The 57,671-nt window shown below is 43.3% G+C and carries 53 protein-coding genes and 9 tRNA genes (2 of these 62 cut by a window edge); 10 read left to right on the forward strand and 52 right to left on the reverse strand.

The window, feature by feature from the left end; genetic code table 11:
* The 6 genes from pilB to yacG all read left to right on the forward strand — a co-directional run.
* Positions 1 to 300, forward strand: partial view of a type IV-A pilus assembly ATPase PilB gene (pilB, locus tag L4C39_RS07145; RefSeq protein ID WP_429745164.1) — the 3' end only. 1,380 nt of this gene lie to the left of the window's left edge; only the last 300 of its 1,680 coding nucleotides appear in the window; its start codon lies beyond the left edge, outside the window; the stop codon is at positions 298 to 300.
* Between the two features lie 136 nt (positions 301 to 436).
* Entirely contained in the window at positions 437 to 1,663 is a 1,227-nt protein-coding gene (locus tag L4C39_RS07150; protein ID WP_371711722.1) for a type II secretion system F family protein, read from the forward strand.
* 95 nt (positions 1,664 to 1,758) lie between these two features.
* Complete coding sequence (locus L4C39_RS07155) at positions 1,759 to 2,628, forward strand: prepilin peptidase (RefSeq protein ID WP_429745167.1); 870 nt, start codon at positions 1,759 to 1,761, stop codon at positions 2,626 to 2,628.
* Between the two features lies 1 nt (position 2,629).
* Positions 2,630 to 3,244, forward strand: a complete 615-nt coding sequence (gene coaE, locus L4C39_RS07160; RefSeq protein WP_017054171.1) for a dephospho-CoA kinase — start codon at positions 2,630 to 2,632, stop codon at positions 3,242 to 3,244.
* 27 nt (positions 3,245 to 3,271) lie between these two features.
* Positions 3,272 to 4,012 carry a cell division protein ZapD gene (zapD, locus tag L4C39_RS07165; protein ID WP_017054172.1) on the forward strand — a complete coding sequence of 247 codons (741 nt, stop codon included), beginning with the start codon at positions 3,272 to 3,274 and terminating at the stop codon, positions 4,010 to 4,012.
* Between the two features lie 34 nt (positions 4,013 to 4,046).
* A complete protein-coding gene (gene yacG / locus L4C39_RS07170) occupies positions 4,047 to 4,244 on the forward strand; it encodes a DNA gyrase inhibitor YacG (RefSeq protein WP_017054173.1) in 198 nt (65 codons plus the stop codon).
* Between the two features lie 114 nt (positions 4,245 to 4,358).
* Here the strand turns inward: yacG and rplS are convergent, their stop codons facing one another.
* The 5 genes from rplS to ffh all read right to left on the reverse strand — a co-directional run bounded on the left by rplS (position 4,359) and on the right by ffh (position 7,960).
* A complete protein-coding gene (rplS, locus tag L4C39_RS07175; RefSeq protein ID WP_113799265.1) occupies positions 4,359 to 4,712 on the reverse strand; it encodes a 50S ribosomal protein L19 in 354 nt (117 codons plus the stop codon).
* Positions 4,713 to 4,753: 41 nt separating this feature from the next.
* Entirely contained in the window at positions 4,754 to 5,512 is a 759-nt protein-coding gene (gene trmD, locus L4C39_RS07180) for a tRNA (guanosine(37)-N1)-methyltransferase TrmD (protein ID WP_113799267.1), read from the reverse strand.
* Positions 5,513 to 5,542: 30 nt separating this feature from the next.
* On the reverse strand, positions 5,543 to 6,097 hold the full coding sequence (rimM, locus tag L4C39_RS07185; protein WP_113799269.1) for a ribosome maturation factor RimM: 555 nt from the start codon (positions 6,095 to 6,097) through the stop codon (positions 5,543 to 5,545).
* A 25-nt stretch (positions 6,098 to 6,122) separates the two neighbouring features.
* Positions 6,123 to 6,371: a 30S ribosomal protein S16 gene (rpsP, locus tag L4C39_RS07190; RefSeq protein WP_113799271.1), complete on the reverse strand. Its 249-nt coding sequence runs from the start codon at positions 6,369 to 6,371 to the stop codon at positions 6,123 to 6,125.
* A 206-nt stretch (positions 6,372 to 6,577) separates the two neighbouring features.
* Entirely contained in the window at positions 6,578 to 7,960 is a 1,383-nt protein-coding gene (gene ffh / locus L4C39_RS07195) for a signal recognition particle protein (RefSeq protein ID WP_029203537.1), read from the reverse strand.
* A gap of 206 nt (positions 7,961 to 8,166) precedes the next feature.
* Between ffh and L4C39_RS07200 the strand changes: the two genes are divergently transcribed.
* Positions 8,167 to 8,961, forward strand: a complete 795-nt coding sequence (locus L4C39_RS07200) for a cytochrome C assembly family protein (RefSeq protein WP_171755913.1) — start codon at positions 8,167 to 8,169, stop codon at positions 8,959 to 8,961.
* A 144-nt stretch (positions 8,962 to 9,105) separates the two neighbouring features.
* A complete protein-coding gene (locus L4C39_RS07205; RefSeq protein WP_017054180.1) occupies positions 9,106 to 10,380 on the forward strand; it encodes an HlyC/CorC family transporter in 1,275 nt (424 codons plus the stop codon).
* Between the two features lie 88 nt (positions 10,381 to 10,468).
* Here the strand turns inward: L4C39_RS07205 and luxS are convergent, their stop codons facing one another.
* From luxS to L4C39_RS07320, 23 genes are all read right to left on the reverse strand, one after another.
* A complete protein-coding gene (luxS, locus tag L4C39_RS07210) occupies positions 10,469 to 10,987 on the reverse strand; it encodes an S-ribosylhomocysteine lyase (protein ID WP_113799274.1) in 519 nt (172 codons plus the stop codon).
* A gap of 35 nt (positions 10,988 to 11,022) precedes the next feature.
* Positions 11,023 to 11,622: a transglycosylase SLT domain-containing protein gene (locus tag L4C39_RS07215; protein ID WP_017054182.1), complete on the reverse strand. Its 600-nt coding sequence runs from the start codon at positions 11,620 to 11,622 to the stop codon at positions 11,023 to 11,025.
* A gap of 23 nt (positions 11,623 to 11,645) precedes the next feature.
* The gene (gene gshA, locus L4C39_RS07220) at positions 11,646 to 13,223 is read right to left on the reverse strand and encodes a glutamate--cysteine ligase (protein ID WP_113799278.1); all 1,578 of its coding nucleotides are present in this window, start codon (positions 13,221 to 13,223) and stop codon (positions 11,646 to 11,648) included.
* 111 nt (positions 13,224 to 13,334) lie between these two features.
* Positions 13,335 to 16,193, reverse strand: coding sequence for a M16 family metallopeptidase (locus L4C39_RS07225; protein ID WP_429745173.1), 2,859 nt, complete (start codon positions 16,191 to 16,193; stop codon positions 13,335 to 13,337).
* A 101-nt stretch (positions 16,194 to 16,294) separates the two neighbouring features.
* A complete protein-coding gene (locus tag L4C39_RS07230; protein ID WP_429745175.1) occupies positions 16,295 to 16,756 on the reverse strand; it encodes a YqaA family protein in 462 nt (153 codons plus the stop codon).
* Entirely contained in the window at positions 16,750 to 17,700 is a 951-nt protein-coding gene (locus L4C39_RS07235) for an NADP-dependent oxidoreductase (RefSeq protein WP_429745177.1), read from the reverse strand. Before L4C39_RS07235 ends, L4C39_RS07230 begins: the two co-directional genes overlap by 7 nt.
* A gap of 185 nt (positions 17,701 to 17,885) precedes the next feature.
* The gene (locus tag L4C39_RS07240) at positions 17,886 to 19,016 is read right to left on the reverse strand and encodes a sodium ion-translocating decarboxylase subunit beta (RefSeq protein ID WP_017054187.1); all 1,131 of its coding nucleotides are present in this window, start codon (positions 19,014 to 19,016) and stop codon (positions 17,886 to 17,888) included.
* A 9-nt stretch (positions 19,017 to 19,025) separates the two neighbouring features.
* Entirely contained in the window at positions 19,026 to 20,807 is a 1,782-nt protein-coding gene (gene oadA / locus L4C39_RS07245; protein WP_113799285.1) for a sodium-extruding oxaloacetate decarboxylase subunit alpha, read from the reverse strand.
* A 31-nt stretch (positions 20,808 to 20,838) separates the two neighbouring features.
* Positions 20,839 to 21,096, reverse strand: coding sequence for an oxaloacetate decarboxylase subunit gamma (locus L4C39_RS07250; RefSeq protein ID WP_017054189.1), 258 nt, complete (start codon positions 21,094 to 21,096; stop codon positions 20,839 to 20,841).
* 374 nt (positions 21,097 to 21,470) lie between these two features.
* Positions 21,471 to 21,547, reverse strand: a tRNA-Arg gene (locus L4C39_RS07255).
* Between the two features lie 63 nt (positions 21,548 to 21,610).
* Positions 21,611 to 21,687: transfer RNA gene (locus tag L4C39_RS07260), tRNA-Arg, on the reverse strand.
* A 63-nt stretch (positions 21,688 to 21,750) separates the two neighbouring features.
* Positions 21,751 to 21,827, reverse strand: a tRNA-Arg gene (locus L4C39_RS07265).
* 63 nt (positions 21,828 to 21,890) lie between these two features.
* A tRNA-Arg gene (locus tag L4C39_RS07270) sits at positions 21,891 to 21,967 on the reverse strand.
* A 63-nt stretch (positions 21,968 to 22,030) separates the two neighbouring features.
* Positions 22,031 to 22,107 (reverse strand) — tRNA-Arg (locus L4C39_RS07275).
* 63 nt (positions 22,108 to 22,170) lie between these two features.
* Positions 22,171 to 22,247: transfer RNA gene (locus L4C39_RS07280), tRNA-Arg, on the reverse strand.
* Between the two features lie 87 nt (positions 22,248 to 22,334).
* A tRNA-Ser gene (locus L4C39_RS07285) sits at positions 22,335 to 22,427 on the reverse strand.
* Between the two features lie 39 nt (positions 22,428 to 22,466).
* Positions 22,467 to 22,543 (reverse strand) — tRNA-Arg (locus tag L4C39_RS07290).
* Between the two features lie 41 nt (positions 22,544 to 22,584).
* Positions 22,585 to 22,677, reverse strand: a tRNA-Ser gene (locus L4C39_RS07295).
* Positions 22,678 to 22,952: 275 nt separating this feature from the next.
* Entirely contained in the window at positions 22,953 to 23,150 is a 198-nt protein-coding gene (gene csrA / locus L4C39_RS07300; RefSeq protein WP_017054190.1) for a carbon storage regulator CsrA, read from the reverse strand.
* 89 nt (positions 23,151 to 23,239) lie between these two features.
* Entirely contained in the window at positions 23,240 to 24,427 is a 1,188-nt protein-coding gene (locus L4C39_RS07305) for an aspartate kinase (RefSeq protein ID WP_429745181.1), read from the reverse strand.
* Positions 24,428 to 24,610: 183 nt separating this feature from the next.
* A complete protein-coding gene (gene alaS / locus L4C39_RS07310; RefSeq protein WP_429745183.1) occupies positions 24,611 to 27,193 on the reverse strand; it encodes an alanine--tRNA ligase in 2,583 nt (860 codons plus the stop codon).
* A 261-nt stretch (positions 27,194 to 27,454) separates the two neighbouring features.
* Positions 27,455 to 28,495, reverse strand: coding sequence for a recombinase RecA (recA, locus tag L4C39_RS07315; RefSeq protein WP_017054193.1), 1,041 nt, complete (start codon positions 28,493 to 28,495; stop codon positions 27,455 to 27,457).
* Positions 28,496 to 28,678: 183 nt separating this feature from the next.
* Positions 28,679 to 29,173 (reverse strand): CinA family protein, encoded by a 495-nt coding sequence (locus tag L4C39_RS07320; RefSeq protein WP_429745185.1) that lies wholly within the window; start codon positions 29,171 to 29,173, stop codon positions 28,679 to 28,681.
* Between the two features lie 84 nt (positions 29,174 to 29,257).
* On the opposite strand from L4C39_RS07320, the gene mutS reads away from it, so the two are divergent.
* Positions 29,258 to 31,819 (forward strand): DNA mismatch repair protein MutS, encoded by a 2,562-nt coding sequence (gene mutS / locus L4C39_RS07325; RefSeq protein ID WP_429745187.1) that lies wholly within the window; start codon positions 29,258 to 29,260, stop codon positions 31,817 to 31,819.
* 161 nt (positions 31,820 to 31,980) lie between these two features.
* On the opposite strand, the gene rpoS is transcribed toward mutS, so the two are convergent.
* The 13 genes from rpoS to rlmD all read right to left on the reverse strand — a co-directional run bounded on the left by rpoS (position 31,981) and on the right by rlmD (position 45,825).
* The gene (rpoS, locus tag L4C39_RS07330) at positions 31,981 to 32,955 is read right to left on the reverse strand and encodes an RNA polymerase sigma factor RpoS (protein ID WP_017054196.1); all 975 of its coding nucleotides are present in this window, start codon (positions 32,953 to 32,955) and stop codon (positions 31,981 to 31,983) included.
* A 100-nt stretch (positions 32,956 to 33,055) separates the two neighbouring features.
* Positions 33,056 to 33,961, reverse strand: coding sequence for a murein hydrolase activator NlpD (gene nlpD / locus L4C39_RS07335; RefSeq protein WP_017054197.1), 906 nt, complete (start codon positions 33,959 to 33,961; stop codon positions 33,056 to 33,058).
* Positions 33,962 to 33,963: 2 nt separating this feature from the next.
* Complete coding sequence (locus L4C39_RS07340; protein WP_113795792.1) at positions 33,964 to 34,590, reverse strand: protein-L-isoaspartate(D-aspartate) O-methyltransferase; 627 nt, start codon at positions 34,588 to 34,590, stop codon at positions 33,964 to 33,966.
* Positions 34,587 to 35,336 (reverse strand): 5'/3'-nucleotidase SurE, encoded by a 750-nt coding sequence (gene surE / locus L4C39_RS07345; RefSeq protein ID WP_017054199.1) that lies wholly within the window; start codon positions 35,334 to 35,336, stop codon positions 34,587 to 34,589. Before surE ends, L4C39_RS07340 begins: the two co-directional genes overlap by 4 nt.
* A gap of 73 nt (positions 35,337 to 35,409) precedes the next feature.
* Positions 35,410 to 36,453 (reverse strand): tRNA pseudouridine(13) synthase TruD, encoded by a 1,044-nt coding sequence (gene truD, locus L4C39_RS07350; RefSeq protein ID WP_017054200.1) that lies wholly within the window; start codon positions 36,451 to 36,453, stop codon positions 35,410 to 35,412.
* Between the two features lie 31 nt (positions 36,454 to 36,484).
* Positions 36,485 to 36,961: a 2-C-methyl-D-erythritol 2,4-cyclodiphosphate synthase gene (ispF, locus tag L4C39_RS07355; protein ID WP_429745191.1), complete on the reverse strand. Its 477-nt coding sequence runs from the start codon at positions 36,959 to 36,961 to the stop codon at positions 36,485 to 36,487.
* On the reverse strand, positions 36,958 to 37,668 hold the full coding sequence (gene ispD / locus L4C39_RS07360) for a 2-C-methyl-D-erythritol 4-phosphate cytidylyltransferase (protein ID WP_017054202.1): 711 nt from the start codon (positions 37,666 to 37,668) through the stop codon (positions 36,958 to 36,960). The genes ispF and ispD overlap by 4 nt, the downstream gene beginning before the upstream one ends.
* Positions 37,669 to 37,950, reverse strand: a complete 282-nt coding sequence (ftsB, locus tag L4C39_RS07365) for a cell division protein FtsB (RefSeq protein WP_017054203.1) — start codon at positions 37,948 to 37,950, stop codon at positions 37,669 to 37,671.
* Positions 37,951 to 38,142: 192 nt separating this feature from the next.
* The gene (gene eno / locus L4C39_RS07370) at positions 38,143 to 39,441 is read right to left on the reverse strand and encodes a phosphopyruvate hydratase (RefSeq protein WP_113795789.1); all 1,299 of its coding nucleotides are present in this window, start codon (positions 39,439 to 39,441) and stop codon (positions 38,143 to 38,145) included.
* A gap of 82 nt (positions 39,442 to 39,523) precedes the next feature.
* Positions 39,524 to 41,164 (reverse strand): CTP synthase, encoded by a 1,641-nt coding sequence (gene pyrG / locus L4C39_RS07375; RefSeq protein WP_171757167.1) that lies wholly within the window; start codon positions 41,162 to 41,164, stop codon positions 39,524 to 39,526.
* A 147-nt stretch (positions 41,165 to 41,311) separates the two neighbouring features.
* Entirely contained in the window at positions 41,312 to 42,112 is an 801-nt protein-coding gene (mazG, locus tag L4C39_RS07380; RefSeq protein WP_429745195.1) for a nucleoside triphosphate pyrophosphohydrolase, read from the reverse strand.
* A 79-nt stretch (positions 42,113 to 42,191) separates the two neighbouring features.
* Positions 42,192 to 44,414 (reverse strand): GTP diphosphokinase, encoded by a 2,223-nt coding sequence (relA, locus tag L4C39_RS07385; protein ID WP_113795788.1) that lies wholly within the window; start codon positions 44,412 to 44,414, stop codon positions 42,192 to 42,194.
* A gap of 85 nt (positions 44,415 to 44,499) precedes the next feature.
* Complete coding sequence (rlmD, locus tag L4C39_RS07390; protein ID WP_429745198.1) at positions 44,500 to 45,825, reverse strand: 23S rRNA (uracil(1939)-C(5))-methyltransferase RlmD; 1,326 nt, start codon at positions 45,823 to 45,825, stop codon at positions 44,500 to 44,502.
* A 173-nt stretch (positions 45,826 to 45,998) separates the two neighbouring features.
* Here rlmD and barA point away from each other — a divergent pair, with 173 nt between their 5' ends.
* The gene (barA, locus tag L4C39_RS07395; protein WP_113795786.1) at positions 45,999 to 48,779 is read left to right on the forward strand and encodes a two-component sensor histidine kinase BarA; all 2,781 of its coding nucleotides are present in this window, start codon (positions 45,999 to 46,001) and stop codon (positions 48,777 to 48,779) included.
* A gap of 14 nt (positions 48,780 to 48,793) precedes the next feature.
* On the opposite strand, the gene acpS is transcribed toward barA, so the two are convergent.
* From acpS to rpoE, 11 genes are all read right to left on the reverse strand, one after another.
* Positions 48,794 to 49,174: a holo-ACP synthase gene (gene acpS / locus L4C39_RS07400; protein ID WP_017054636.1), complete on the reverse strand. Its 381-nt coding sequence runs from the start codon at positions 49,172 to 49,174 to the stop codon at positions 48,794 to 48,796.
* Between the two features lie 43 nt (positions 49,175 to 49,217).
* On the reverse strand, positions 49,218 to 49,952 hold the full coding sequence (gene pdxJ, locus L4C39_RS07405) for a pyridoxine 5'-phosphate synthase (protein WP_113795784.1): 735 nt from the start codon (positions 49,950 to 49,952) through the stop codon (positions 49,218 to 49,220).
* Complete coding sequence (gene recO, locus L4C39_RS07410) at positions 49,949 to 50,677, reverse strand: DNA repair protein RecO (RefSeq protein WP_429745201.1); 729 nt, start codon at positions 50,675 to 50,677, stop codon at positions 49,949 to 49,951. The genes pdxJ and recO overlap by 4 nt, the downstream gene beginning before the upstream one ends.
* Positions 50,678 to 50,754: 77 nt before the next feature.
* Positions 50,755 to 51,723, reverse strand: coding sequence for a GTPase Era (gene era, locus L4C39_RS07415; RefSeq protein ID WP_017054639.1), 969 nt, complete (start codon positions 51,721 to 51,723; stop codon positions 50,755 to 50,757).
* The gene (gene rnc / locus L4C39_RS07420; RefSeq protein ID WP_017054640.1) at positions 51,716 to 52,393 is read right to left on the reverse strand and encodes a ribonuclease III; all 678 of its coding nucleotides are present in this window, start codon (positions 52,391 to 52,393) and stop codon (positions 51,716 to 51,718) included. Before rnc ends, era begins: the two co-directional genes overlap by 8 nt.
* A gap of 27 nt (positions 52,394 to 52,420) precedes the next feature.
* A complete protein-coding gene (lepB, locus tag L4C39_RS07425) occupies positions 52,421 to 53,317 on the reverse strand; it encodes a signal peptidase I (protein WP_113795782.1) in 897 nt (298 codons plus the stop codon).
* A gap of 104 nt (positions 53,318 to 53,421) precedes the next feature.
* Positions 53,422 to 55,215, reverse strand: a complete 1,794-nt coding sequence (lepA, locus tag L4C39_RS07430) for a translation elongation factor 4 (protein ID WP_429745204.1) — start codon at positions 55,213 to 55,215, stop codon at positions 53,422 to 53,424.
* Between the two features lie 114 nt (positions 55,216 to 55,329).
* A complete protein-coding gene (locus tag L4C39_RS07435; protein ID WP_429745206.1) occupies positions 55,330 to 55,800 on the reverse strand; it encodes a SoxR reducing system RseC family protein in 471 nt (156 codons plus the stop codon).
* Positions 55,797 to 56,774, reverse strand: coding sequence for a sigma-E factor regulatory protein RseB (gene rseB, locus L4C39_RS07440; RefSeq protein ID WP_017054644.1), 978 nt, complete (start codon positions 56,772 to 56,774; stop codon positions 55,797 to 55,799). The genes L4C39_RS07435 and rseB overlap by 4 nt, the downstream gene beginning before the upstream one ends.
* Entirely contained in the window at positions 56,771 to 57,385 is a 615-nt protein-coding gene (locus L4C39_RS07445) for a sigma-E factor negative regulatory protein (RefSeq protein WP_017054645.1), read from the reverse strand. The genes rseB and L4C39_RS07445 overlap by 4 nt, the downstream gene beginning before the upstream one ends.
* Before the next feature lie 26 nt (positions 57,386 to 57,411).
* Positions 57,412 to 57,671, reverse strand: partial view of an RNA polymerase sigma factor RpoE gene (gene rpoE / locus L4C39_RS07450; RefSeq protein WP_017054646.1) — the 3' portion only. It continues 319 nt past the right edge of the window; only the last 260 of its 579 coding nucleotides appear in the window; the start codon falls outside the window, past its right edge; the stop codon is at positions 57,412 to 57,414.

Genomic DNA, 57,671 nt, shown 5'->3' on the forward strand with positions numbered 1-57,671 from the left:
CGTCAACCGGATACCAATACACCTCTACACCTTGAAATAAGTGCTGAAGATCGTATCTATCGAGCAAATCCTAAAGGTTGTAGCGAATGCACTGGCGGTTACTCTGGTCGAGTGGGTATTTATGAAGTGATGGAGTTTAACTCAGATCTTTCTGAAGCTCTTATTAAAGGAGCCAGCATTAATCAAATTGAGCAATTAGCGCAGAAGAACGGAATGCAGAATTTACACAACTCAGGGATAGAAAAATTAAAACAAGGCATCACTAGCTATCGTGAATTACAACGAGTGCTCTACTTTTGATTAAACGAGCACCACTGAAAAAGAAGGCTCAGCCGGTTTTCTATCACGACCATAACTTCTGTATTGAGCGGTCATGGTATAGAGACCAACGCCCCATCAATCGCTAAATACGAGACCACTGAAAATTGGAATAGCCATGAAACACAATAAACCAATACCACTCAAAAATTTTCGTTGGAAAGGCATCAATAGCTTAGGAAAAAAAACATCAGGACAGATGCTAGCCCTCAGTGAGCTTGAAGTAAGAGATAAACTCAAAGAGCAACATATTCAGGTAAAAAAGCTAAAGCGCGGCAGTGTTTCTCTACTCACGCGATTAGCTCATCGAGTCAAACCAAGAGATATTACTCTTCTTACTCGCCAACTTGCCACCATGCTCACTACAGGGGTGCCGATTGTCCAAGCGCTCAAACTCGTGGCAGACAATCACCGAAAAGCGGAAATGAAATCGATTCTCCTGCAGATAAGTAAGGGCGTTGAGGCAGGAACGCCAATATCAAAAGTAATGAGAACCAGCAGTCACCACTTCGATAGACTCTATACAGACCTTGTTGCAACGGGTGAGCAAGCGGGAAACTTGGCGGAAGTCTTTGAACGTTTAGCCACTTATAGAGAAAAAAGCGAACAACTGCGTTCCAAAGTTATTAAAGCGCTTATCTACCCGACAATGGTCATGTTCGTCGCGTTAAGCGTATCGTATTTGATGTTAACAATGGTGATCCCTGAATTTGAAACCATGTTCTCTGGTTTTGGGGCCGATCTTCCATGGTTTACCCAACAAGTGATGCGACTTTCCCATTGGATGCAAGCTTATAGCCTATATATCGTAGTATTCACTGTCGGCGCTGTTATTGTCATAAAAAGTATGCGTAAACGTCTATTTTCGTTTCGCTTAATGACCTCTCGCTGGGGGCTCAAATTTCCGATCATAGGCAGCGTGGTAATGAAAGCCTCTCTCGCCAAATTCAGTCGAACGCTATCGACTAGTTTCAGTGCCGGAATCCCTATCCTATCAAGTTTGCAAACTACCGCGAAAACCGCAGGTAATGTTCATTTTGAAACCGCTATTCATCAAGTCCATCAAGAAACGTCGTCAGGGGTTCCAATGTACATTGCGATGCGTAATACCAATGCATTTCCTGAAATGGTACTGCAAATGGTGATGATTGGAGAGGAATCTGGAAAACTCGACGATATGCTGAACAAAGTGGCGACCATTTATGAATTTGAAGTCGACAATACGGTTGATAATCTCGGAAAAATATTAGAACCATTGATCATCGTTTTCTTAGGGACATTAATTGGAGGTCTCGTGGTCGCAATGTACCTACCAATCTTTAACTTAATGAGTGTTATAGGATAAGATATACCAACTTGGATGAATAATCGTGAACAAAAGAACATACGTTAGCCCCATCCACACGCTTACCCTATACAACACCCTATTTGAGATCCTAAATGGAAATTTTTGAGTACTACCCGTGGGTTTTTCCTATTCTCGCAACTATTTTTGGCTTAATCATTGGTAGCTTTCTAAATGTTGTCATTCATCGCTTGCCTCTCATAATGGAGCGCGAATGGAAACAAGAGTGTGCTGAATCCTTTCCTGAATATAATCTTCCGAAACCTGAAGGCGTATTTAACTTAAGTGTTCCACGTTCGACATGCCCTAAATGCAAAACTCAATTACGTTTGATCGACAACATACCGGTCATAAGTTGGTTATTCCTAAAAGGGAAATGCCACCACTGTGAAAATCCAATTAGCGCTCGTTACCCTGCGGTTGAAACTCTTACTGCGTTAATGAGTTTTGCTGTGGCGAGTCACTTTGGTTTCAGTTATTTTACGGTCGCTTTACTGTTTTTCACTTTTGTATTAATTGCAGCCACGTTTATTGACCTTGATACTATGCTGCTTCCAGACCAACTAACCCTGCCACTCATGTGGGCGGGCATCGCTCTATCCGTTTTTCAAATCAGCCCTGTATCGCTGCAAGACGCTATCATAGGCGCGATGGCAGGTTACCTCTGCTTATGGTCAGTTTACTGGGGGTTTAAGCTGCTCACAGGCAAGGAAGGGATGGGTTATGGTGACTTTAAGCTTCTCGCAGCCCTTGGCGCTTGGTTAGGCTGGCAGCACCTTCCTCTCATTATTTTACTCTCATCCCTAGTCGGGCTATTTTTCGGTCTAATCCAACTTCGACTGCAGAAGCAAGGTATCGACAAAGCTTTTCCGTTTGGCCCTTATTTAGCCATCGCAGGTTGGATCAGCTTGCTATGGGGCAGTAACATCATGGATTGGTATCTCACATCCATCTTAGGGGGTTAATATGGCTCTAATTATTGGTTTAACCGGTGGGATCGCCAGCGGTAAAACAACGGTATCCAATCTTTTTCACTCTCAATTTAATATTGATGTTGTCGATGCGGATATCGTCGCTCGTCAAGTTGTTGAGCCCGGGACTGTTGGTATTGAAAAGATCGCTCAACATTTTGGTTACGACGTTCTCTTCGATAATGGCGAATTAAACCGAGCGAGATTAAGAGAACGGATTTTTTCCGATCCCAATGATAAAGCTTGGTTGAATGAATTGCTGCATCCCATGATCCGCGAAAAGATGCTAGCGGATTTAAATCAAGTCACCTCCCCTTATGCATTACTTGTTGCTCCACTGCTCATCGAAAACAAGCTTCAGTCAATGGTAGATCGTATCCTAGTGGTCGATGTAAGTGAACAGACCCAGCTAGAGCGAACCATTTCAAGAGACAATGTGTCACTCCAGCAAGCTGAATCTATCTTGAAATCACAAGCGACCAGGCAGCAACGATTGCAATTCGCTGATGACGTGGTTAAAAATGATACGAAAAACGGGGGAATTTTGTCTCAAGTCACAGAATTACACCAAAAGTATCTGGCTATTTGTAGAGAAAATCAGTCAAAATAGAACGGAACAGACCTAAGGCTTAGTTAGATGACCACCCACAGATTTGAACACCCATTAAATGAAAAGACTCGTATTTACCTGAGAGTAGAATCTCTCCTCAGGCAACTGCACCTGTCTTCTACATTTGAGGATGGTCAACAGTACCAATTGTTTTTCCGTTCTCTTTTCGATCTGCTTGAAATATTTGAGCAAATCCAACTGAAAAGTGAGCTTGCAAAAGATATTGAGAAGCAGCGTCAAACTTACAAAAGCTGGTTAAACGTCGATGGTGTTGATCAAGAAATGTTACTCAGCGTTTTAAAAGAGGTGGATAGTATCCATCGCAACTTGATGGCAGCTGAACGCTTTGGGCAATCTCTAAAAGAAGAACGCTTCCTCAGTGCAATTCGCCAACGCTTTAACCTTCCGGGTGGTTCGTGCTGTTTTGATCTTCCGGCACTGCATTACTGGCTTCACCTTCCTTTAGATAAAAAAACCAGAGACGCAAAGCTTTGGACGAGTACATTGCGACCTCTTTCCGACGCGCTCAGCTTGTGGTTAAAGCTAACCCGTGAGACTGGTCATTTTAAACCGCAAATTGCTCGTAGTGGTTTTTTCCAAAGTGATGCTGAAGAAGCCAATATCCTGCGCCTGTCTATTCCGCTCGATTATGGTGTCTATCCAATGATTTCTGGCCACAAGAACCGTTTCGCGATTAAGTTTATGTCATTTGAAACTGGTCAAGCAGGCACTCAAGACGTAGAATTTGAGTTAGCAATTTGTAGTTAGAGTTAAATACTAAACTCTCAGATCAGGAAGAAAGATGTCGAACAAACCAACCATCGTAAAATGCCCCCAATGTGAAGCTGACGTAGAATGGGGAGAGCAAAGTCCTCATCGTCCTTTCTGTAGCAAACAGTGTCAAATGATTGATTTTGGAGAGTGGGCGGACGAAGAAAATTCAATTCCAGGCGCACCAGATATGTCCGATTCTGATGGCTGGTCTGAAGATCCTTATTAATCCACTGGATGGCAACTTATCGATTTAGCTAGCATCACCCAATAAATGCCATGATTCAGAAACAAAAAAGCGGAGCCATGAGGCTCCGCTTTTATTATGAGAATGCAAAAAGAATTACTTCTTAGCAAGTTTCTCTCTAATACGAGCAGACTTACCAGAACGCTCACGTAGGTAGTACAACTTGGCACGACGTACTGCACCACGGCGTTTAACTTCGATGCCGTCAACAATTGGTGAGTGAGTTTGGAATGTACGCTCTACGCCTTCACCGTTCGAGATTTTACGAACTGTAAATGCAGAGTGTAGACCACGGTTACGAATAGCGATCACAACACCTTCGAACGCTTGTAGACGCTCACGGTCACCTTCTTTTACCTTAACCTTAACTACAACAGTATCACCTGGTGCGAATTTAGGAAGGTCTGATTTCATTTGCTCTTGCTCAAGAGCGTTGATGATATTACTCATTTGTAAATACCCTAGAATAAACTGATACTAAATTTAATAGGTTACTGCTTGCTTTTCGTTGAGAGACGTTGCTCTTTTACGAATTCAGCCAGTAATTGTTCCTGTTCGTCAGTCAGAGCTAGGTTTTCCAGAAGCTCTGGTCTTCTAAGCCAAGTACGGCCTAACGATTGTTTCAATCGCCAGCGACGAATGTCTTGGTGATTTCCGGATTTCAGTACCACTGGTACTTCTGCTCCATCCAACACTTCAGGACGCGTGTAATGTGGACAATCTAACAAGCCATTTGCAAAAGAATCCTCTTCTGCTGAAGCAAAATCCCCTAATACCCCTGGAATAAACCGAGATACAGAGTCAATTAACGTCATGGCAGGCAGTTCGCCCCCTGTCATTACAAAATCACCAATTGACCATTCTTCGTCAACTTCGGATTGAATAATGCGCTCATCTACCCCTTCGTATCGACCACAAATAAGAAGCAAGTTCTCACTTGTTGCCAATTCTTCAACTCCCTGTTGGTCGAGTTTTCGACCTTGAGGAGAAAGGTAAATCACTTTCGTCTTTCCCGGAGATGATTTCTTAGCTGTTTGGATAGCATCGCGCAAAGGCTGAACCATCATTAACATGCCAGGACCACCACCGTAAGGTCTATCATCAACAGTGCGATGTTTGTCATGAGTGAAATCACGAGGATTCCAAGTCTCAATAGACAAAAGACCTTTTTTTACCGCTTGACCTGTTACTCCGAAGTCGGTAACTGAACGGAACATTTCAGGAAATAGGCTAATAATGCCAACCCACATGTGTTCTCTCGCTCTATACGTTATAAGGAGTTAGAAACCAGGATCCCAGTCAACTTCGATCCGGCGAGCTTCGCGATCAACATTTTTGATCACTTGCTCTTCAAGGTACGGGATTAACCGTTCCTTTTGGCCAAAAGCATCTTTAAGATTAGCTTTCACTACAAGAACATCGTTGGAGCCCGTCTCTAATAGGTCAGTGACCTCACCAAGAGAATATCCCTTAGTGGTTACGACTTGCATACCAAACAATTCACGCCAGTAGAATTCTTCTTCTGACAACTCTGGTAATGAGGCTGGGTCAATAGCAATTTCGAAATTAGTCATCAGTTGCGCTTCTTCACGAACTTCTAACCCTGCTAGTTTACATACATAGCCTTGACCATGACGTTTCCAGCTTTCTACTTTGTACTCAACCCATTTGCCCTTTTGGTTTAAATACCAAGGAGCATAATCAAAAATACTTTCAGCATTGTCTGTGTAGGAGAATACTTTAAGCCAGCCACGAATGCCGTAAGTAGACCCAAGTTTACCCACCACAATTCTTTCGTTTTGCTCACTCATTGATTCTTTATCCTTCATCGACATAAGCTATTTCTCTATAAATAAAGAATTAAGCCGCTTTTTGAGCGTCTTTAACTAGCTTAGCAACACGGTCAGATAGAGATGCACCTTGACCAACCCAGTGGTTAACGCGATCTAGATCTAAACGTAGGCCTTCTTCTTGGCCAGTTGCAGTAGGGTTAAAGAAACCTACTTTCTCGATGAAACGGCCAGTTACAGAATTACGGCTGTCCGCTACTACGATTTGATAAAATGGACGCTTCTTCGCGCCGTGACGTGCCAAACGAATGGTAACCATATCGTCCTCTTTGCTTTCTTAAAAATAAAATTAACCCCAATAACCATTTTCTTAACGAAATAGCTTGGGGTCTCGTGCCAAATTAAAGCCCCGGAATTTTACTCTTATTCAGAGTCAATGCAAGGGCTTTAGTTATTTTTTCGCCACTATCGAGTTCGTAAACTTTCTGTGACAGAGCTAACAGATTGATAAATTAGGCGACAGAATTATCTTCCGAAGCCGCCCATACCACCCATTCCTCCCATGCCGCCCATCATGCCTTGCATGTTGCGCATCATTCCTTTCATTCCACCCTTCTGCATTTTTTTCATCATTTTCTGCATTTGAGTGAACTGTTTAAGTAGACGGTTAACATCTTGCACTTGAGTACCAGAACCTGCCGCAATACGTTTTTTACGCGATCCTTTGATCAATTCAGGGTGCAGGCGCTCTTTCATTGTCATAGAGCTAATGATCGCTTCCATCTGCTTAAACATTTTGTCATCAACTTTATCTTTGATGTTATCTGGCAGGTTACTCATTCCAGGGAGCTTATCCATCATCCCCATCATGCCGCCCATATTTTGCATCTGACCAAGCTGTTCACGGAAATCTTCTAAATCAAAGCCTTTCTTTTCTTTAAACTTCTTCGCTAACTTTTCAGCTTTTTCTGTATCGACATTACGCTGTAAGTCTTCGATCAGTGACAATACGTCACCCATTCCAAGGATACGTGATGCAACACGCTCAGGGTGGAATGGTTCTAAAGCATCAGTTTTTTCACCTACACCTAAGAATTTAATCGGTTTACCTGTGATATGACGCACCGATAAAGCAGCACCACCACGCGCATCACCATCGACTTTAGTCAGAATCACACCAGTAAGAGGAAGAGCATCACCAAAGGCTTTCGCGGTGTTTGCCGCATCTTGACCGGTCATTGCATCAACAACAAATAGAGTTTCTACCGGAGTGATGGCTGTATGCAGATCTTGAATCTCTGACATCATATCTTCATCGATAGCAAGGCGACCTGCGGTATCGACAATTAGTACGTCATAGAATTTCTTCTTCGCATGATCAATAGCAGCATTAGCAATAACCAATGGTTTTTGATCTGCCGATGATGGGAAGAAATCAACACCCACTTCACCCGCAAGTGTTTCAAGTTGTTTGATCGCTGCCGGACGATATACATCGGCAGAAACCACAAGCACTTTCTTCTTATCTCTTTCTGTCAGTAACTTCGACAGCTTAGCCACACTGGTGGTTTTACCTGCACCTTGTAAACCTGCCATTAAAATGACGGCTGGAGGCTGAGCGGCTAAATCTAACGCTTCATTAGATTCGCCCATCACAGCTTCAAGCTCTGACTGAACTATTTTTATGAACTCTTGACCCGGAGTGAGCGATTTAGAAACCTCTACTCCAACCGCGCCCTCTTTTACGCGCTTTACGAAATCACGAATAACAGGAAGGGCAACGTCTGCCTCAAGAAGCGCCATGCGGACTTCACGTAGTGTTTCTTTAATATTATCTTCGGTCAGTCGACCTTTACCGCTGATGTTCTTCAGCGTCTTGGATAATCGATCAGTTAAATTCTCAAACATATCTATCTCTTCGCTCATTAATGCGATGTATTACGTTTAGTATACCTTAGCCATGAAAAGAGTCATACCCGTTGCTGAAGGCTTCTTTTTAAGTAGTGTTAGGAACTGAGAACTTGCTCAGAATCAATTCTATTGGTTTAGCCCATAGCCCCATAGACGGATGCAGGGTATAATTCCTTCATTAGACAATCATTTTTGTAGGAAACATGGACAGCTTAATTGCTATAGTTGCAGCGATTCTCTACGTGATGGCAATCGCGATGATCGTACCGGGCCTTGCACATCAAACCGGGATCCGAGCAAAAACGGTATTAGTTAGCGCTTCTTTGGCGTTGCTTTTTCATGCTTGGTTACTCAGCGATCTGATTCTGAATGGCTCAGGGCAGAACTTAAGTATTCTCAACGTTGCCTCTTTGATAAGCTTTATTATCTCAGTGGTCATGAGTGCTGCCATGCTAAAAACCCGCCTGTGGTTCTTATTACCTGTGGTTTATAGTTTTGCTGCTATCAATTTAAGTGCCGCCACATTTTTACCAAGCACCTTTGTTACCCACCTTGAAAATGATCCAAAACTACTGATTCATATCTCTTTTGCTCTATTTTCTTATTCAACTCTAACCATTGGTGCTTTATATGCACTTCAATTAGCCTGGTTAGATTACAAACTGAAAAATAAGAAAGCACTGTCTATTAATCCAAACCTTCCCCCTTTAATGATGGTTGAAAGACAACTTTTCAAGATCATTTTAATTGGAACAGCATTATTAACCGGAACCTTAATCACTGGTTTTGTGTTCGTACAAGATATGTTTGCTCAAGGGAAAGCGCATAAAGGTATTCTCTCTTTTATTGCTTGGATTATTTACTCTGTACTTTTATGGGGTCACTACCATAAAGGATGGCGCGGAAGGAAAGTCACTTGGTTTGCCGTTGCTGGTGCCACTTTGCTAACTCTTGCCTATTTTGGTAGCCGATTCGTGCGAGAAATCATTTTAAACTAGTGCATTACGGTGCCTAATATCATTGAATGAAGGTGCATTGATTGCACCTTTGTTTTATCAAAAAATCGACATTCATAAAAAATTGACATCACGACCATCTTCGGTCATTAATTAAGCAGCTATATAAAAAGGAATAAAATAGTTTTGGACGACATATCTACGGGTATCTTATTTGCGCTACTCGCGTGTCTCATTGTTATTTCAGGTTATTTTTCAGGTTCAGAAACTGGGATGATGTCTCTGAATCGTTACCGCCTAAAGCATTTAGCCAGTACTGGTCATAAAGGGGCGAAACGTGTAGAAAAGCTATTGAGCCGACCTGATCGTCTTATTGGCCTAATCTTAATCGGTAACAACCTTGTCAATATTTTAGCCTCAGCGATTGCCACGATCATTGGCATGAGGCTGTATGGGGATCTTGGGGTTGCCATTGCGACTGGTGCGTTGACTATGGTCGTACTCGTTTTTGCTGAGGTGACACCAAAAACGTTAGCAGCACTTTATCCAGAAAAAGTGTCATATGCGAGTAGTATCCTGCTTGGCATCTTAATGAAACTTCTGTCGCCCCTCGTCATTTTAGTCAACTTTATTACTAACGGCTTTATCCGAGTGCTTGGGATAAAAGTTAAACATGGCGCGAAAGATCACCTAAGCTCTGAAGAATTAAGAACCGTCGTGAATGAAGCGGGGAATCTTATTCCACGCCGTCACCAAGATATGTTGGTGTCTATCTTAGATTTAGAGCATGTCACGGTGAATGACATTATGGTGCCGCGTAATGAGATTACTGGTATCGATATTAACGATGACTGGAAATCGATCGTTAGGCAACTCACTCACTCACCTCATGGTCGCATAGTGCTATACCGAGACCAAATAGATGAAGTGGTGGGTATGCTTCGCCTACGTGAAGCGTACCGTCTGATGCTTGAAAAAAATGAATTCAACAAAGAAACGTTATTACGAGCAGCCGATGAGGTGTATTACATTCCGGAAGCGACACCACTGAATGTCCAAATTCTAAAATTCCAACGCAATAAAGAGCGAATTGGTCTGATTGTCGACGAGTATGGTGACATTAATGGCTTAATCACTTTAGAAGATATTTTAGAAGAGATTGTCGGTGAGTTTACAACATCCATTGCGCCTAGTTTATCGGAAGAGATCACGCCACAGAATGATGGCAGTTTCTTAATTGAAGGCAGTGCCAATATTCGAGATATCAACAAAGGGTTAAAATGGACATTACCTACCGATGGACCAAGAACATTAAACGGGTTGATATTGGAACATTTAGAAGATATTCCTGAAAGCCACTTAAGTGTGCAGGTCTCTAACCACCCAATGGAAATCGTTGAACTCGAAGAGAATCGCATTAAATTGGTCCGTGTTTTTCCTTCACTTGAAGAATCTGCTTAGCAGAGCCATATTTATATGAGTCCACAAAAAAGGGGTGATACGAATGTATCACCCCTTTTTTAATGCTCTGTCTATTCGAGATAAAAAATCAATCTATTTTAAGCTCTTGTAACATAGACTCAGGTAGAGCCAATTCATCATTTTTATTCACCTCAATTCCAGCATCAATGATGGCTTGAGCGATATCTTGAGCCTGTTCCAGCGAGTGCATGCTTGCCGTTCCACACTGGTACTCATTTAGCTCTGGGATTTTATTTTGGCTCTCGACTTTGAGTACATCTTTCATTGCGGCAAGCCAAGCAGTTGCGACTTGCTCTTCAGAAGGTGTACCAATTAAGCTCATGTAAAAACCGGTACGACAGCCCATCGGTGAAATATCAATAATCTCGATCGACTCATCGTTTAAATGTGCACGCATGAACCCAGCATATAAATGCTCTAAGGTATGAATACCTCGTTCAGACAAAATATCCTTATTTGGAGCCGTAAAACGCAAATCAAACACCGTAATAGTATCGCCTTTTGGGGTTTGCATCTTCTTGGCTACTCGTACCGCTGGCGCATTCATACGGGTATGATCGACAGTAAAACTATCCAGTAACGGCATTGCTCATCTCCTTGCAATTTACTCTAACAAGCCAGTTAAAAAAACCAGCTGCGATTGTCTTCTAGCTCTTGTCGGCACTGTTTTAGCTGCCCACCATAATTCTTTGCTTGCTGCTCGACTTTTCGAGCGATTTTTTTCAGTGTAGGTTTACCTTGATAACTTTTACGTTTGAAGCCACCACGGCCTTCATGGTAAGCCAAATATTGATTATAAGGGTCCCACTTTGATATCCCTAGCTGACGCTGAGTCTCGCTTGTATACCAACCAACAAACATTAATGAGTCATCAAAATTCGTTCTCGAACCACCATGATTCGTTGCCTTCTGAAAGTCTTCCCACGCCGGGTCCTGAGCTTGCGCGTAGCCATAAGCACTGCTCACTCGACCCCACGGGATGAAACCTAAAATGTAGTCTTTCGGAGGCCTCGCATCATGGCGAAAACTACTCTCTTGTTTAACGAATGCCATGGCGACGTTAATCGGAGTACCCCACTCATCTTCCATCTCTAAAGCATCATCATACCAGCTTGGGTTTTCACGAAAAATTTCACAAAGGTTACTTTGTTTTTTCGGTGGTGGTGTTGCACAACCCGCTAATGTAAAAACAAATACTGCGATCAAAATTGAACGAAACACATGACATCCTTGGCTATTATCGATTATTTGTCATCACTATTCAGGTATGAGAAATAATCACTTAAAAATGCATCAAAACTCGCGGTATCCGACTGTTCAATCTCTTTTTGAGCAACAATAGAACGCTGCACTTCTTGCTCCATTAACTCCGCAGAATAATGTTTAAACTGATGCTGAAGGTGCTCGTCACGGAACGCTTTTCCTAGTTCGCAACCAAGATTACCTAGCCCCCCCATCTCTTTCGTCTTCTCTAAAAGTTGACCTGAAATGGTAAGTTCTGGTTCATCAATCCAGCCTGATAGCTTATGGCAAACATCTTGATAATCTGTTCCACCTAACTCAGAATCCATCAGCTTTGCGATATCCATTAAATCAACAAACACGCGCTTAGCCCACTGCTGTAGCGTGAGTTTTTCGCCATGACAGCCAATTTGAAGCTCTAAACCAGGCTTACGACCTTCTAAAATGACTTTATTCCAATTGTCACGCCAGCACTCTAACTCGCAGTTGTTCATCTCTTCGGAGTCTGACAGTACGCTCCAAGTTAAAAACAGGTCCAAAAACCTCACTTGATCGTCTGTTATGCCGATGGAGCTGAATGGATTCACATCTAAAGACCGAACCTCAATGTATTCAACGCCAGCTCTGGCTAGTGCTTCTGACGGTTTTTCACCGCTCTTAGCAACACGCTTAGGACGAATAGGTGCATACAATTCATTCTCAATTTGCAGAACATTACTGTTCAACTGGCGATGTTCGCCTTCGACTTTGATGCCGATTTCTGCAAATTCATCAGAAGGAGTATGAATCGCTTGATTCAACCCTTCCAAGTATTGGTCTAAACCATTAAAGCCAATTTTCAATGAGCTTTGTGCATTATTGGTGTAGCCCAAATCACTTAAACGCAATGATGTTGCTTGCGGTAAGTAAAGTGTTTTGCCTATGTTTTCAAACGGCAAGTTACTTTCTCGCCCTTGAATAAACGAAGAGCACAAAGCAGGTGAAGCGCCAAAGAAGTAAGGGATCAACCAACCAAAGCGGTAATAATTACGAATTAATCCAAAGTAAGCGTCTGACTTCGATGCTTCGCGATCGCTTTGTACCTGCTCACCATATAATGCATCCCAAAATGATTCAGGGAATGAGAAGTTAAAATGCACACCAGATATGATTTGCATCAGGCTGCCATAACGGCGTTTCAAACCTTCACGATATAAGGTTTTCATTTTGCCTGTATTTGATGAGCCATATTGAGCTAATTGAATATCCTCTTCGTCGCCTACATAGCAAGGCATGGAAAGAGGCCACAACTTCTCATTATCTAATTTGGTTTGGGTAAAGTGATGCACATCTTTAAGCTGTGCCAATAGTGTGTTCACGTCATTCGATACTGGCGTTATAAATTCCAGTAAAGATTCAGAAAAGTCAGTGGTGATCCATTCGTTTGTTAACGCTGAACCTAAGCTTTTCGGATGAGGCGTTAATGCTAAACGACCATCTTTTCCATAACGTAATGTTTCACGCTCTACACCACGGCCAAATTGTGAAAACACAACGGGATTATCTGCAACTTTTTTAAGTCGCGCAGCAAAATCAGTCAAAATTCAGTTCACTTATCTTATATCGTTCTTATTCGAACCATTATAATTCGTTGGCCCATGTAAAAGAGGCTTCGAGAGAGACATATGGCCTCTCCCTATTTAATGTGTGCTCTAATGGATAATTTCAAGCTCTACGACAGGAATATCCAATTTTTCTAGCTCAGGTTTGAGGGTTTTGGCATCTCCTACCACTATAAATTGGTAGTCGTTTGGATCAAACCATTTGCGGGCTAAATTGTTCAACGTCTCTTTATCCACCATTTCTACAATGTCGTTGCGCTGCTGTAAGTAATCTTCGTCTAAGCTAAATGCTAAGATGTTACTCAACAACATTGCTTTTTGAGCTGGCGTTTCGTACTTCAAAGCGTCCTGCTGTCCTACCGCCAAGCGCATAAAATCAACTTCATCTTGGGTCAGTCCACTAATACTGATTTCTTGTAACTCATTTTGCAGTTCAATAATAGATGCTACCGTCACATCCGCACGAACTTGAGCATTAAAGACGATGGCCCCGGTCTCCCTATTACTTGCAAAGTAGCTACCAGCACCATAGGTATAACCTTTATCTTCACGTAAATTTTGATTTATGCGACTATTGAAATTACCGCCTAAGTTAAAATTTGCCAATTGACTTAAGTACAACTCACCAGTGGCATCAAATGGCAGCCCTTTTCTCACCATACGAACGATGCTTTGAGGAGCGCCCGGCTTATCAACAAGATAAAGTTTCTGCTCTGTTAGTGGCTTGACAATTTGTGGCCTCAGCAACGGAGCTGCCTCAGCTTCCCAACTTTCGATAAAAGAGAGCTCTTTTTTGATCTCACGTTTGGATACATCTCCCACAACAATAATATGAGCACCTTGTGGCGTGTAGTTATCTCGGTAGAAGTTTTTAATATCTTGTAGCGTGATTGATTTGATCGATTGCTCAGTACCATCACTTGAGCGTGCAAAGATAGAGTCACCGAAGAGCACTTGTCTCGTCGCTTGTGAAGCCATCCAGCTCGGTTGTTGGTGTTGATAAACCACACCTTCTAACATCTGCATTTTTAGTCGCTCAAAATCGTCTAGCTCAAAGGCAGGCGTAAAGAGTTGCTCTTCCACAATCGCTAATGTTTCCGATAAATTTTGCTTCAGAGATGAAACGGTGATCTTGGTTGTATAAGCGCCAGCACTAATATTAATCGTACTACCTAATCTATCCAATTGTGCTTGAAGGGCTTCAATGGAGTGAGCTTGAGTCCCCTCTTCCATCATAGCGGCAGTGAAATTTGCTAACCCCTCTTTTCCTCGTGGAACATATCGCTCTCCTGCTGGAAGTTGGATTTGCAATTGTACGGTTGGCGTTTCATTGCTCACGGTTCCAAGTAACTCAGTACCATTGGTGTAATGGAGCTTATATAGGCTCGGCATTTCAGCTTTTACCGCTTGAGCAACTTCGGGGATTTGTGAGCGATCAAACTCATCGACTGCACGACGGTAAACAAGTTGATCATCGGTCACTTTCTTATATTCAGGAAGCGTTCGATCAGGAGTGGTAAAGGTTGCTTTTCTGACAGCTAGCTTTTGTTCTCCCTTAGGAATAACGCTTAACGTTACTTTCGCTTTACCTTTGATGAAATCATCGTAGGCTTTTTCTACCGACTCAGGAGAGACAGATCGAATCTGATTTAGTTTAGACTCTAATCGATCTGGCTGACCATAAAATGTTTGGTTTGACGCTAATTGTGACACTTTCCCACGTACACTCTGCAATGCAAAAACGGCATTCGCTTCTGCACTACCTGTTATTTGATCAAGTCTTTCTTGCTCAACACCTTGCGCTTCAAACTGCTCAAGTGTAGCCATCACTTCTGAATATAAATGGGTAAGATCGCCTTTATCTCCAGAGTCACCCATGGCATAGACGTAAAGGGTACAGGCTAATTCTGCACAATCTTGAAATGCACCTGCATCTACCGCTTTTTGCGTCTTTATTAGGTTTTGATATAAGTAGCTATTGGTGCCGCTACCTAACACGTTTGCCAGTGCATTCACTGAAGATTCGCTGGAGTCTCCGCGATAAGTGGTAGGCCAACCGATAAGAACCATCGGCTGACGAATTCGGTCTTCTAATGTGATGTATCGATCTTCGGTCAATATTGCTGGTGCTTTGGGTGCATTTTCAACATCCGGCCCTGATGGGATCGATCCAAAGTATTTATTCACCCATTCTAATGTTTGATCAACATCAATATCACCACCAATGGTAATTACCGCATTATTTGGGCCATACCAACGCAAGAAGAATGCTTTAAGATCATTCACATCAACTCGATCTAGGTCTTCAATGTAACCAATGGTCTGCCAAGAATAAGGGTGACCTTCGGGATAAAGCGCTTCTCCCATTTTCTCCCACATCAAACCATATGGACGGTTATCGTAGCTCTGTGCTCGTTCATTTTTTACGGTATCTCTTTGTATCTCAAACTTCTTCTGAGAAACCGCATTTAATAGAAAACCCATCCGATCCGATTCAAGCCACAGCATTTTCTCTAACTGGTTCGAAGGCACGGTTTCGAAGTAGTTTGTTCGATCTCGATTGGTGGTGCCATTAAGTGTTCCACCGGCTTCGGTAATGATCTTAAAGTGTTGCTGATCCCCCACATGCTCAGATCCTTGAAACATCATATGCTCAAAAAAATGCGCAAAGCCTGATTTACCAATCTCTTCACGGGCAGAGCCTACGTGATAAGTCACATCAACATGAACGAGAGGATCAGAATCATCAGGCGATAAAATGACGGTTAACCCATTATCTAATTGATATTTTGAGTACGGGATCATGACCTTGCCAGCGCTAGAGTCGACCTCTTCAACAAGAGTCACGCCTTTAGGCAATGATGAGAAGAAAGGAACCGATACTGGTACTTGAGATGAGCAGCCATAGAGGGCGATGAGGGATAAAGCACCAAGACAAACCTTTTTCATTGGTTCTCCTTAAAAATTGATAGCAAAAATATCATCGGTGAAATACTGAGATCGACAGACAAAATCTATAGTTCAAATAACGATATACGATGATACATACATTAAAAAAGCCCTAAAAAAACAGCCGATAAAATACAGTAACGCAAAGCTTTACCGATAAAAATTAAAATCACGCATGGCCAAAATTTCATCCTTAACCAACCAGCAGCAAGGCATAACGGATCGCCTATGATGGGAAGCCAGCTTAAGAGCATCGTCCAATAGCCATATTTTTTTAACCAAGCTAATGCTTTATGACCATGTTTATCCTGCTCAGTTCGATTAGGAAGCCAAATACCGATCCAATAATTGGTTAACCCCCCAAGCGTATTACCTGTGGTCGCAATCAATATGATGCTTAAAACTGAAAATTGGTTCAGGCTGAGTGTGGCGATCACGCTCGCTTCTGAACCACCAGGCAGTAAGGTTGCACTCAAAAAGCCACTAAAAAAAAGTACCCACAATGCTGAATCTGAAAACCATAATGCAACATCTTCAAACAGTACGTTAAAAAACTCTAGCATTGCATATCCAGCAGCACCTTACCGCGAGTATGGCCAGTTTCTATTTGAAGGTGGGCCGCTTGGACTTGAGCCATTTCATAGATTTGATGAATTTCAGTTTTTAATAAACCCACGCTGACCATGTACATCAACGCATCAAATTGTTCGACGTCAGGCTTAACCAACATACCACTTGCAGTAAAACCTAAAAGGTTGGCTTTCTCACAGATAAGTTCTGCTGACAACGTTGGAACGGTCACAACTCGTGCGCCATCTTTTAAACATTTAAGGGCATCTAAAGCGATATCGCCTCCGACTAAGTCAATCAAAACATCGACATCAGATACACGATCTGAAGCTGGAGCAAATTGATAGTTAATTGCGTGAGCGCCTAGGTTCGCAAGGTAATCTAAATTCGACTCACTGCAAGTGGTGTATACCTCAGCTTTAGCTGCAACCGCAATTTGTACAGCGAGATGTCCCACTCCGCCAGCTCCAGCTAAAATTAGAACTCTATCGCCCTCTTTCACTTCTGCTTTATTGATGGCCTGCGCAGCAGTTTGTCCCGCTAAAGGCAGTGCTGCGGCAGCTTCTAAGGTGATCGTATCTGGCACTTTACACAAATCCGTTTCGGCGACACAGATATATTGGCTATAGCCTCCCCCTTGAAGAGGAAAGCCAACAAAACCCGCAACGTTATCATTGATTGAAAGTCGGTTAGATTTTTCACCACAGGCGACAACTTTCCCTGAAATATCATATCCAGGAACCCATGGAAGGTTATCTTTATTTTGTGCCGCTGCCCAGCCAAGGCCAGCCCGTGTTTTTACATCAATGGGGTTCACACCAGAGAAAGCGACTTTGACTAACACTTCGTCCGCTTTTGGTACAGGAATAGGCGAGGTTGTCACCGCCAAGGTTTCAACGGAACCAAATTCAGTGATTACGATTTGCTTGTTTTCCATAGAAAGTCCCTAATCTTGGATTGATACATACTGCGACTGTACTTTGACTGATGTTTATCACACTTAACACCTCGCGGTGCATACATCATGAAACAGGCAATAAAAAAGGGATGCCATTGCATCCCTTTGACTATAAACCATTTCATGCTTAGAGGTTAAGCATAAGCGCTCAATTTAACCGTAAGTTAACCCGCTAGAGCAAGCAAAATACCCGCCGCTACCGCTGAGCCCAAGACACCAGCTACGTTTGGCCCCATTGCATGCATAAGTAGGAAGTTTTGTGGGTTAGCTTCTAAACCAACCTTATTTACCACCCTTGCAGCCATTGGTACTGCAGAAACACCCGCCGCACCAATCAATGGATTAATGTCCTCTTTCGAGTATTTATTGAGTAATTTAGCCATCAGTACACCCGCAGCCGTACCAATACTAAAGGCAACCGCCCCTAATGCTAAAATACCTAAAGTTTCAAAGTTTAAGAACTTATCAGCTTGCAGTTTAGAACCAACACCTAGGCCTAAAAATATTGTCACAATATTGATTAGCTCATTTTGGGCGGTCTTGGATAGACGATCCACCACACCGGCTTCTCGCATTAAGTTACCCAAACAGAACATACCAACTAATGGCGTTGCTGAAGGTAAGAATAAGATCGTCATAATCAAAACGGCGAGTGGGAATATAGTTTTCTCCATTTTCCCAACATGACGCAGTTGAGCCATTTTAATCTTACGCTCTTCAGGCGTGGTTAACGCTTTCATAATTGGAGGCTGAATAATCGGTACTAACGCCATGTAGCTATATGCTGCCACCGCAATAGCTCCGAGCAAATCAGGTGATAGCTTACTTGCTAAAAAGATTGCGGTTGGGCCATCTGCGCCACCAATGATGGCAATCGATGATGCATCTGCCATCGAAAATTCCATTCCTGGTACATAGTTAAGTAATATCGCCCCAAATAGGGTCGAGAAGATACCAAACTGTGCTGCGGCTCCAAGCCATAGGGTTTTAGGGTTGGCGATCAACGCACCAAAATCCGTCATAGCCCCTACGCCCATGAAGATCAGTAGCGGGAAGACACCCGTTTCAATTCCAACATGGTAAACGTAGTAAAGTAACCCACCCGGATCAGTAAAACCGGCATTAGGTATATTGGCTAATACTGCACCAAAACCAATAGGCAATAGTAGTAAAGGCTCAAATCCTTTCTTGATAGCTAAAAAGAGCAGAATACAGCCAACAAGCATCATGCAAATCTGGCCAAATTCGAAGTTTGCGATCCCTGTTTCCGACCATAAGATCTTTAATCCGTCCATGGTACTCCCTTATGCCAAGCTTAGTAGTGGAGAACCGACAGCTACAGCATCGCCCTCTTTAACGTGTAAGTCTTGAACAATGCCACCACGAGCTGCTCTAACTTCAGTCTCCATCTTCATCGCTTCAAGCAATAGCAGTACGTCGCCTTCAGCAACTTCAGCACCCGCTTGCACATTCACTTTGAAGATATTTCCCGCTAAAGGCGCTGGAACAACTTCACTATCACTTGCTGGAGCAGGAGCCGCAGGGGCTGCTGATTTTGCTGGAGTGACTGATGACAATTGCCCTTGAGGACCCACTTCTACATCGTAAACTTGACCATCAACTTTAACGCTATAAGTTTCCACTGAACCAACAGATGCAGGCGCGGCAACAGGAGCCGTCGCAGCCTGTGCTGATTCTAATGTTGGAGCAGGTTCAAACGCTTCAGGGTTACGGCGGTTTTTAAGGAATTTAAGTCCAACTTGAGGGAATAACGCATAAGTCAGGACATCATCAACGGTATCTTCGGCTAAAGATATGCCTTCTGATTTCGCTTTGCTGAGTAGGTCTGTTGTTAAAGTATCGAGTTCGTCAACCAACAAGTCAGCAGGTCGGCAAGTGATCGCTTCTGCGCCATTGAGAACTTTCGCTTGTAACTCGGCATTCACGGGCGCTGGAGCCGTTCCATATTCACCTTTAAGAACACCAGCTGTCTCTTTGGTAATACTCTTATATCTTTCACCTGTCAGTACGTTAATTACTGATTGAGTCCCTACAATTTGCGACGTCGGTGTCACCAAAGGAATGTAGCCTAAATCTTTACGTACACGTGGGATCTCTTCCAGAACTTCATCAAGACGATCCGCTGCACCTTGCTCTTTTAGCTGCCCTTCCATATTGGTTAGCATGCCACCAGGTACTTGAGCGATCAGGATGCGAGAGTCCACCCCTTTCATCTGCCCTTCCCACTTCGCATACTTTTTACGAACATCACGAAAATATGTCGCAATTGGCTCTATTTGTTCAAGTTTAAGATTTGTATCACGCTCTGTTCCTTCAAGCATCGCAACAACGGTTTCAGTTGGTGTATGCCCATAAGTACAGCTCATTGATGAAATAGCCGTATCTAAAATATCAATGCCCGCTTCTACCGCTTTAACAGCCGTCGCCGTTGATAAACCTGTCGTAGCATGGCTATGAAGAGCCAAAGGAACATCACATGACGCTTTAATACGTGTTATCAACTCTTCGGCTTCATAAGGTTTCAGTAAGCCTGACATATCTTTAATGCATAGAGAGTGGCAACCAAGATCTTCTAAACGCTTAGCCAGATCAACCCAAGTATCTGAATTATGAACCGGGCTGGTTGTGTAAGAGAGTGTACCTTGCGCATGGCCACCCACTTTAATTGTGGCCTTAACAGCCGTTTCAAAGTTACGCACATCATTCATCGCATCGAAGATACGAAATACGTCCATACCATTGGTATGCGCACGCTCAACAAATTTCTCAACAACATCATCTGCGTAATGGCGATATCCGAGTAAATTCTGTCCTCGTAATAGCATTTGCATTGGTGTATTTGGCATTGCTTTCTTTAATTCACGTAAACGTTCCCAAGGATCTTCCCCTAAAAATCGAATACACGAATCAAACGTCGCTCCACCCCATGTTTCAAGAGACCAATAACCAACTTTATCCAGCTCTGCTGCAATAGGCAGCATATCTTCAATACGCATACGCGTAGCAAATAGTGACTGGTGGGCATCACGAAGTACCACATCTGTGATCGCTAGTGGTTTAGACATGCTCATTAACTCCTTTTAATACTTACAAATGCTATTTAGCTGTAGAGGTACGGTATTGATGTACCGCTGCCGAAATCGCGGCTACTACACTTGGGCTGATAGCAGAGGATTCTGATGTAACTTTTTTATTTTGAGTGGTAGGTGTGATCGGTGCTGGTACTTCTTCTGGTACCAGTTTGGACATCAACCGAACTACGTAAACTAGAATGGTGAGGAAAATAAAGACGACCGACATCCCCGTAACCATCAGGGTTGCAGCATCTACTAGCAGGCTTCCAATATGTGTCATGTTGCTTCCTTTCTTCGTCATCCTGACATGTGCAGGACTCCACGATTATAAATCCCGACAAAAGGATTATCTCGATTGGTAAAACTTTGTCAATTTTGTTTAAGGAAGAGTTCTATATAAAGCACAAATCAGATGAATATTTGTACACTTAAGTCACATAAATCTGATCTTATTGCCTTTTTTAGACTAAAAAACTAGTGAATATTGCCAGATTACTGAAGAAATGGGGTCAATTGTGAGATGAGGTTAAAATTTCCGAGATTAACTAATAAAAACAATTGGTTGTATTATTCAAGCTAACAAGAAGTAATGGGGATGTTAAATGCAAAAAAGCCTCGCATTGCGAGGCTTTTTAATCTCTAGAAGAGAAATAATGGTGCGCGCGGGAGGATTCGAACCTCCGACCGCCTGGTTCGTAGCCAGGTACTCTATCCAGCTGAGCTACGCGCGCACTAAATCGGTGTTACACAATAATTATATCAATCACTGCTTGCCTCTCTTACGAGAGTAATAATGGTGCGCGCGGGAGGATTCGAACCTCCGACCGCCTGGTTCGTAGCCAGGTACTCTATCCAGCTGAGCTACGCGCGCACTAAATCGGTGTTACACAATGATTGTATCAATCACTGCTTGCCTCTCTTACGAGAGTAATAATGGTGCGCGCGGGAGGATTCGAACCTCCGACCGCCTGGTTCGTAGCCAGGTACTCTATCCAGCTGAGCTACGCGCGCACTAAATCGGTGCTACACAATGATTGTATCAATCACTGCTTGCCTCTCTTACGAGAGTAATAATGGTGCGCGCGGGAGGATTCGAACCTCCGACCGCCTGGTTCGTAGCCAGGTACTCTATCCAGCTGAGCTACGCGCGCACTAAATCGGTGTTACACAATGACTATTTCAATCACTGCTTGCCTCTCTTACGAGAGTAATAATGGTGCGCGCGGGAGGATTCGAACCTCCGACCGCCTGGTTCGTAGCCAGGTACTCTATCCAGCTGAGCTACGCGCGCACTAAATCGGTGTTACACAATGATTGTATCAATCACTGCTTGTCTCTCTTACGAGAGTAATAATGGTGCGCGCGGGAGGATTCGAACCTCCGACCGCCTGGTTCGTAGCCAGGTACTCTATCCAGCTGAGCTACGCGCGCACTGTAATTCCTGCTAAAGAATTATTGTGAAGCTTATCACATTCCATTTCTTACGAAACAAAAAAAGCCCTAAGGGCATACAATGAATGGCGGTGAAGGAGGGATTCGAACCCTCGATACGGCTACAAACCGTATACTCCCTTAGCAGGGGAGCGCCTTCAGCCTCTCGGCCACCTCACCGTTGTATATTCACTGTTTTATCTCTTGCAAAGGAGATAATGGTGCGCGCGGGAGGATTCGAACCTCCGACCGCCTGGTTCGTAGCCAGGTACTCTATCCAGCTGAGCTACGCGCGCACTAATTGTTTCTTTACCTAAGTAAGTCAACGTCTCAAGAATGGCGGTGAAGGAGGGATTCGAACCCTCGATACGGCTACAAACCGTATACTCCCTTAGCAGGGGAGCGCCTTCAGCCTCTCGGCCACCTCACCGTCTTGAGGAGGCACATATTACGATTTACCAAAAATATGTCAAACATTTTCTTGGCAAAAACTGCAAAAAAAACCTCAACCGTTGCCTATTTAATCAAAGCGTTGAAAAATCGCACGTTAAAGTCGAGATTGACGCCTCGAATAGCAGTGTAACTGAAAAAACATCGACAAATTGCGAGGTAGGTTTCATTTGAAAGTTTCTCGTTCTTATCTACTTAATTACGCGCACAAAAAAGGCCAGCAAATTTGCCAGCCTTTTCTCAAACACTACCCAATTAGTAGTTGCCTGTTGTAACGTTGCCGTTACCTTTCTCTGCTTGAATGCGCATGTAGATTTCTTCACGGTGAACAGATACTTCTTTCGGTGCATTAACACCGATACGTACTTGGTTACCTTTTACACCTAGCACAGTAACTGTCACTTCATCACCAATCATCAGTGTTTCGCCAACACGGCGAGTCAAAATTAGCATTCTTTGCTCCTTGAGTAATCTCTGAATTATCTTGCTACGAAACCATTATCAACAAAAGTTATATTTTCGTAAACTGTCTATTTGTTTATTTAACCAAAATGCATCTGATTTTGCTGAAATAGTTCGGTTTCGTGCTCCGTTATATATGCATCATGAAGTATGTTAGCCGCTTTCTCAACTACAGTTGGACACAAAACCAGCATTAATGATCGCTGCTCTGTAAAATGATGATGAACATCGATTCCATGATCTAATAGTAACTCGATCGACGCCGACAGCACTCTTTGCGCTTGAGTACCAACAACTGTGAGCAAGCTTACCGCTTCACTATTACGGATTTTCTCATCAAAAACTAGCCCTAACTTGGCGTAAGCATCTTGTTTAATGACCACTCCTGTCCAATCTGTTTCCTGGATCACACTCCATATTTCAATACCCAGCATCTGACACTGCTTTTGTAATGCTTCACTCGTCGAATGCTCAACGTGGATCATGACCAAACAGTGTTCTAATGCCAGCCCTGAAATTAAGCGTTCAGAAGAGTCTCCACTAACTAAACTACCGTCGTTAACCTCAAACGTAGAAAGAACCCTAAGTGGCACGTTATACTGATGAGCGTATAAGACAGATGGAAGATGAAGAACTTTTGCGCCTTTTCGAGCCATCTCTTTCATTGCAGGAAAGTCGATACAGTCAATTTTACGAGCATTTTTTACCACTCGCGGATCACATGTATAAATGCCATCGACATCTGTAAATATTTGACACTCTTGTGCCTCAAGCGCACCAGCCAGAGTAACTGCACTAGTATCAGACCCACCTCTTCCGAGTGTAGTGATATCCCCTTTGGAATTAATACCTTGGAAGCCTGCAACTATCACGATCTGTTCATCGTTCAAAAGCTCAGTAATAGGTCCGGTATCAATATGTTTAATTGCCGCGTTATTATGATGATTATCAGTCAATATTTTAGCTTGAGATCCTGTCAATGATGTCGTGCTATACCCTAATTTACTCAGGATCATAGCAAGTAGAGCCATCGACATTTGCTCACCAGCTGAAAGTAATACATCTAGCTCTCTTGCATTAGGCACGTCATCAACTTCTAGAGCTAAATTTATTAAACGATTTGTCTCACCTGACATAGCAGAAACGACAACCACGACATGGTTACCATCATTTTTTGCTTTAATGATATGTTCTGCCACCACATGCATTCTCTCTATAGAGCCTACAGATGTTCCACCAAATTTTTGCACAATTATGGGCTTTTTCACCAGCCTTCACCTTCCTAGGACCGCAGTCGCATGAATTAACACATCTAAATCGATAGTAGATTTAGTTCAAAAAAATTAACCAAGTAGTCTAACTTCGACAATTAGACCACTTGGTTAATCTCAATAAATTATGCCCAATCAAATTATCTTTGATTGGGCATTAACTTTAGAGGTTAAATGTAATTATAAACGCTCTTCTAACCAAGCTTGAACAGATTGCAATGCTTCTGGTAAGGCTTCTACGTCTGTACCGCCCGCTTGCGCCATATCAGGTCGACCACCACCTTTACCGCCAACTTGCTCTGCAACCATTTTAACTAAATCACCCGCTTTTACTTTGCTAGTCAGGTCTTTCGTCACACCAGCAATTAGACCCACTTTATTATCAGCAACGTTAGCAATAAGGATAATACCGCTACCAATCTGATTTTTAGTATTGTCTAACATTGTACGAAGGTTCTTGTTATCCGCGCCTTCAAGAGCAGCAACTAAGACTTTCACACCGCAAATATCAGTCACTTTGCCCATAATATTGGCACTTTCTGCTGCTGCCATTTTATCTTTCAGCAACTGCATTTCTTTTTCCAAAGATTTCGCTTTTTGTGCTGACTCTGCAATTTTCGCTTCATAAGCTTTGTTTTGAGAATCAATAAAGTCTAAAGCTGAATCGCCAGTAACCGCTTCAATACGACGAATACCAGCCGCGATGCCGCCTTCAGAGGTAATCTTAAATAGGCCTATATCACCAGTATTATTAGCATGAATACCACCACAAAGCTCAGTAGAGAAATCTCCCATAGAGAGTACGCGAACTTCTGCATCGTATTTTTCGCCGAATAGCGCCATCGCACCTTTTGCTTTCGCGGATTCAATATCCATAATATTGGTTTCAATAGTATGGTTACGACGAATCTGAGCATTCACTAAGCGTTCAACTTCTTTAAGCTCTGCTGGCGTTACCGCTTCAAGGTTTGAGAAGTCAAAACGAAGGTTATCAGCTTTAACTAATGAGCCTTTCTGTGCAACGTGCTCACCAAGTACTTGGCGTAACGCTTCATGCAATAAGTGAGTTGCTGAGTGGTTAAGAGAGATCGCAACACGACGCTCTGCATTCACATTAGCTGACACGCTATCTTCTTTTGCTAGAACGCCTTCAACCAACTCACCATGATGAGCAATTGCATTACCTAGCTTCTGTGTATCAACAACTTTAAATACGCCTGATTGAGTGTTCAGTGTACCCGCATCACCACATTGACCGCCTGACTCTGCATAAAATGGAGTCTGGTCCAGAATGACAATCGCCTTATCACCTGCACTCAACGTTTCAACTTCATCAGCGTCTACGAACATAGCAACAATCGAGCTTTCGCCTTGAGTCGCAGTGTAACCGCAGAACTCTGTATTGCTATCAACTTTGATTGAGGCATTATAATCCGTGTTAAACTGACCGGCTTCACGTGCACGTTGACGTTGAGCTTCCATCGCTTTTTCAAAGCCAGCTTCATCAATCGTAAATTCACGTTCACGTGCAACATCGTTCGTCAAATCAGCAGGGAAACCATAAGTATCATAAAGTTTAAATACTGTTTCACCGTCTAGTACTTTGCCATCAAGATTGTCTAAAGCTTCGTTAAGAATCACCATGCCACGCTCAAGAGTGCGGCTAAAGTTCTCTTCTTCAATGCGTAACACTTTCTCAACTAGCTCTTGCTGTTTCTTCAACTCTTCGCCTGCTGTGCCCATTACTTCAGCCAATGGACCAACAAGTTTGTGGAAGAATGAACCTTGTGCACCAAGCTTATTACCATGACGAACGGCACGACGAATGATACGACGTAGAACATAGCCACGGCCTTCATTTGAAGGCATTACGCCATCAACAATCAAGAACGCACATGAACGAATATGGTCAGCGACTACTCGTAGCGATTGATTTGACAGGTCTTCATGCCCTGTAATTTCAGCCGCTGCTTTAATTAATGTTTGGAATACATCAATTTCATAGTTTGAGTGTACGCCCTGCATAATTGCAGAAATACGCTCAATGCCCATACCTGTATCGACTGATGGTTTTGGCAATGCTTCCATTGTTCCATCAGCTTGACGGTTGAACTGCATGAAAACGTTGTTCCAAATTTCAATGAATCGGTCACCATCTTCTTCTGGAGTACCTGGGCGGCCACCCCAAATATGTTCACCGTGATCATAGAAGATCTCAGAACATGGACCACAAGGCCCAGTGTCACCCATTTGCCAGAAGTTATCTGACTCAAACGGTTTTCCACCTTTTTTATCTCCGATACGAACAATGCGATCAGCAGGGATGCCCATCTCTTTATTCCAGATATCGAATGCTTCATCATCGGTTTCGTATACAGTGACAAGTAGACGCTCAGCAGGAAGCTGAAGAACTTCGGTTAGAAATTCCCATGCGAATTTAATCGCGTCACGCTTAAAGTAATCACCAAAACTAAAATTGCCCAGCATTTCAAAAAAGGTGTGGTGACGAGCGGTAAAACCAACATTTTCGAGATCGTTATGCTTACCACCAGCACGAACACAACGCTGAGAGGTTGTCGCACGAGTGTAGCTACGTTTTTCAAGTCCTAAGAAACAATCTTTGAACTGGTTCATACCAGCATTGGTAAATAGTAACGTAGGGTCATTAGCTGGAACTAATGATGAACTATCTACAATTTGGTGTCCTTTGCTTTCAAAGAACTTAAGGAACGCGCGGCGTACCTCATCGGTGCTCATGTACATGCAGCTCTTCCTGAAATATTCGAGTTAGTATTTTTCCATATTGTAAATTGAAATGACTAGGCGAGCAAAAGATTATGTGTTGTGGTGAGAAATAGGCAGGGTGCTTTAAGAGATTCAATAAAAAAGGACTAAGCGAAGAATATGAAAAGCTGCAATCACACTATAAAGTCGATGTTTAAAGTCTACTTTTATTCTTTTCAAATACAACAAAGCCCTGCATTGCAGGGCTTTGATATCATTAACAATTAAAGAGCGAACACTCTATAACTCTTCATTTTCAGGTGACTCAGTCCCTGTCTCTTCTTCCACGACAACTGGTGTTAACAGTAGATCTCGTAGTTTAGTATCGATTTCAAGTGCAACTTCTGGGTTCTCACGTAAGTATTTACCCGAATTCGCTTTACCTTGGCCAATTTTATCGCCTTGGTAGCTGTACCATGCACCCGCTTTCTCAACTAATTTATTTTTAACACCTAAATCAATCAGCTCACCTTCACGGTTAAAACCTTTTCCGTAAAGAATTTGAGTTTCCGCTTGTTTGAACGGTGCTGCAATCTTGTTTTTAACAACTTTAATGCGAGTTTCATTACCCACAACTTCATCGCCTTCTTTAATTGCGCCTGTACGACGAATATCAAGACGAACTGATGCGTAGAATTTAAGCGCGTTACCACCCGTTGTGGTTTCTGGGTTACCAAACATAACACCAATCTTCATACGAATTTGGTTAATGAAGATACACATACAGTTAGACTGTTTTAAGTTACCCGTTAGTTTACGCATTGCTTGAGAAAGCATACGTGCTTGAAGACCCATGTGGCTATCGCCCATTTCGCCTTCAATTTCAGCTTTAGGTGTTAGTGCAGCAACAGAATCGACAACCAATACATCAATTGCACCAGAACGCGCAAGTGCATCACAGATCTCTAATGCTTGCTCACCAGTATCTGGTTGTGAAACAAGCAATGCATCGATATCAACACCTAGCTTTTTCGCATAGATAGGATCAAGAGCGTGTTCAGCATCGATAAATGCACACGTTTTTCCAACACGTTGCGCAGCAGCGATAAGCTCTAATGTTAGAGTAGTCTTACCTGAACTCTCAGGACCGTATACTTCTACGATACGTCCCATAGGTAAACCACCAGCACCCAAAGCGATATCTAACGCTAATGAACCTGTAGAGATTGTCTCTACGTCCATTGTGCGGTTGTCGCCTAAACGCATGATTGAGCCTTTACCGAATTGTTTCTCAATTTGGCCCAATGCTGCTGATAGTGCCTTTTTCTTATTATCGTCCATCACTTTCTCCACGCGATCCACATTCAGTGGCAGTGTTTTAATCTGGTAAGACACTCAGGGTTATCTAGGTGTCAGTAATTGATTTTTATTATACTGTTGATTCATACAGTGTCTATACCTGTATGAAAATAATTTTGTTTTAGTTCAAACTAACCGATCAAGCTCTCAAAGAGATGATGAACTCTAAGACGACTTTTCTCGTAAATGATTTTGCATAACGATCAGCGCATGCTCAATAGCCAGCTTGCGAACTTGATCTCGGTCTCCAATAAAATGACACGTTTCTACGTTTTGCCATTGCTCTTTATCTGCCCATGCAAAGCAGACGGTACCAACAGGCTTATCCTCAGTTCCACCACCAGGCCCTGCAATACCGCTAATTGAAACACCAATCGTTGCATTAGAATTTAGAAGAGCGCCTGTTACCATTTCAATGACAACAGGCTCACTCACCGCACCATAGGCATCAAGAGTGTCAGAAAGTACGCCAAGCATTTCCATTTTTGCTTCGTTACTGTAAGTCACGAACGCTCGATCAAACCACGACGAACTGCCCGCAACATCTGTTATTGCAGTCGCAACGCCCCCACCAGTACATGATTCCGCCGTTGTCATCACTTGATGATGTGCTAACAGCAATTTGCCGACTCTTTGGCTTAATAATCTAATAGATTCCATGGTGTAAAACCTTATTTCATCTTTTCGCTCGGATTCGATTCACGTATCCTAAGCCTCAACAGAACTAAACTAAAGAAGTGGCCCGTGAAAGTCGATCAAAAACACACTCCGATGATGCAACAGTATCTAAAATTGAAAGCAGAAAACCCTGAGATCTTATTATTCTATCGCATGGGTGATTTCTACGAACTTTTTTATGATGATGCCAAACGTGCTTCGCAGCTGTTAGAGATCTCACTGACGAAACGTGGAGCTTCAGCTGGTGAGCCAATTCCAATGGCTGGTGTGCCATTTCATTCGATTGAAGGTTACTTAGCTAAATTAGTTCAGCAAGGTGAATCCGTTGCGATATGCGAACAAGTTGGAGACCCTGCGACCAGTAAAGGCCCTGTTGAGCGAAAAGTCGTTCGAATTGTCACCCCCGGAACCGTCACAGATGAAGCGTTACTTTCTGAGCGTATCGATAATTTAATTGCTGCCATTTACCAACAAAATGGAAAGTTCGGCTATGCGACTTTAGATATTACTTCAGGTCGTTTTCAGCTAACTGAGCCTGAAACTGCGGAGGCCATGGCTGCTGAACTGCAAAGAACTTCGCCTCGTGAACTTCTATTCCCTGAAGATTTTGAAGCCGTTGATTTAATGGCTAACCGCAACGGTAATCGTCGTCGCCCCGTGTGGGAATTTGAATTAGATACTGCTAAACAGCAATTGAACCAGCAATTTGGCACTCGTGATTTAGTCGGCTTCGGAGTAGAAAATGCTCACTTGGGATTATGCGCGGCTGGTTGCTTGATCCAATACGTCAAAGACACTCAAAAAACCGCTCTGCCACACATTCGTGCGCTTACTTTCGATCGCCAAGATCACTCGGTGATCTTAGATGCGGCTACACGTCGTAATCTTGAGATCACTCAAAACCTTTCTGGCGGTTTCGATAATACGCTCGCGGAAGTTCTGGATCATACCGCAACACCAATGGGTAGCCGAATGCTTAAACGCTGGCTACATCAACCAATGCGAAATCTGGGCACTCTCGATCAACGCTTAGATTCTATTGGTGAAATCAAAGAACAAGGCTTATATGCAGACTTGCAACCGATCTTAAAACAGATTGGTGATATTGAGCGTATTTTGGCTCGTTTGGCACTACGCTCTGCTCGCCCAAGAGATATGGCGAGGTTAAGACATGCAATGCAACAACTACCAGCACTAGAAGCTAACTTGCAGTCGTTACAAAATCCTCACCTTACTAAACTGTCACAAGAAGCAGCGCCTTTAGAGTCGGTTTGTGAATTACTAGAGCGCGCAATCAAAGAGAACCCGCCCGTGGTGATCCGAGATGGTGGCGTCATTGCAACAGGCTATGATGAAGATCTTGATGAATGGCGAAAACTGGCAGATGGTGCGACAGAGTATCTTGAAAAATTGGAAGCTGATGAACGTGAGCGCCACGGCATCGATACTTTAAAAGTCGGCTACAACAATGTACATGGTTTCTTTATTCAGATAAGCCGTGGTCAAAGCCATTTAGCACCCGCTCATTACGTTCGTAGGCAAACCTTAAAAAATGCAGAACGCTACATCATTCCTGAGCTCAAAGAGCATGAAGACAAAGTGCTCAGCTCAAAATCTAAAGCACTTTCTATTGAGAAAAAACTTTGGGATGAGCTGTTCGATCTTCTGCTGCCAAGCCTAGAGCAGCTACAAAATTTATCTGCTGCGATTTCTCAACTCGATGTACTGCAGAACTTAGCAGAGCGAGCGGAAAGTCTGGATTACTGCCGTCCAACCTTAAAAGAGAAACCGGGGATCCACATTCAAGCAGGTCGTCATCCCGTTGTTGAACAAGTCATGACTGAACCCTTCATCGCAAACCCAATCGAATTACACTCAGAGCGAAAAATGCTGATTGTAACGGGGCCAAATATGGGCGGTAAATCGACCTATATGCGTCAAACCGCACTGATTGCGTTGATGGCTCACATTGGAGCTTATGTTCCCGCAGAAGCCGCTGAAATTGGCTCAATCGACCGTATATTCACTCGAATTGGTGCATCTGATGATCTTGCTTCTGGCCGCTCTACCTTTATGGTTGAGATGACTGAGACTGCAAATATTCTGCACAACTCAACCCCAAATAGCTTAGTGCTTATGGATGAAATTGGTCGAGGCACCAGCACTTACGATGGCTTATCTTTAGCATGGGCGAGTGCAGAGTGGCTCGCGAGTCAAATCGGTGCCATGACATTATTCGCTACTCACTATTTTGAGTTGACCGAACTTCCAAAACTCTTGCCTCATTTAGCGAACGTTCACCTAGATGCTGTAGAGCACGGAGATAGCATCGCGTTCATGCATGCGGTTCAAGAAGGTGCCGCAAGCAAATCTTATGGTTTGGCAGTCGCGGGATTAGCGGGCGTTCCTAAAACCGTGATCAAAAATGCGAGAGCGAAATTAACGCAGTTAGAAATGTTGGGCAATCAGCCTGAAAACACTAAATCAAGCAAAGTCGATATTGCGAACCAACTGAGTTTAATTCCGGAACCAAGCGAAGTAGAAGAGGCATTAGCCAACATCGATCCCGATGAACTGACACCTCGCCAAGCGTTAGAGGAACTTTATCGTCTTAAGAAGCTAATTTAGCTGCGATAAGATATCTAACGACAATAGGCTCTCTAACGACAATAGGCTCTCTAACGGCAATAGGATCATCGTGTTCTAAATGGGTTCAATAATGTAAAAAGGCTAGAAGATATGATCTTCTAGCCTTTTCTTTATCTGAACAAGATTGATTTAGAAGAATGTTAATCTGTTTCGATATTGAATAGGTTTTCCATGCTCAGACCTTGTTTAATCAGGATCTCACGTAAACGACGTAGGCCTTCAACTTGGATCTGACGCACTCGTTCACGAGTTAAACAAATCTCACGTCCCACCTCTTCTAAAGTGGACGGTTCATAGCCTAGCAGCCCAAAACGGCGAGCTAACACTTCTTTCTGTTTTGGATTCAGTTCATCTAACCAGTCAATCAATGACGATTTAATATCATCATCTTGAGTGGAAACTTCCGGATCAGAATTATGTATGTCAGGGATAATATCCAGAAGCGCTTTTTCACCATCACCACCAATTGGAGTATCAACAGAACTAACACGCTCATTAAGACGCAGCATCTTGCTTACATCATCGACAGGTTTATCGAGTTGGTTTGCGATCTCTTCAGCAGTAGGTTCATGATCAAGCTTTTGTGACAGTTCACGAGCGGTTCGCAGGTAGATGTTAAGCTCTTTAACGACGTGGATAGGAAGACGAATAGTACGAGTTTGATTCATCAACGCACGCTCGATCGTTTGTCTGATCCACCATGTTGCATAGGTAGAGAAACGGAAGCCGCGTTCAGGATCAAATTTTTCAACTGCGCGGATCAAGCCTAAATTCCCCTCTTCAATAAGGTCAAGTAGTGCTAAACCACGGTTGCTATAGCGACGAGATATTTTCACAACAAGACGAAGGTTACTTTCGATCATACGTTTACGAGCGGCTTCATCACCGCGTAGTGCACGTCGGGCGTATAAAACTTCTTCTTCTGCTGCTAGGAGTGGAGAAAAACCAATTTCTCCGAGATAGAGTTGCGTGGCATCTAGGCTTTTCGAGGAAACTTCAAATTCCTCTTTCGCCTCTGCCTTCTTGGCTGAGGTTGGTTTAATTTTTTGCGCATCCATCGCTTTATTATTTAGACCAAATTCTTCAACTTTTTTTGCTGCATTGCTTATACCCATAACGCCTCCCCTGGCGAGTTAGCAAGACATGACCACTAAATATGCCGCTAAATTGCTACTTCTTCATTTTTGCTACGGTAAAACCATACCGAACAATAAATTACGGTAAGTATCGTTTCGGATTAACCGACTTACCTTGATAGCGAATTTCAAAGTGTAATCTCACACTACTTGCTCCAGAACTGCCCATTGTTGCTATCTTCTGGCCCGCTTTTACACTCTGTCCTTCCTTGACGTGTAATTGGTCGTTGTGCGCGTATGCACTTAAATATTTATCGTTATGTTTCACAATCACCAGATTGCCATAACCTCTTAACGCATTACCCGAATAGACCACTGTACCTTTCGCTGTTGCAACGATGGATTGACCACGTTTACCTGCAATATCAATCCCTTTATTTCCTTGATCTCCAGCTGAAAAGTTTTTAATTACTCTCCCTTTCGTTGGCCATAACCATTTGGAAACTTTACTGTTTTTAGCTACCACTGGCGTGTTAACTTTTTTAACAGTTTGTTTACCTTTAGAACCAACATACTCCTTTGGTTTAGATTGTTCAACCTTCTTTGGTGGGTATTTTTTAACCGTCTTTTGTGCTTTAACGGGTTTTGATGATGCTGTTGGTGTTGAGGCCTTAACAGGAGTACTGACTGCGCTTTTGGTCGCTACAGCACCAGCAGTCACAGCAGCTACGGCGACAGCTTTGCCGTAACTTGGAGCAACATAAGCTGGTCGCCAGAGTTTTAACTTTTGTCCAGGGTGTATGGTATAAGGTGAAGATAAGTTGTTATTGTGGATAAGATCTTTCACATCTTTATTAGTGATATAAGCAATAAAATAGAGCGTATCGCCTTTTTTTACTTCATAGAAACTGCCTTTGTAACTACCGCGCCCAATCGAACTGTAATCTTTACTTAACCCAGAAACAGGCGCAGGAGTTTGTGCGGCGCACCCTAACAGAACACCGCATATAATAAAGTAAATGACACTTCGAATAAGGCTCTTCATTCTTAGGCTAAATCACCAGCAATAAGTGGTACAAAACGCACCATTTCTATCGTTGAAGAGTGGTACTCATCACCCGATCTCACAATTTTCAGTAGCTGCTGTTCATCGCCACCAACTGGGATTAGCATTCGTCCACCATCTTTTAGTTGAGATAATAGTGCCTGAGGAATACTCTCTGGTGCTGCGGTTACAATGATTGCATCAAAAGGGCCTTTCGCAGCCCATCCTTGCCACCCATCCGCATGTTTAGTTGATACGTTATAAATATCCAATTGCTTAAGACGCCTTTTGGCATCCCATTGAAGTGACTTTATCCGCTCAACGGAATAGACATGATTGACCAACTGTGCCAGCACTGCTGTCTGATAACCCGACCCTGTCCCTACTTCGAGTACTTGGCTATCTCGCTTTAGTTCTAGCAACTCAGTCATCTTCGCGACTATGTATGGCTGAGAGATCGTCTGACCGTGCCCAATGGGTAATGCGTTGTTATCATAGGCTTGATGTATCATTGCTTGAGAAACAAAGCTCTCTCTTGGCAAAGCACCAATAGCGTTTAATACTGCTTGGTCCTGAATACCATGTGCAATCAAAAATTCAACCAATCGATTTGCTTGAGGATGGTTCATTTCACCTCCCCCTTTAACCACGTATCCATACTACGCAATGACTCATGAGCAGTGAGATCAACTTGTAATGGTGTAATCGATATATAGTGATTTTCTATCGCATGAAAATCGGTACCTTCACCCGCATCCTGCTCTTTTCCTGGAGGTCCAAGCCAATAAATATCATGTCCACGCGGATCTTTTTGTCGAATCATCGCCTCTGCATGATGACGAGCACCAAGACGAGTGACCTGAGTTCCAAGCAATTGTTCAAAGCTAACATCTGGAATATTCACATTCAGCAAGCGGTTGGTGGGAATCGGGGCGGCAATATGCTGCTCAACCAATTGCCTAGCCACTTTTGCTGCGGTGGCGAAATGCTCCTTTCCAGCCAAAGAGAATGCGATGGATTGAACCCCAAGAAAGTGCCCCTCCATTGCCGCCGCAACCGTCCCTGAATAAAGAACATCATCACCTAAATTAGCGCCATGATTAATACCCGACAATACTAAATCTGGTAGGTCATCTTTCAGTAATTCATTCAGAGCAAAGTGAACACAGTCTGTCGGAGTCCCTTGAACTGAATAGGTATTGGTCACAATCTCTTGCACTCTCAGCGGTTGCTCTAGTGTTAATGAATTCGAGGCTCCAGATCGATTACGATCCGGGGCTACAATGATAATTTCCGCGAGATCAGACAATACCTCTGCTAATGCATGAATTCCCTTAGCATGTACGCCATCATCATTGCTAAGTAGTATTTTCATTGACCTTCCCTTTTCTGCACTGTGTTCATTTTTCGTTTTGTATTTACTATTTTATCGCAAAAGTATCAAAGTGTTAGTATTGACGTTCAACTGGGATCTCTTCTATCAACTCACGAACGATTGCTGTAGCAAAGCATCCTGCATCGAGTGAGAAGCGAAGAGTCACGTTATCTTCTTCAATTTCCCACGAGAGGCTTTGCGGCTTAAGTGCAATTTCACGACGATCGTGACGCATACGGTTACCGCGGATAAGTGCCATCAAATCAGGTTCAGCATCAAGGTGAACTTGCTCTAATGCTAATGCATCTTCCTGAGTCGGCAAGGCATTGTCTCCCGCAAGAGCGGCACTGATAAAGACTTCTCCTGCATTGAACTTATCTTTACATTGATCAGCATTCTCTGCCGTAACCAATAGTGGTCTTTCATTTGATACCAGAAGATCGCCATTTAGCACTTGGTTGAACACTGATTGTTCAATACGTTCAGACACGATCAGATTAAAAATCCATGAACGCGCCGCAGACAAATACAAACTGCGTTTATTCTGGTTACGCGTACGGACATTCTCTTTGCCCCAACGACGCGCTTCAACTAAATTATTACCTTGGTTACCAAAACGCTGCGCGCCAAAATAATTAGGTACGCCACACTTTTGAACCTGTAGCATGCGTTTAACTACATCTTCCACATCTGATACTTCAGACAGAGTAATTTCAAAATCGTTTCCGACAAGATCGCCTGGACGTAACTTTTTGTTATGACGGTCAGTCGCGAGGATCTCAATGCTTGGATGCTCAGCCAAAAATGCCGAAAAATCGGGCGTGTCACCTTTAGGTAGATGAACACTCAACCATTGCTCTGTCACCGCATGACGATCTTTCAAACCCGCCCAGCTGACATTTTTAGATTGCACACCGCACGCTTTCGCTAATTCATTAACAACAAAACTGGTGTTTTCACCTGTCTTACGAATTCGCACCATTAAGTGCTCGCCAGATCCTGTAAATTCAAAACCCAGGTTTTCGCGTACTACAAAATGTTCGTCTTTTGCTTTGAGTTTTGCTTTTGCTGTTGGTTTACCATTAAGGTAAGCCATTGAAGATAAAATGTCTGACATATCAATTCTTTAAATTAAGTGGATAATTAAACTAAGCTTTCGTAATCACAACAACCGCTTCACAAGCGATACCTTCTTTGCGTCCGGTAAAACCAAGGCGCTCCGTTGTTGTCGCTTTCACATTGATGTTCTGTAGTTCTGTTTGTAAATCTTCTGCAATGGCTTGGCACATTGACTCTATATAAGGAGCCATCTTAGGCGCTTGAGCAATAATGGTAATATCGGCATTACCGAGCACATAACCGCACTCTTTCACGCGACGATAAATATCTTTCAATAATTCGCGGCTATTGGCACCTTTCCATTTATCATCAGTATCAGGAAAATGACGACCGATATCGCCCGCAGCAATAGCACCAAGTAGCGCATCAGATAATGCGTGTAAGGCAACATCACCGTCTGAATGTGCGATCAACCCTTGCTCATAAGGGATAGATACGCCACCAATAATAACAGGGCCTTCACCACCAAATTTATGGACATCAAAACCATGGCCTATACGAATCATTGTTGTTCCTTATTTTTGCTTAAGTAGAAGTCAGCAAGCGCGAGATCTTCGGGTTGAGTGATTTTAAAGTTATCGGCACGACCAACCACTAATTTAGGCGTTAAACCTAAAAGCTCTAAAGCGGATGCTTCATCGGTAATATTCGCGCCTTGCTCTAAAGCAGTCGATAACGCGGTGGTGAGTTGCTCAGTTTTGAACATCTGCGGCGTTAACGCATGCCACAAATTTTGTCTTTCTACTGTGTGCTCAATATTACTCTGAGAATTCCCGCGTTTCATGGTATCTCGAACTGGCGCAGCCAAAATACCGCCAACAGGATGTTCAACCGATTGTTGAATTAGGTTATCAATATCCGAAATTTGGAGGCAGGGACGAGCGGCATCATGCACCATCACCCAGTCGCTAGGGCGATTTTCTGATAGGTAGTTTAGTCCAGATAACACAGAATCAGCCCGCTCTTGGCCTCCTGAAACCCGAATGACGTTAGGGTTATCAGCTAAAGATAACTCAGGAAAATAAGGGTCATCATCGCTAATTGCCACCACGACTCGCGGTATCAGATCATGCTGAAGTAGCGTTTCAACGGTATGCTCCAAAATGGTTTTGCCATGCAGTATCAAATATTGCTTAGGTCGATCCGCTTTCATACGGCTACCAACACCAGCAGCAGGCACAATCGCAACAACAGGTTGGGTATAACTCATCATCTATTGAAGATCCTCATCGATCAGACGATAGAAGGTTTCTCCCTCTTTGATCATACCTAGCTCATTACGCGCACGCTCTTCAACCGCATCAAGTCCTTGTCTAAGGTCATCGATTTCGGCAAACATCTCATTATTACGAGCTTGTAATTTTGTATTTACTTGTTGCTGAACGTCAATTTCATTATGGACGCTGTAGTAATCAGAAATACCATTTTTTCCCAGCCACAACGTATATTGCAACCAGCCTAAAAGTATCACCAATAACAAGGAAAATAGTCGCATAGTTCCAATCGTATTAATCAAGTCGGGGGAATAAATTTCTAATCCACATATATACCATAATAGGGGTCTATGGGCGAGGTATTGAAGCGATGAGGTGGGATATGTGAATGTTTCAGATATAAAAAAACGCCTCCATGAATGGAGACGTTTTTAAAGTATTAAGTTAATAATTAACTAAGATAAACTTAGATATTATTGACCTTTAACTTCTTTAAGACCGTTGAAAGGTGCTTTAGAACCTAGAGCTTCTTCGATACGGATTAGTTGGTTGTACTTAGCAACACGGTCAGAACGGCTCATAGAACCAGTTTTGATTTGACCTGCAGCTGTACCTACCGCTAGATCAGCGATAGTTGCATCTTCAGTTTCGCCAGAACGGTGAGAGATTACTGCAGTGTAGCCAGCGTCTTTAGCCATCTTGATTGCAGCTAGAGTCTCTGTTAGAGAACCGATTTGGTTGAACTTGATAAGGATAGAGTTAGCTACGCCTTTCTCGATACCTTCAGCAAGAATCTTAGTGTTTGTAACGAATAGATCGTCACCAACGATTTGAAGTTTGTCACCTAGAAGTTCAGTTTGGTGCTTGAAGCCAGCCCAATCTGATTCGTCAAGACCGTCTTCGATAGATACGATTGGGTATTGGTTAGCAAGGTCTTGTAGGTAGAAGTTGAACTCTTCTGAAGTGAAGATTTTGCCTTCGCCTTTCATGTTGTAGTTGCCAGCTTCTTTGTCGAAGAACTCAGATGCAGCACAGTCCATCGCTAGAGTAACGTCTTTACCTAGAACGTAACCAGCAGCTTCTACAGCTTCTTTGATTGCAGCTAGTGCAGCAGCGTTAGACTCAAGGTTAGGAGCGAAACCACCTTCATCACCAACAGCAGTGCTTAGGCCTTTAGCTTTAAGTACTTTAGCTAGGTTGTGGAATACTTCAGCACCGATACGTAGAGCTTCTTTAAGAGTTTTTGCGCCAACTGGTTGGATCATGAACTCTTGGATGTCAACGTTGTTATCAGCGTGCTCGCCACCGTTGATGATGTTCATCATTGGTAGAGGCATAGAGAACTGACCAGCAGTACCGTTTAGTTCAGCGATGTGCTCGTATAAAGGCATGCCTTTAGCAGCAGCAGCCGCTTTAGCGTTCGCTAGAGAAACAGCTAGGATAGCGTTAGCGCCAAACTTAGACTTGTTTTCAGTACCGTCTAGGTCAAGCATGATTTGGTCAACGTCAGCTTGAGCTTTCGCGTCTTTGCCGATTAGAGCTTCAGCGATTGGGCCGTTTACAGCTTCAATTGCTTTAAGAACACCTTTACCTAGGAAACGTGATTTGTCGCCGTCACGTAGTTCAAGAGCTTCGCGAGAACCAGTTGATGCGCCTGATGGTGCAGCAGCCATACCTACGAAACCACCTTCTAGGTGAACTTCAGCTTCTACTGTTGGGTTACCACGTGAATCGATGATTTCACGACCTAGAACTTTAACGATCTTAGACATTGAATGTTTCCTTCTCGTTGAATATAAATGTCAAATTTAAAAGGTAGCCGCACAACTTACGCCACTACCTGTATTCTTGTTCTTACTTTTCTAACTCACCACGCTGGAATTCACCAGCTGCTTTCACAAAACCTGCAAATAATGGGTGACCATCACGAGGTGTTGATGTGAATTCTGGGTGGAATTGAGCTGCAACAAACCATGGGTGGTTAGGGTTCTCAATTACTTCTACCAACTTCTTGTCTGCAGATAAGCCAGATACTTTTAGACCAGCTTTTTCAATTTGCGGACGAAGATTGTTGTTCACTTCGTAACGGTGACGGTGACGTTCATGGATAGTCGCGCTGCCGTATAGTTCGTAAGCTTTTGTGCCTTTTGCAAGGTGACATAGCTGAGAACCAAGGCGCATCGTGCCACCAAGATCTGAAGTTTCAGTACGCTCTTCTACTTTACCTTCGCCATCAGTCCATTCTGTAATCAGACCAACAACAGGGAATTTAGTTTCTTTGCTAAATTCAGAAGAGTGTGCACCTTCCATATTCGCTACGTTACGTGCGTATTCGATAAGAGCAACTTGCATACCTAGACAAATACCTAAGTATGGAACCTTGTTTTCACGTGCATACTGAGCGGCAAGGATCTTACCTTCGATACCACGGTCACCAAAGCCACCAGGAACTAGAATTGCATCTAGACCTTCAAGTACTTCTGTACCTTTAGATTCTACATCTTGTGAATCTACATATTTAATTGTGACGCTTAAGCGATTTTTCAAGCCCGCATGTTTTAATGCTTCATTTACTGACTTGTATGCGTCTGGTAATTCAATGTATTTACCAACCATACCGATAGTCACTTCACCAGTAGGGTTCGCTTCTTCATAAATTACTTGTTCCCACTCAGAAAGATCCGCTTCTGGAGCATCAATACCAAAGCGCTTACAAACAAGGTCATCAGTACCTTGCGCTTTAATAAGTTGTGGGATCTTGTAGATTGAATCTACATCTTTCATTGAGATAACTGCTTTCTCTTGTACATTACAGAAAAGAGCAATTTTCTTACGTTCGTTTGCTGGGATAACACGGTCTGAACGACAAACTAGGATATCTGGTTGGATACCGATAGAAAGCAGCTCTTTCACTGAGTGTTGGGTTGGCTTAGTTTTAAGCTCGCCCGCAGCGCCTAGGTAAGGTACAAGAGTTAGGTGCATGAACATTGCACGTTCACGGCCTAGCTCTACTGCTAGTTGACGAATCGCTTCCATAAACGGTAGTGATTCGATATCACCAACAGTGCCACCCACTTCTACAAGGGCAATATCATGACCTTCAGCACCTGAGATTACACGCTCTTTGATCGAGTTAGTAATGTGAGGAATTACCTGAATAGTTGCACCAAGGTAATCGCCGCGGCGCTCTTTACGTAGAACGTCGGCGTAAACACGACCTGCTGTGAAGTTGTTACGCTTGGTCATTTTGGTACGAATGAAACGCTCGTAGTGACCAAGGTCAAGGTCAGTTTCAGCGCCATCTTCCGTGACAAACACTTCACCATGCTGAGTTGGGCTCATTGTGCCCGGATCAACGTTGATGTAAGGGTCAAGCTTCATCATAGTCACTTTAAGACCACGAGCTTCTAAAATAGCTGCAAGCGATGCCGCTGCAATACCTTTACCTAGAGAGGATACAACCCCGCCAGTAACAAAAATGTAATTTGTTGTCATGTTTAACCTGAAATTGGTTGAATGAGGGAAATGGACTACTTCTGGACGGGATGAAAATATACCAGAAGCCCTTTATCGCCACAACGTGAAACTTATCACAGTCGAAATTTTATTTTTTTGCTTCAAATCAATTCCGTTAGAAAGTTTCTATTTTGTTTTTTCTTCGAACTTCACTTCACCCCACATCCTGTCTAGCTCCGGCAGTGAAAAGTCGCCTAATTCCTTACCTTGATTTTGTACTTTTTTTTCAATTCCATGAAAGCGACGTTCAAATTTTAAATTTGCTTTGCTTAACGCCGATTCTGGATTTTTTCCTAAATGGCGGACCAAGTTCACAGTTGCAAATAGCAGATCGCCTAATTCTTCTTCGACTAAATCTTCATTTGGGGTGACTTGAAGCGCTTCTTCCAGCACTTCATCCACCTCTTCTAGAACTTTATCAGCGACAGGGCCAATCGTGTCCCAATCGAACCCATATTGAGCACATTTTTTTTGAATTTTATTAGCTCGTGATAATGCAGGTAACGATTTTGGTATTGAGTCTAGAATACTTTTTTCTGTTTTGCCTAATTGTGATTTTTCTTTGATTTTTTCAGCTTCCCAATTTGCATTCAGTTCTTCATCACTTGAGAATGTTTTATCCGAAAAGACATGCGGGTGGCGACGAGTTATTTTCTCATTAACACCTTTTACAACATCATTAAAATCAAACAGTTGTTGTTCTTTAGCGATCTGACTATAAAAAATAACTTGAAACAATAAATCGCCCAGTTCTTCTTTCAGATTTGACCAGTCTTTATTATGAATCGCATCCACAACTTCATACGTTTCTTCAATCGTATGCGGCACAATGGTTTCAAACGTTTGTTTGCGATCCCATGGACAGCCACTTTCCGGATCTCGAAGCTGAGACATTATTTCTAATAACTGTTCAATGGATTGAGCCATGCTAGCACCTTAGTTTTTAGTTAGAAAAACACCGCCATATAGGCGGTGCTGATTATATTTAAAGCCTTCAATGATGCCGTTAACCTAGACGCTTCACCGACATCACATCTTTCAACTGCTCTAAACGCACGATGACTCGGCTTAGTACATCAACATTGGTGAGTTCTAAGTCAAAATCCATCACTGACATTTGGCGTTTGTAGTCTGTGCGGCTTTTCATTGTCGTAATTTTTATTTTTTCATTCGCTAACAGCGAGGTAATGTCTTTCAGTAAACCACTACGCTCAAGCGCCTCCACTCTTAACGTCAGAATGTAAGAGCCAACGAATCCACTTCCCCAAACGGTATCGATGATCCGTTCAGGCGCATGTAAACTCAGCTCTCCAAGTTGCTCACAGTCTGCTCGGTGCACTGAGATACCGCGTCCTTGGGTGATATAACCTTTAATGACATCACCCGGAATTGGCTGACAACAGCGTGCTAAGTGAGTCATTAAGTTATCAACCCCTTCAACGACCACCGCATCTTTTTTCGGTCGACTCTGTTGAGCGGGTTTGTTTTCTGACTCTTGCAGTTTTTCTAACGCTTTTTGATCTTCTTCTTCAGCCGTAGGCTTATTTACTAACGCATTAATATGGTTAATAACCTGATTAATTCGTAGATCACCGCTGCCAATACCCGCATACAGTTCATCGTTAGTATTGACGTTAAATCGCTTCAGTGCATAACGTTGGGCATCTTTAAGAGTTGCCCCTACTTTCGCAAGTTCAACTTCAAGGATCTCACGTCCGGCCTCAAGGTTCTTCTCTCGACCTTGCTTACGGAACCAAGCATTGATCTTCGCTCTTGCTCGACCTGAATGAACAAAACCTAAAGACGGATTCAACCAGTCTCGTGATGGGTTCGGCTCTTTTTGAGTTACGATTTCAACTTGATCGCCCATACTCAACTTATGAGTAAACGGAACAATTCGTCCTGCGACTTTGGTACCGATGCAACGGTGTCCCACTTCAGAGTGAATGTGGTATGCAAAATCGAGAGGGGTTGCTCCCATAGGCAAGTCGACGACATCACCACGCGGAGTAAAGGCATAAACACGATCATCAAACACTTGGCTGCGCAATTCATCAAGCATTTCGCCAGAATCTGACATCTCTTCTTGCCAGTCAATTAGCTTACGAAGCCATGTAATTTTTTCATCATAGCCGCTACGACCTGCCGATGCGCCTTCTTTGTATTTCCAGTGCGCCGCCACCCCGAGTTCAGAATCGTCATGCATCTGCGTAGTACGGATCTGGATCTCGATGGTTTTCCCTTCCGGGCCAAGCACCACGGTATGAATCGATTGGTAACCATTTGGTTTAGGGTTCGCGACGTAATCATCAAATTCGCTTGGTAGGTGCTTATATTTAGTATGAACCACACCAAGTGCCGCATAACAATCTTGCAGTTTATCCGCGATAATACGCACTGCTCGAACATCGAAAAGCTCATCAAAGGCTAAGCTTTTCTTCTGCATTTTTCGCCAAATACTGTAGATGTGTTTTGGTCTACCGCTGACTTCGGCATTAATTTGATAACCTTTCATCTCAGAAGAAAGATCCGTCACGAAGTCTTCAATATACTGCTCGCGGACGATGCGACGCTCAGATAATTGTTTAGCGATCTGTTTATAGGTTTCAGGCTGTTGGTAGCGGAAAGCGTAATCTTCAATTTCCCACTTAAGCTGACCGATACCCAGACGATTCGCAAGAGGCGCATAAATATTGGCACACTCTTTTGCTGCCGCACGACGCACCGCATCAGGCTCGTCTTTTACTTCTCGAAGATTACAGATACGCTCTGCTAGCTTAATGATCACGCAGCGGAAATCATCCACCATCGCCAGTAACATTCGACGAACGTTATCGACTTGACCGGATCCTTCCGCATTTTCATACGTCACATTTAATTGACCGATGGCTGCCATTTCATCAACGCCATCAATCAGCTTTACGATTTCCTTACCGTACGCTTCTTCAAGCTGTTGCCTTTCAAATAACCCACTAGAGACAATCGGAAATAACTGCGCAGCCACTAACGTTGGCTTATCCATCGACAAGGTGATCAATATTTCGATCATCTCTCGCCCACGCCACAGCAACAAACTTCCGTTTTCGACATCACCAAGCAGGCTTTCACACTGCTTATACACATCGGTTAATTTTTTTGATGTTTTGCTATCTTGCTCAAGGCTAGAAATCCAATTGTCTAACTCAAACTTTTCACTCGGCTTTAAATGCGCGCTTCGTACGGCAACCATCTATTTATTCCTAGTATTTGGTTCTTATATATCTAAATATCAGACTAATTGTTCCTCAATTAGTTCTGGCTACTCAACTGACTGTTTATTTCTTATTCTTTGTAAATAATGCCATAGATTCTAAATGGCTCGTATGCGGAAACATGTCCAGCATACCTAATTTTTGTAATTGATAACCCTGTTCTAACAGGCTTTTGCTATCTCTTGCAAGGGTAGCAGGATTACAAGAGACGTACACAATACTCTTCGCTCCAAGCTTCGAAAGTTGATCCACGATCCCACTCGCTCCAGCGCGTGCAGGATCGAGCAATACTTTATCAAATTTCTCACTCGCCCAACCTTGATGGCTAAGATCATCTTCTAAGTTTGCTTGGTAAAAAGCGGTATTGGTTATCTGGTTAACAACCGCATTGCTTGCCGCTCGCTGCACCATCTCTTCAACCCCTTCCACCCCAACAACAAATTGAGCTCGCTTGGCGATAGGTAAGCTAAAGTTCCCGACTCCACAGAAAAGATCAAGAATACGCTCATCGCTTTGCGGATCTAGCCATTCAAGTGCTTGCTCAACCATCTTCTGGTTTACGTTTTTATTCACCTGAATAAAGTCATTCGGCGAGAAAGGCACCTTAACGCCTGTTTCGCTGTAAGACGGCTCTTCACCATAAACCAGATGTAACTGATCGGTTTCTGGCATCAAATAGAGCGTTGCCGAATTCTGTTTGGCAAACTCAAGCAATTGGCTATTCTCTTGTTCAGAGAGAGGCTTAAGGTGGCGCAATACAATAACAGGACCTTTATCACTTAAAACCAATTCAACATGCCCCAGAATGGCGGGTGATGAAAAACCTGACAGTATATGCTTAATTTTTGGCAGCAACTGATTCAAGCTTGGTTCTAACACCGCACAATCGGTCACATTGACGATAAGCTTGCTCTGTTTTTTACGGAACCCAAACTGTAGCTGGCGAGTTTTCTTATCAACAAATAAACTCATACGAGCGCGGCGGCGATACCCTCGCGCTTCTCCTATGATCGCAGGTGCTAAGTCCGTATTTTGATCGACAAACTTGTTCATTAACTGATGAAGCGATTGGCTTTTATGCTCGCTTTGAGCAACGTAATCTAGATGCTGGAAGTTACAGCCTCCACACTCATTAAACTGCGGACAAAAAGGTTTCATGCGCTGTTCGCTTGGCGTTAACACTTTAATCAACTTGGCACGTGAGTACTTACTTTTACTTTCAGTTAACTGCACTAAGACTTCTTCACCAGGCAGTGCACCATCAATAAACAGTGGCTTATTTTTTTGGAACGCGATTCCCGCGCCTTGGTGATCCATTCGTTCCACCAAAATTGACTGATGTTTGGTCTCTAATTGAGTTTTCTTTTTTGGTTGAAAAAAACGCGCCATGCTCTATGCCTGCAATATTTATTAAGTAAATTATTTTCACTCAGAGTCACTATTCTACTCTGGAATGATTGTCGAACTGGGCCGACTTGATTAAGCTAATCGATAATTCGATGAGCCCACTATTCTTGAAGGGTTCATTTTCCCATATCCAGACAGTAATGTAATCAGAGAACATGACTAGATACGGCTTACGTGCCCGCGTTATTACACTAACTCTCGCTCCGACCTTAATTATTGGTCTGCTTTTAAGTGCTTTCTTCTCATTTAACCGCTATCACGACCTTGAAACTCAAGTGATCACTACAGGCACGAGTATCATTGAGCCACTCGCCATTGCAAGTGAGCAGGGGATGGCGGAACAAAATCGCGAATCGGTAAGGCGACTCATCAGTTATGCGCACCGAAAAAACTCTGAAATCGTCCGTAGTATTGCCGTTTTTGATGACCAACACGAACTCTTCGTGACCTCTAACTTCCACCCCAGCTTTGAAAGTTTGATGTTCTCGAAAGATGAACCCATTCCTGCGTTAGGCTCTTCTGAACTGTTTGATAATACCCTAATCTTACGCACTCCGATCATCTCTGAAACTCAACTGATCAATCATGGGCAACCAAATACGGATCAAGCTTTGGGTTATATTGCTATAGAGCTCGACCTATCTTCACTTCGCTTACAACAGTATCAAGAGATATTTTCAGCGGGTCTTGTGCTCATTATGGGCTTAGGGCTTTCTGGTTTTTTCGCTTTTCGTTTGATGCACGATGTCACTCGCCCCATAACTTACATGAAGAATATGGTAGACCGCATTCGTCGTGGTCATCTTGATGTCAGGATTGAAGGGAAAATGCATGGCGAACTGGACTCGCTCAAAAATGGTATCAACGCCATGGCGGTTTCACTATCTGAATATCATGTCGAGATGCAGCACAGTATCGATCAAGCGACCTCAGATTTACGTGAAACATTGGAGCAGTTAGAGATTCAAAACGTGGAGTTGGATATTGCGAAGAAACGCGCTCAAGAAGCGGCTCGTGTAAAATCTGAGTTCCTTGCAAATATGTCACACGAACTAAGAACCCCACTCAATGGTGTGATTGGATTTACTCGCCAAATGCTCAAGACGCAACTCTCTAATGGGCAGATCGATTACCTTCAAACCATTGAACGTTCAGCGAATAATCTACTGAATATTATTAATGATATTTTAGATTTCTCGAAACTTGAAGCGGGCAAACTAGCATTAGAAAACATCCCATTTGAATTCCAAGAGAGTTTGGAGCAGGTGGTGAACCTTCAAGCCACCAGCGCACATGAAAAAGGCTTAGAGCTCACTCTCAAAGTTGATCCTAAAATCCCAGCAGGCGTCATTGGCGATCCACTTCGAATTCAACAGATCTTGACCAACCTCGTCGGTAACTCGATTAAATTCACTGAGCGTGGCAACATCGATATTGGCGTTGAACTCCGTTCTCAGAATGAGGATGCGGTAGAGCTTCAATTTACGGTCAGAGATACCGGTATTGGCATTTCAGAAAGACAACAAGCGCAACTTTTCCAAGCATTCAGTCAGGCAGATGCCAGCATTTCACGTCGATATGGTGGTACAGGGCTTGGTCTGGTTATCACCCAAAAATTAGTGGGGCAAATGGGCGGTGAGATCAGTCTAACCAGTAGATTGCATCAAGGCTCAACTTTCTGGTTCACGCTCCGTTTGAATATTACCGATATGCCAATGACGGACTTGCTGGATACCGATTGTCTTGCCCAAAAACGTTTGTTGCTTATCGAACCTAACATGCAAGCGGCGTCCATTACTCAGCAATCATTGACACAAGAAGGCTTGATCATTACTTACCGCTCGGTGATGCCTGATAACTCAGAACCGTATGATTATGTATTGTTGAATCTGTCTCCAAACCAAACTCATGAAAAAGAGCTACTTGATTCGTGGATCCGTCGAGCATTTGCTATGTCTCCGAATGTCATTGTAGGGACACCAAGTACAGAATTGGCGCTGGCTGAGCAGCTAATGAAAACCTACGACATTCACTGTATTACTAAACCGATATCTCGTAAGAAGTTGCTACAGACCTTAATTACTCACCAATCACCGACGCTTATTGCTGCTCCTGTAGAGACGCAATACGAAGAGAAAGTACCACTCAAAGTGATGGCGGTTGATGATAATCCCGCAAACTTAAAGCTGATTACCGCACTATTAGAAGAGCGAGTAGATAGCGTCATCTCATGTTCGAATGGCCTAAAAGCGGTTAAAGAAGCAGAGCGTCAGAAGTTCGATATCATCTTAATGGACATTCAAATGCCACAGATGGATGGTGTTACCGCATGCTCACAAATAAAGAAAACCGCTTTAAATGCCAACACTCCAGTGATCGCAGTCACCGCGCACGCGATGAGTGGGGAGAGAGATAGACTCCTTGAGGCAGGAATGGATGATTACCTCACCAAACCAATTGAAGAGCATGTATTACAGCAAGTTCTTGTGCATTGGAGTCCACTGACTCAACACACCGAAGTAGACAAGCTTTCCTTACCTCAATCGGAGCCTAGCCTACACTCGGATACCAAGCCTGAGCATAAAGACATGATCATTGACTGGCAAATCGCACTCAAACAAGCGGCGAATAAGCCTGATCTTGCCAAAGATATGCTTAAGATGCTGGTCGATTTCATTCCCGAGGTTTACGTGGTTGTTGAGCAAGCCATTGAAGAAGAAAAATATGATATGGATGAACTAATTCATGTGGTTCATAAGCTGCATGGTAGCTGCTCTTACAGTGGCGTTCCACGGTTAAAGAGTATTTGTGCCACGATTGAGAAAGCCCTACGTTCAGGCTCTAGCGTTGAGGATATAGAGCCTGAGTTATTTGAATTACAAGATGAGATGGATAAAGTCAAAGCCACCGCGAACCTTTACATCACAGAGACGTAAACAAAAAAATGGCGTTATGATTCAAATACAACTGTCGCCACCGCATAGTGGCGTTCATCTGAAATAGAGAGATGGCTTGATGTGACTTGCTGAGCTTGGGCGATCTCTAATGCTTTGTTTTGCAAAGTGAGTATCGGCTTGCCATGCTCATTATTTGAGATGATAAAGTCATGAAATGTCACCCCATGAGCAATCCCTGTTCCTAGGGCTTTTGAAGCCGCTTCTTTCGCTGCAAAACGTTTAGCTAGAAAGCGGCCTTGCTGTTTTAGTTGTTGAAAGGTTTGATACTCAGATTCAGCAAGAATACGTTGTGCAAAGGCATCCCCACTTCGAGCTAAGGCTTTTTCGACTCGCTCTATTTCAGCAATATCGGTTCCTAATCCAACAATGGCCATGATCACATCACCCTAAAACAGTTTATTTTAATGACTCAATACTCTATGAGTTACGCGCGACTTGCATGGCAATTTTCATATCAGTAACGGCTTTTTGTAAACCATCAAACACGGCGCGACCCATAATCGAGTGGCCAATATTCAATTCATAAATTTCTGGTAACGCCGCAATTGGGCCTACATTGTGGTAAGTCAAACCATGCCCTGCGTTCACGGTAATCCCAAGATCATCTGCGTAGCTTGCACCTGCAGCAATTTTTTTCAGCTCATCTTGCTGATCGTTTTCAGTTTCTGCATCGGCATAATGGCCAGTATGAAGCTCAATAAATGGCGCTCCACACGCTTTTGCCGCATCAATCTGCTCTCGGTCTGCATCAATAAATAGAGACACTTTAATGCCGGCCGCCGTCAATTTTTCAGTAGCGGCTTTAATTTTCTCAAGCTGACCAACAACGTTTAAGCCACCTTCAGTTGTCAACTCTTCACGTTTTTCTGGCACTAAACAGACGTACTCAGGTTTAGTTTGCAGCGCGATTTCGACCATTTCATCGGTCACAGCCATTTCAAGGTTCATACGCGTTTGCAGTGTTTCTCTCAAAATACGTACATCGCGATCTAGAATATGGCGGCGATCTTCTCGTAAATGAATAGTGATGCCGTCTGCGCCTGCTCGTTCAGCAATCTCAGCTGCATGAACAGGATCTGGGTATTTTGTACCACGAGCGTTACGTAATGTTGCGATGTGATCGATATTGACGCCTAAAAGGATTGAGCTCATTTTCCAATACTCCGTGCTCTGGGAATGGCTGTTCTGGAAATAAACAGTTCCCGACTTTTTAATGGTTTGCCGCCAAGATACGGCTTTAATGCTATGCGTGTAAAGCGCTTTGCTGCTTTTAACTGCTCTTTCGTGAGGAAGCGTCTTTCACTGATTGCAATCAACTCATTTCCCATGAAGGTGAGGTTATCTCTGCGAACACTCGCGATGAAACCTTTCTGCTCCCGATAGCGATAAGTCATATCAGGAGCAACATCTTCTCCAGAGCCTGCGCAATGCAAAAAATCGACGCCATACCCCATTGCAGAAAGCAACGCGAGTTCAAATCGGCGTAAGGCGGGTTCTGGGTTATCGTTGTGAGCAAGCTCAGTCAGTGCAAATAGGTAATCATGAAACAGCGCAGGAAACGGCTCTTCTTGCCTCAGTACGCGCCCAATTAGCTCATTTACATACATGGCCGAAAACAGGTTAATACCAAATAAAGGTAAACCTAAACTGATGGGTTCAGCTTGGCGCAACGTTTTCATTGAACCATTACCTGACCATTTTAAAAGTAATGGCGTGAACGCTTGCAAGGCTCCTTTCAAGTTGGAACGTTTGCTTCGGGCACCTTTTGACAACAGTGTGACTCGCCCATACTCTTCACTGAATACATCAAGAATTAAGCTGGTTTCACTGTAAGGTCGGCGGTTCAATACGAAGCAGCGCTGAAATCCATCACTCACTCACATTACCTTCTTTCAGATATGAAAAGAGAGAGTATACACTCTCTCTTGTTAACGGCTAAGCATCCTAATCAGGATTACAAATCGTCGATATAACCTAAGCTACGCAATGCTCGTTCATCATCAGCCCAGCCAGATTTAACTTTAACCCAAGTTTCTAGGTAAACTTTACGCCCGAATAGTTCTTCCATATCCAGACGAGCTTCGCGACCAATGGTTTTGATCTTTTCGCCAGCTTTACCAATCACCATTTTTTTCTGACCAGTACGTTCAACTAAGATCAATGCATTGATATGGAATCCGTCGTTATCAGGATTGTAATCAAAGCGTTCGATCTCTACCGTCACCGAATATGGTAGCTCATCACCCGTGAAGCGCATTAGCTTTTCACGGATAATTTCTGACGCCATAAAACGTTGAGAACGGTCTGTCACATACTCTTCTGGGAAGTGATGCGTTGCTTTTGGTAGATGCTCGTGTACATGCTTACGCAATACATCAATGTTCTTACCATTCTTTGCTGAAATTGGCACAACATCAAGGAAGTCCATCTTTTCAGAAACCGCCTGCATGTGATGCATAACATCGTTACGGTCTTGAACGTTATCGACTTTATTGATGCATAACACAACTGGGAAATCAGTCTTCTTCAGTTTGTTAAGTACCATCTCGTCATCATCAGTCCAATGAGTACCGTCGACTAGGAAGAAAACCAGGTTCACATCACTCAGAGAGCTGTTCGCCGCACGGTTCATCAAACGGTTAATCGCTCGCTTCTCTTCGATATGAAGACCTGGAGTATCGACGTAAATCGCTTGGTAATCCCCTTCAGTCTCAACACCCATGATACGGTGACGAGTGGTTTGAGGTTTACGCGAGGTAATCGAGATCTTTTGTCCTAAAATATGGTTCAAAAGTGTCGATTTACCTACGTTTGGGCGTCCAACGATAGCGATAAAACCACAATGTTGGTTTTCCGGTAAGCTTGGTTCTACTTTCTCTGATGCGAAATAAGCATCAATATCGAATTCATTGTTATCAGACATTGGTCAGTTGCTCTAGTGCTGTTTCAGCGGCCGCTTGCTCTGCCTTGCGGCGGCTGGTGCCTTTACCGATAACAGGTTTATCCACACCTGCCACATCACACGAAACCGTAAATTCTTGGTTGTGTGCTTCACCTTTAATATTAGTCACTGTATAGACAGGTAGCGACTTTCTTCTACCTTGCAAAAACTCTTGTAAGCGAGTTTTTGGATCTTTTTGTGACACACCAGGCTCAATTGAATCTAGGCGAGTTTTATACCAGCTTAATACTACGCCACGAATCACTTCGACATCACTATCTAAATAGATAGCGCCGATGATCGCTTCCACAGCATCCGCAAGGATAGAATCACGACGGAAACCGCCACTTTTCAACTCACCTGGACCTAATTTTAAATAATCTCCTAGATCAAATTCTCGACCTAGTTCTGCCAATGTATGGCCACGTACAAGTGTTGCACGCATACGGCTCATGTCCCCTTCATTCACCTTAGGAAAACGGTGATAAAGTTCATCAGCAACGACAAAACTTAAAATTGAATCGCCCAGAAACTCAAGACGTTCATTGTGTTTACCATTGGCGCTACGGTGAGTCAGCGCCAGGTTCATAAGCTCAGCATCATTAAACTGATAGCCGAGCCTTCTCTCTAGTTTAGCAATTGGAGAATTCATACTTTCTCGATTGGTTAAATGTAACGATTAATGAAGACCACCGATGCGGTTAAAACGCACACCAGTTGGAATCCATGCAGGCAACACGCTGTCTGCACTACGTTCAAATTCAAAGCTGATCCAAATTGCGACCGCTTTGCCGACTAAGTTCGCTTCAGGGACAAAACCCCAGTAACGGCTATCAGCACTGTTATCACGGTTATCACCCATAACAAAGTACTGACCTTGTGGAACGATCCACTCATTGACACCACCACGAGGCTGATACGCTTCAACGCGATCACGACGTAATGGGTTAATTAAAATTTGGTGTCCTTGTTCGCTTAACTGCTCATCGAGTTGAACCAGAGGAATCCCATTTTGGATAAACTCACTTTCAACCACGTTGCTCAATTTTACAGGCGTACAACTGCGCTCACCTTGCGGTTGAATGCACACTTCTTTATCACTGCTGTAACGTACCGTATCACCCGGCATACCAACAACACGCTTAATGTAATCGATATTTGGCTGTGGTGGGTATTTGAATACCACGGTATCACCACGTTCAGGCTTGCCTGTTTCAACTAACTGAGTACGCCAAACAGGGTCTTTAATTCCGTAAGCGTATTTTTCCACTAAGATGAAATCTCCAACCAATAACGTTGGCATCATTGATCCTGATGGAATTTGAAACGGTTCAAAGATAAAAGAGCGCAATACTAATACGAAAGCGATCACCGGGAAGATAGAAACACTATTTTCAATCCACCACGGTTGTTGAGCGACTTTCGCGGCTACAGCTTCATCAATACCATTAGTTTGAGCCTCAACATCAGCCACTTTTTGCTGACGTTTCTTGCCCCATACTAATTTCTCTAGCGTCCAAACAAGACCAGTAACAAGCGTTACTATTACAAGAATCAGTGAAAATGTATTAGCCATTGACTTCCCTTATCTAAAAAATACAAAAGTGAAAGAGCCGAAACTCTTTCACTTAAATTGCACTACAGCTTAACTTGCATAACAAGTGACTAAAGCGCTAATAATTAGTCTTTACCAACGTGAAGAATCGCAAGGAATGCTTCTTGAGGCAGTTCGACGTTGCCGATCTGCTTCATACGCTTCTTACCTTCTTTCTGTTTCTTCAACAGTTTTTTCTTACGGCTGATATCGCCACCGTAACATTTCGCGATTACGTTTTTACGTAACTGCTTCACGGTTGAACGAGCGATGATATGTGCACCAATGGCAGCTTGAATCGCAATATCGAACATTTGACGAGGGATGAATTCTTTCATCTTCTCAACCAATAGACGACCGCGACTCTGCGCATTGTCGTGGTGAGTAATGATTGCAAGCGCATCAACTCGATCACCGTTAATCAGTACATCAACACGAACCATGTTAGAAACTTCATAACGTTGGAAGTTATAATCTAGTGATGCGTAACCACGAGAGGTCGACTTCAAACGGTCAAAGAAATCTAAAACAACTTCAGACATTGGAATATCGTAAGTAAGTGCCACTTGGTTACCGTGGTAAACCATATCAACCTGTACGCCACGCTTCTCAACACATAGGCTGATTACGTTTCCTAGGTAGTCAGACGGCACTAAGATATTACAGCGTGCAATAGGTTCACGGATCTCTTCAAGATCATTAATCGCCGGAAGTTTTGATGGACTATCTACATACAGTAGATCACCGTTATTTAGCACGACTTCGTATACTACAGTTGGAGCCGTTGTGATCAGGTCTAAGTCATACTCACGTTCTAAACGCTCTTGAATGATTTCCATGTGCAGCATTCCTAAGAAGCCACAACGGAAACCGAAACCAAGTGCTGCTGAACTTTCTGGTTCATAGAACAGTGATGCATCGTTCAGGCTTAATTTGCCTAGAGCATCGCGGAAGTTTTCGTAGTCATCAGAAGAGACAGGGAATAGGCCCGCATATACTTGTGGTTTTACTTTTTGGAAGCCTGGTAGACGTTCTTCACTCCCGCCTTTAGCGTGCGTTAGCGTATCACCTACAGGTGCGCCAAGAATGTCTTTAATACCACAAACTACCCAACCTACTTCACCAGTATTCAATACTTCAGTATCGATCTGTTTTGGTGTGAAGATACCGATACGGTCAACACCCCAAACTTGGCCTGTACTCATTACTTTGATTTTGTCATTTTTCTTCAGTGAACCATTTTTGATTCGAACCAAAGAGACAACACCTAAGTAATTATCAAACCATGAGTCAATGATCAGCGCTTGAGTCGCACCATCTGGGTCGCCTTCTGGCGCAGGAATTTGTTTTACGATGGTTTCAAGAACCTCGTCAACACCTAGACCTGTCTTTGCAGAACAACGCGTTGCTTCCATCGCGTCGATACCAACAATTTCTTCAATCTCTTCCGCTACACGTTCAGGATCTGCGGCTGGTAAATCAATCTTATTAAGGATTGGCACAACTTCTAGATCCATTTCAATTGCGGTATAACAGTTTGCAAGAGTTTGAGCTTCAACCCCTTGGCCTGCGTCCACAACCAATAGCGCACCTTCACAGGCCGCTAATGAACGAGAAACTTCATACGAAAAGTCGACGTGTCCTGGAGTATCGATAAAGTTAAGCTGGTAAGTTTCACCATCTTGAGCTTTATAGTCCAGCGTCACACTTTGCGCTTTAATTGTGATACCACGTTCACGTTCTAGATCCATTGAATCGAGAACTTGCGCGTCCATTTCGCGTTCACTTAATCCGCCACAAACTTGGATTAAGCGGTCAGAAAGGGTCGATTTACCGTGGTCGATATGGGCAATAATGGAAAAATTACGAATGTGCTTCATAGGCTTGGTGTGACTTAGCTCTTTATAAATGGAAGAATAAGAAAGCCGTACGCTGACGGCATTTCAATCAAGTTGGCAGATTCTACCCAATTTCGGCACACTACGCACCATATATTAGGTAATTGGCTCTCCAAGCACTCGGATAAGAATCACTTCTTGTTGAGATTGCTCGGCTATCGGTTTTGAGAGACGTTTAGATAAACACAAACCAGCGTATGCAAAAAGCGCTGAAGTCAGGATCACCCCCCCTTCTCCAAGTTGCAATGTGGGTGCGATAAGCAACTGGCCTACAGCAGCCCCAACCATCAACATGAATAGTGGAACTAGATACACGATAGCAGCAGATTGGAGTAAACTTTTTTCTGGAAAGCCAATTTCAACCACTTGCCCTTCATGCACTAGGTTCTTGGTGGTCAATTCCCAACTTAATGCTTTATTACCCACCGCCTTTGACACGATACCCGTGCCACAACTTTTTTGAGATGAGCAACTGCTGCAACTTGTCGTTTGCTCACAACTTAACGCCACCTGATAACCATTAGGCGTAGAGTGAACATCCGTTATCGTTGCTAATGCTGTCATCATTGGCTTTTTTTCTCTGATGCAATACTTGTCATTGCCGGGAGTGTCACTGACTCAGCAATACGCTTTGCCGTTGCAGGCGGAATATCACCAACCACGGTAATTTCGTGAGAACCGTTGAGGAAGCTATGTAATGTCCGACGACCTTGGCGAACTAACTGGCCTTTTAGCGAGTTATCATCTTTGTCTGCGACATAGATTGAAAAATTAAATAGACCATCGCTGTACATTTGGCTCTCAACCATACGACCCGTTGTTGCCATTCGATAGCGATTCATATCTTTAGCCTGAAAGCCATCAGGCACCCAACTTACTTTCCAATCACTCTGCTTTACATTCCCTTTAGGAAGAGAAAGCACTTCTGGTAATTGCGCTTGCTGCAAGCCGCTCATGACATCGGCTATTTTACTGTTCACTGCATACGAAATCGTTCGGTATTGTTCCAACACCTCGCCATCACGGTCAATCAAGTCTGCACGTAATGGTAGCTTGCTTTTTTCATCAACCCATAACACGTAGGAGTATCTCAAGCCATCTTTTGGAACAATTCGTAGCACTTGAGCCGCAGCACCAGCCTCACGTGCTCGTCCCACTTTTACGTAGTCGTAATACTGATTTAGCTCATCAATATTGCTCATTAACATCGGCATAACTGGCGCGACCATTTTCCCAGATTCAATGGTAAAAGGGTCAATGCCTGGCTCGACATAACTCACTTCATTGCCACGGCGAATCACTTCTCGAACGGGACCACTTAAATAAACTAAGTGCGCCAATTGCTGGTCACTGTTCGCATGACGATAGAGCAACGGCTCAATGCTATTTTTCTTAATTAAGATATAAGAAAGCTCATAATTAAGATGCAAACTCGCTTCGCTCATCTGATGTAATAAAGCCTCCGCAGGTTTCTCTTCTGCAAAGGCTTGAGGGATCATCAAACTAGCCAGCGTCAATGCACTGATTAGAATTTTTTTCATTCAATTACCGATTCTTGGTGTTCATCAACGACGGATGTATCACTGTTTAATCTCAATTGTAACTCATAATCTTGCAACAAAGCGTTAATGCGACGACGTTGTTCTTGTACATTCGCTTCGCTTGGGCCTTTATGTACAGACTCACGAGTCAGACTCACAGGTTCAACACTTCCTGAAAAAGGAACCGTTTGTAGCACTGGGATCTGAGCAACGTTAGCTTGGTTTGATTCACTACCACTATATTGCTGGACGCCTAAAATAACGACCATGGATACACATGCCGCCATTGCGACCTGACCAAATTGAGCCAACCACGCTGGCAATTGTCTTTTCGCCTGCATAGGTGTTGGTTGTGATTCAATTTTGGCTGTATGCAAATCCGTTACATTATCTAGTTTAGTATGCGCTGGCTCATTATCCAAAGCAGCCATCACGCCGTCTGCTATGTTCCACTCCAAATTATTGGGGGTATCACCACGCATCACATCACCGATTAAGTGATAGTTCTGCCAAGTTTGCTGGCTTTCTTGATCAATCTCAGTCTCTGCAATTAGAGCAGTATCGATTGACTCTCCATCCATGAGTGCCGAAAGCTTTTCTTTGTCAGCCATTATTTTCACCATATTAATTACTACTATTAGCGCTGTAAAAGAGGGTTAATTTTCTTTTCCACCGCTTCACGAGCACGGAAAATACGCGAACGTACTGTTCCTACGGGACAATCCATCACTTCTGCAATTTCTTCGTAACTCAAGCCTTCTAGCTCTCGTAACGTCATTGCAGTCTTTAAATCTTCAGGTAACGCTTCGATTGCACTGAAAACTACCTGCTTCAATTCTTTGGACAGCGTTAAGTTCTCAGGGTTCGAAATTTCTTTTAATGCATTACCCGTTTCGT

The organism is Vibrio clamense (assembly GCF_050337905.1).
Classification (GTDB): domain Bacteria; phylum Pseudomonadota; class Gammaproteobacteria; order Enterobacterales; family Vibrionaceae; genus Vibrio; species Vibrio cortegadensis.

What these genes read in the sequence shown, in the direction of transcription:
- L4C39_RS07150 (WP_371711722.1), top strand. Translation starts at nt 437, where the DNA reads ATGAAACACAATAAACCAATACCACTCAAAAATTTTCGTTGGAAAGGC.
- L4C39_RS07155 (WP_429745167.1), top strand. Translation starts at nt 1,759, where the DNA reads ATGGAAATTTTTGAGTACTACCCGTGGGTTTTTCCTATTCTCGCAACT.
- coaE (WP_017054171.1), top strand. Translation starts at nt 2,630, where the DNA reads ATGGCTCTAATTATTGGTTTAACCGGTGGGATCGCCAGCGGTAAAACA.
- zapD (WP_017054172.1), top strand. Translation starts at nt 3,272, where the DNA reads ATGACCACCCACAGATTTGAACACCCATTAAATGAAAAGACTCGTATT.
- yacG (WP_017054173.1), top strand. Translation starts at nt 4,047, where the DNA reads ATGTCGAACAAACCAACCATCGTAAAATGCCCCCAATGTGAAGCTGAC.
- rplS (WP_113799265.1), bottom strand. Translation starts at nt 4,712, where the DNA reads ATGAGTAATATCATCAACGCTCTTGAGCAAGAGCAAATGAAATCAGAC.
- trmD (WP_113799267.1), bottom strand. Translation starts at nt 5,512, where the DNA reads ATGTGGGTTGGCATTATTAGCCTATTTCCTGAAATGTTCCGTTCAGTT.
- rimM (WP_113799269.1), bottom strand. Translation starts at nt 6,097, where the DNA reads ATGTCGATGAAGGATAAAGAATCAATGAGTGAGCAAAACGAAAGAATT.
- rpsP (WP_113799271.1), bottom strand. Translation starts at nt 6,371, where the DNA reads ATGGTTACCATTCGTTTGGCACGTCACGGCGCGAAGAAGCGTCCATTT.
- ffh (WP_029203537.1), bottom strand. Translation starts at nt 7,960, where the DNA reads ATGTTTGAGAATTTAACTGATCGATTATCCAAGACGCTGAAGAACATC.
- L4C39_RS07200 (WP_171755913.1), top strand. Translation starts at nt 8,167, where the DNA reads ATGGACAGCTTAATTGCTATAGTTGCAGCGATTCTCTACGTGATGGCA.
- luxS (WP_113799274.1), bottom strand. Translation starts at nt 10,987, where the DNA reads ATGCCGTTACTGGATAGTTTTACTGTCGATCATACCCGTATGAATGCG.
- L4C39_RS07225 (WP_429745173.1), bottom strand. Translation starts at nt 16,193, where the DNA reads ATGAAAAAGGTTTGTCTTGGTGCTTTATCCCTCATCGCCCTCTATGGC.
- L4C39_RS07230 (WP_429745175.1), bottom strand. Translation starts at nt 16,756, where the DNA reads ATGCTAGAGTTTTTTAACGTACTGTTTGAAGATGTTGCATTATGGTTT.
- L4C39_RS07235 (WP_429745177.1), bottom strand. Translation starts at nt 17,700, where the DNA reads ATGGAAAACAAGCAAATCGTAATCACTGAATTTGGTTCCGTTGAAACC.
- L4C39_RS07240 (WP_017054187.1), bottom strand. Translation starts at nt 19,016, where the DNA reads ATGGACGGATTAAAGATCTTATGGTCGGAAACAGGGATCGCAAACTTC.
- oadA (WP_113799285.1), bottom strand. Translation starts at nt 20,807, where the DNA reads ATGTCTAAACCACTAGCGATCACAGATGTGGTACTTCGTGATGCCCAC.
- L4C39_RS07250 (WP_017054189.1), bottom strand. Translation starts at nt 21,096, where the DNA reads ATGACACATATTGGAAGCCTGCTAGTAGATGCTGCAACCCTGATGGTT.
- csrA (WP_017054190.1), bottom strand. Translation starts at nt 23,150, where the DNA reads ATGCTAATTTTGACTCGCCGTGTTGGCGAAACACTGATGATTGGTGAT.
- alaS (WP_429745183.1), bottom strand. Translation starts at nt 27,193, where the DNA reads ATGTACATGAGCACCGATGAGGTACGCCGCGCGTTCCTTAAGTTCTTT.
- recA (WP_017054193.1), bottom strand. Translation starts at nt 28,495, where the DNA reads ATGGACGATAATAAGAAAAAGGCACTATCAGCAGCATTGGGCCAAATT.
- L4C39_RS07320 (WP_429745185.1), bottom strand. Translation starts at nt 29,173, where the DNA reads ATGGAATCTATTAGATTATTAAGCCAAAGAGTCGGCAAATTGCTGTTA.
- rpoS (WP_017054196.1), bottom strand. Translation starts at nt 32,955, where the DNA reads ATGGGTATAAGCAATGCAGCAAAAAAAGTTGAAGAATTTGGTCTAAAT.
- nlpD (WP_017054197.1), bottom strand. Translation starts at nt 33,961, where the DNA reads ATGAAGAGCCTTATTCGAAGTGTCATTTACTTTATTATATGCGGTGTT.
- L4C39_RS07340 (WP_113795792.1), bottom strand. Translation starts at nt 34,590, where the DNA reads ATGAACCATCCTCAAGCAAATCGATTGGTTGAATTTTTGATTGCACAT.
- surE (WP_017054199.1), bottom strand. Translation starts at nt 35,336, where the DNA reads ATGAAAATACTACTTAGCAATGATGATGGCGTACATGCTAAGGGAATT.
- truD (WP_017054200.1), bottom strand. Translation starts at nt 36,453, where the DNA reads ATGTCAGACATTTTATCTTCAATGGCTTACCTTAATGGTAAACCAACA.
- ispF (WP_429745191.1), bottom strand. Translation starts at nt 36,961, where the DNA reads ATGATTCGTATAGGCCATGGTTTTGATGTCCATAAATTTGGTGGTGAA.
- ispD (WP_017054202.1), bottom strand. Translation starts at nt 37,668, where the DNA reads ATGATGAGTTATACCCAACCTGTTGTTGCGATTGTGCCTGCTGCTGGT.
- ftsB (WP_017054203.1), bottom strand. Translation starts at nt 37,950, where the DNA reads ATGCGACTATTTTCCTTGTTATTGGTGATACTTTTAGGCTGGTTGCAA.
- eno (WP_113795789.1), bottom strand. Translation starts at nt 39,441, where the DNA reads ATGTCTAAGATCGTTAAAGTTCTAGGTCGTGAAATCATCGATTCACGT.
- pyrG (WP_171757167.1), bottom strand. Translation starts at nt 41,164, where the DNA reads ATGACAACAAATTACATTTTTGTTACTGGCGGGGTTGTATCCTCTCTA.
- mazG (WP_429745195.1), bottom strand. Translation starts at nt 42,112, where the DNA reads ATGGCTCAATCCATTGAACAGTTATTAGAAATAATGTCTCAGCTTCGA.
- relA (WP_113795788.1), bottom strand. Translation starts at nt 44,414, where the DNA reads ATGGTTGCCGTACGAAGCGCGCATTTAAAGCCGAGTGAAAAGTTTGAG.
- rlmD (WP_429745198.1), bottom strand. Translation starts at nt 45,825, where the DNA reads ATGGCGCGTTTTTTTCAACCAAAAAAGAAAACTCAATTAGAGACCAAA.
- barA (WP_113795786.1), top strand. Translation starts at nt 45,999, where the DNA reads ATGACTAGATACGGCTTACGTGCCCGCGTTATTACACTAACTCTCGCT.
- acpS (WP_017054636.1), bottom strand. Translation starts at nt 49,174, where the DNA reads ATGGCCATTGTTGGATTAGGAACCGATATTGCTGAAATAGAGCGAGTC.
- pdxJ (WP_113795784.1), bottom strand. Translation starts at nt 49,952, where the DNA reads ATGAGCTCAATCCTTTTAGGCGTCAATATCGATCACATCGCAACATTA.
- era (WP_017054639.1), bottom strand. Translation starts at nt 51,723, where the DNA reads ATGTCTGATAACAATGAATTCGATATTGATGCTTATTTCGCATCAGAG.
- rnc (WP_017054640.1), bottom strand. Translation starts at nt 52,393, where the DNA reads ATGAATTCTCCAATTGCTAAACTAGAGAGAAGGCTCGGCTATCAGTTT.
- lepB (WP_113795782.1), bottom strand. Translation starts at nt 53,317, where the DNA reads ATGGCTAATACATTTTCACTGATTCTTGTAATAGTAACGCTTGTTACT.
- lepA (WP_429745204.1), bottom strand. Translation starts at nt 55,215, where the DNA reads ATGAAGCACATTCGTAATTTTTCCATTATTGCCCATATCGACCACGGT.
- L4C39_RS07435 (WP_429745206.1), bottom strand. Translation starts at nt 55,800, where the DNA reads ATGATGACAGCATTAGCAACGATAACGGATGTTCACTCTACGCCTAAT.
- rseB (WP_017054644.1), bottom strand. Translation starts at nt 56,774, where the DNA reads ATGAAAAAAATTCTAATCAGTGCATTGACGCTGGCTAGTTTGATGATC.
- L4C39_RS07445 (WP_017054645.1), bottom strand. Translation starts at nt 57,385, where the DNA reads ATGGCTGACAAAGAAAAGCTTTCGGCACTCATGGATGGAGAGTCAATC.